This window comes from Methanoculleus sediminis, assembly GCF_001017125.1.
GTDB lineage: Archaea > Halobacteriota > Methanomicrobia > Methanomicrobiales > Methanoculleaceae > Methanoculleus > Methanoculleus sediminis.
In genome coordinates, this window is record NZ_JXOJ01000008.1 from 43,820 (window position 1) to 98,985 (window position 55,166).

Annotated in this window: 56 protein-coding genes (1 of these 56 cut by a window edge); 28 read left to right on the plus strand and 28 right to left on the minus strand. The window is 62.9% G+C overall.

Going from position 1 to position 55,166, the window contains the following annotated elements; all coding sequences use genetic code 11:
- Positions 1-563 precede the first annotated feature (563 nt).
- Entirely contained in the window at positions 564-1,304 is a 741-nt protein-coding gene (locus SZ63_RS11375; RefSeq protein ID WP_048185498.1) for a peptidylprolyl isomerase, read from the minus strand.
- A gap of 141 nt (positions 1,305-1,445) precedes the next feature.
- Here SZ63_RS11375 and SZ63_RS11380 point away from each other — a divergent pair, with 141 nt between their 5' ends.
- Together SZ63_RS11380 and cyaB are read left to right on the plus strand one after the other, a co-directional pair.
- Complete coding sequence (locus SZ63_RS11380) at positions 1,446-2,951, plus strand: AAA family ATPase (RefSeq protein WP_048185499.1); 1,506 nt, start codon at positions 1,446-1,448, stop codon at positions 2,949-2,951.
- A gap of 44 nt (positions 2,952-2,995) precedes the next feature.
- The gene (cyaB, locus tag SZ63_RS11385; RefSeq protein WP_048185832.1) at positions 2,996-3,526 is read left to right on the plus strand and encodes a class IV adenylate cyclase; all 531 of its coding nucleotides are present in this window, start codon (positions 2,996-2,998) and stop codon (positions 3,524-3,526) included.
- Here cyaB and SZ63_RS11390 read toward each other — a convergent pair.
- Positions 3,513-4,154 (minus strand): metallophosphoesterase family protein, encoded by a 642-nt coding sequence (locus SZ63_RS11390; RefSeq protein ID WP_048185501.1) that lies wholly within the window; start codon positions 4,152-4,154, stop codon positions 3,513-3,515. The genes cyaB and SZ63_RS11390 overlap by 14 nt on opposite strands.
- 3 nt (positions 4,155-4,157) lie before the next feature.
- Entirely contained in the window at positions 4,158-5,267 is a 1,110-nt protein-coding gene (locus tag SZ63_RS11395) for a TIGR04013 family B12-binding domain/radical SAM domain-containing protein (RefSeq protein WP_048185834.1), read from the minus strand.
- Between the two features lie 174 nt (positions 5,268-5,441).
- Between SZ63_RS11395 and SZ63_RS11400 the strand changes: the two genes are divergently transcribed.
- The 4 genes from SZ63_RS11400 to pfkA all read left to right on the plus strand — a co-directional run bounded on the left by SZ63_RS11400 (position 5,442) and on the right by pfkA (position 8,708).
- Entirely contained in the window at positions 5,442-5,780 is a 339-nt protein-coding gene (locus tag SZ63_RS11400) for a ChaB family protein (protein ID WP_082122775.1), read from the plus strand.
- 77 nt (positions 5,781-5,857) lie between these two features.
- On the plus strand, positions 5,858-6,247 hold the full coding sequence (locus tag SZ63_RS11405) for a PRC-barrel domain-containing protein (protein WP_241481340.1): 390 nt from the start codon (positions 5,858-5,860) through the stop codon (positions 6,245-6,247).
- A 281-nt stretch (positions 6,248-6,528) separates the two neighbouring features.
- Complete coding sequence (locus SZ63_RS11410) at positions 6,529-7,740, plus strand: phosphoglycerate kinase (protein WP_048185504.1); 1,212 nt, start codon at positions 6,529-6,531, stop codon at positions 7,738-7,740.
- A complete protein-coding gene (gene pfkA / locus SZ63_RS11415; protein WP_048185506.1) occupies positions 7,737-8,708 on the plus strand; it encodes a 6-phosphofructokinase in 972 nt (323 codons plus the stop codon). The genes SZ63_RS11410 and pfkA overlap by 4 nt, the downstream gene beginning before the upstream one ends.
- Positions 8,709-8,753: 45 nt before the next feature.
- Here the strand turns inward: pfkA and SZ63_RS11420 are convergent, their stop codons facing one another.
- From SZ63_RS11420 to SZ63_RS11430, 3 genes are all read right to left on the minus strand, one after another.
- Complete coding sequence (locus SZ63_RS11420; RefSeq protein ID WP_048185508.1) at positions 8,754-8,996, minus strand: SDR family oxidoreductase; 243 nt, start codon at positions 8,994-8,996, stop codon at positions 8,754-8,756.
- A 9-nt stretch (positions 8,997-9,005) separates the two neighbouring features.
- A complete protein-coding gene (locus SZ63_RS11425) occupies positions 9,006-9,425 on the minus strand; it encodes a pyridoxamine 5'-phosphate oxidase (RefSeq protein ID WP_048185512.1) in 420 nt (139 codons plus the stop codon).
- A gap of 76 nt (positions 9,426-9,501) precedes the next feature.
- Entirely contained in the window at positions 9,502-10,734 is a 1,233-nt protein-coding gene (locus tag SZ63_RS11430) for a hypothetical protein (RefSeq protein ID WP_048185514.1), read from the minus strand.
- A gap of 80 nt (positions 10,735-10,814) precedes the next feature.
- Here SZ63_RS11430 and SZ63_RS13090 point away from each other — a divergent pair, with 80 nt between their 5' ends.
- On the plus strand, positions 10,815-10,964 hold the full coding sequence (locus SZ63_RS13090; RefSeq protein ID WP_169746325.1) for a hypothetical protein: 150 nt from the start codon (positions 10,815-10,817) through the stop codon (positions 10,962-10,964).
- 59 nt (positions 10,965-11,023) lie between these two features.
- Here the strand turns inward: SZ63_RS13090 and SZ63_RS11435 are convergent, their stop codons facing one another.
- From SZ63_RS11435 to SZ63_RS11470, 8 genes are all read right to left on the minus strand, one after another.
- Positions 11,024-12,040 carry a TIGR03557 family F420-dependent LLM class oxidoreductase gene (locus SZ63_RS11435; RefSeq protein ID WP_048185516.1) on the minus strand — a complete coding sequence of 339 codons (1,017 nt, stop codon included), beginning with the start codon at positions 12,038-12,040 and terminating at the stop codon, positions 11,024-11,026.
- Between the two features lie 119 nt (positions 12,041-12,159).
- The gene (locus SZ63_RS11440; RefSeq protein WP_048185518.1) at positions 12,160-12,978 is read right to left on the minus strand and encodes an ABC transporter ATP-binding protein; all 819 of its coding nucleotides are present in this window, start codon (positions 12,976-12,978) and stop codon (positions 12,160-12,162) included.
- Between the two features lie 102 nt (positions 12,979-13,080).
- On the minus strand, positions 13,081-13,827 hold the full coding sequence (locus SZ63_RS11445) for a DUF1673 family protein (protein WP_048185520.1): 747 nt from the start codon (positions 13,825-13,827) through the stop codon (positions 13,081-13,083).
- Positions 13,824-14,303, minus strand: a complete 480-nt coding sequence (locus SZ63_RS11450; RefSeq protein WP_048185522.1) for a hypothetical protein — start codon at positions 14,301-14,303, stop codon at positions 13,824-13,826. Before SZ63_RS11450 ends, SZ63_RS11445 begins: the two co-directional genes overlap by 4 nt.
- On the minus strand, positions 14,303-14,992 hold the full coding sequence (locus SZ63_RS11455) for a DUF1673 family protein (protein ID WP_048185524.1): 690 nt from the start codon (positions 14,990-14,992) through the stop codon (positions 14,303-14,305). The genes SZ63_RS11450 and SZ63_RS11455 overlap by 1 nt, the downstream gene beginning before the upstream one ends.
- Complete coding sequence (locus SZ63_RS11460) at positions 14,989-15,591, minus strand: DUF1673 family protein (protein WP_048185526.1); 603 nt, start codon at positions 15,589-15,591, stop codon at positions 14,989-14,991. Before SZ63_RS11460 ends, SZ63_RS11455 begins: the two co-directional genes overlap by 4 nt.
- A gap of 127 nt (positions 15,592-15,718) precedes the next feature.
- Complete coding sequence (locus SZ63_RS11465; protein WP_156168487.1) at positions 15,719-16,483, minus strand: hypothetical protein; 765 nt, start codon at positions 16,481-16,483, stop codon at positions 15,719-15,721.
- A complete protein-coding gene (locus tag SZ63_RS11470) occupies positions 16,483-16,929 on the minus strand; it encodes a hypothetical protein (RefSeq protein ID WP_048185530.1) in 447 nt (148 codons plus the stop codon). The genes SZ63_RS11465 and SZ63_RS11470 overlap by 1 nt, the downstream gene beginning before the upstream one ends.
- A 199-nt stretch (positions 16,930-17,128) precedes the next feature.
- On the opposite strand from SZ63_RS11470, the gene SZ63_RS11475 reads away from it, so the two are divergent.
- Positions 17,129-17,899, plus strand: a complete 771-nt coding sequence (locus SZ63_RS11475; RefSeq protein ID WP_048185532.1) for a DUF169 domain-containing protein — start codon at positions 17,129-17,131, stop codon at positions 17,897-17,899.
- A gap of 720 nt (positions 17,900-18,619) precedes the next feature.
- Here SZ63_RS11475 and SZ63_RS11480 read toward each other — a convergent pair.
- Positions 18,620-19,381 carry a dienelactone hydrolase family protein gene (locus SZ63_RS11480; protein ID WP_048185534.1) on the minus strand — a complete coding sequence of 254 codons (762 nt, stop codon included), beginning with the start codon at positions 19,379-19,381 and terminating at the stop codon, positions 18,620-18,622.
- 79 nt (positions 19,382-19,460) lie between these two features.
- Positions 19,461-21,221 carry a dipeptidase gene (locus tag SZ63_RS11485; protein WP_241481341.1) on the minus strand — a complete coding sequence of 587 codons (1,761 nt, stop codon included), beginning with the start codon at positions 21,219-21,221 and terminating at the stop codon, positions 19,461-19,463.
- 507 nt (positions 21,222-21,728) lie between these two features.
- On the opposite strand from SZ63_RS11485, the gene SZ63_RS12505 reads away from it, so the two are divergent.
- The 3 genes from SZ63_RS12505 (at position 21,729) to SZ63_RS11505 (ending at position 26,350) form a co-directional block, all read left to right on the plus strand.
- Positions 21,729-24,227 (plus strand): PAS domain S-box protein, encoded by a 2,499-nt coding sequence (locus tag SZ63_RS12505; RefSeq protein WP_052959143.1) that lies wholly within the window; start codon positions 21,729-21,731, stop codon positions 24,225-24,227.
- 59 nt (positions 24,228-24,286) lie between these two features.
- A complete protein-coding gene (locus SZ63_RS11500) occupies positions 24,287-24,721 on the plus strand; it encodes a hypothetical protein (RefSeq protein ID WP_048185536.1) in 435 nt (144 codons plus the stop codon).
- A 135-nt stretch (positions 24,722-24,856) separates the two neighbouring features.
- Positions 24,857-26,350, plus strand: coding sequence for a DHA2 family efflux MFS transporter permease subunit (locus SZ63_RS11505; protein ID WP_048185538.1), 1,494 nt, complete (start codon positions 24,857-24,859; stop codon positions 26,348-26,350).
- A 63-nt stretch (positions 26,351-26,413) separates the two neighbouring features.
- Here the strand turns inward: SZ63_RS11505 and SZ63_RS11510 are convergent, their stop codons facing one another.
- Together SZ63_RS11510 and SZ63_RS11515 are read right to left on the minus strand one after the other, a co-directional pair.
- Positions 26,414-27,931, minus strand: coding sequence for a PKD domain-containing protein (locus SZ63_RS11510; protein WP_048185540.1), 1,518 nt, complete (start codon positions 27,929-27,931; stop codon positions 26,414-26,416).
- 317 nt (positions 27,932-28,248) lie between these two features.
- A complete protein-coding gene (locus SZ63_RS11515) occupies positions 28,249-29,742 on the minus strand; it encodes a potassium/proton antiporter (RefSeq protein WP_048185541.1) in 1,494 nt (497 codons plus the stop codon).
- Positions 29,743-29,965: 223 nt separating this feature from the next.
- On the opposite strand from SZ63_RS11515, the gene SZ63_RS11520 reads away from it, so the two are divergent.
- Both SZ63_RS11520 and SZ63_RS11525 read left to right on the plus strand, forming a co-directional pair.
- Positions 29,966-31,054, plus strand: a complete 1,089-nt coding sequence (locus SZ63_RS11520; protein WP_048185543.1) for an AI-2E family transporter — start codon at positions 29,966-29,968, stop codon at positions 31,052-31,054.
- Between the two features lie 87 nt (positions 31,055-31,141).
- The gene (locus SZ63_RS11525) at positions 31,142-31,408 is read left to right on the plus strand and encodes a hypothetical protein (protein ID WP_048185545.1); all 267 of its coding nucleotides are present in this window, start codon (positions 31,142-31,144) and stop codon (positions 31,406-31,408) included.
- Between the two features lie 66 nt (positions 31,409-31,474).
- On the opposite strand, the gene SZ63_RS11530 is transcribed toward SZ63_RS11525, so the two are convergent.
- Entirely contained in the window at positions 31,475-31,876 is a 402-nt protein-coding gene (locus tag SZ63_RS11530) for a cupin domain-containing protein (RefSeq protein WP_048185547.1), read from the minus strand.
- Between the two features lie 253 nt (positions 31,877-32,129).
- Between SZ63_RS11530 and SZ63_RS11535 the strand changes: the two genes are divergently transcribed.
- Positions 32,130-32,711 (plus strand): DNA-3-methyladenine glycosylase, encoded by a 582-nt coding sequence (locus SZ63_RS11535; protein ID WP_048185549.1) that lies wholly within the window; start codon positions 32,130-32,132, stop codon positions 32,709-32,711.
- On the opposite strand, the gene SZ63_RS11540 is transcribed toward SZ63_RS11535, so the two are convergent.
- The 3 genes from SZ63_RS11540 to SZ63_RS11550 all read right to left on the minus strand — a co-directional run bounded on the left by SZ63_RS11540 (position 32,644) and on the right by SZ63_RS11550 (position 36,174).
- Positions 32,644-33,588: an ATP-binding protein gene (locus tag SZ63_RS11540; protein WP_048185551.1), complete on the minus strand. Its 945-nt coding sequence runs from the start codon at positions 33,586-33,588 to the stop codon at positions 32,644-32,646. The genes SZ63_RS11535 and SZ63_RS11540 overlap by 68 nt on opposite strands.
- 76 nt (positions 33,589-33,664) lie before the next feature.
- Positions 33,665-35,920, minus strand: coding sequence for an efflux RND transporter permease subunit (locus tag SZ63_RS11545; protein WP_048185552.1), 2,256 nt, complete (start codon positions 35,918-35,920; stop codon positions 33,665-33,667).
- The gene (locus SZ63_RS11550; RefSeq protein WP_048185554.1) at positions 35,917-36,174 is read right to left on the minus strand and encodes a hypothetical protein; all 258 of its coding nucleotides are present in this window, start codon (positions 36,172-36,174) and stop codon (positions 35,917-35,919) included. The genes SZ63_RS11545 and SZ63_RS11550 overlap by 4 nt, the downstream gene beginning before the upstream one ends.
- Before the next feature lie 84 nt (positions 36,175-36,258).
- Here SZ63_RS11550 and SZ63_RS12510 point away from each other — a divergent pair, with 84 nt between their 5' ends.
- The 8 genes from SZ63_RS12510 (at position 36,259) to SZ63_RS12525 (ending at position 44,244) form a co-directional block, all read left to right on the plus strand.
- Positions 36,259-36,840, plus strand: coding sequence for a TetR/AcrR family transcriptional regulator (locus SZ63_RS12510; protein ID WP_052959144.1), 582 nt, complete (start codon positions 36,259-36,261; stop codon positions 36,838-36,840).
- A gap of 67 nt (positions 36,841-36,907) precedes the next feature.
- Entirely contained in the window at positions 36,908-38,212 is a 1,305-nt protein-coding gene (locus tag SZ63_RS11560; protein WP_048185556.1) for a condensation domain-containing protein, read from the plus strand.
- A 117-nt stretch (positions 38,213-38,329) separates the two neighbouring features.
- Positions 38,330-39,637, plus strand: a complete 1,308-nt coding sequence (locus SZ63_RS11565) for an STAS domain-containing protein (protein WP_048185558.1) — start codon at positions 38,330-38,332, stop codon at positions 39,635-39,637.
- Between the two features lie 34 nt (positions 39,638-39,671).
- Complete coding sequence (locus SZ63_RS12515; RefSeq protein ID WP_052959145.1) at positions 39,672-41,588, plus strand: PP2C family protein-serine/threonine phosphatase; 1,917 nt, start codon at positions 39,672-39,674, stop codon at positions 41,586-41,588.
- A 48-nt stretch (positions 41,589-41,636) separates the two neighbouring features.
- Positions 41,637-42,161 carry a GNAT family N-acetyltransferase gene (locus SZ63_RS12520; protein WP_052959146.1) on the plus strand — a complete coding sequence of 175 codons (525 nt, stop codon included), beginning with the start codon at positions 41,637-41,639 and terminating at the stop codon, positions 42,159-42,161.
- A 39-nt stretch (positions 42,162-42,200) separates the two neighbouring features.
- Positions 42,201-43,076, plus strand: coding sequence for a metallophosphoesterase (locus SZ63_RS11580; protein WP_048185563.1), 876 nt, complete (start codon positions 42,201-42,203; stop codon positions 43,074-43,076).
- A 37-nt stretch (positions 43,077-43,113) separates the two neighbouring features.
- Entirely contained in the window at positions 43,114-43,827 is a 714-nt protein-coding gene (locus tag SZ63_RS11585; RefSeq protein WP_048185564.1) for a DNA alkylation repair protein, read from the plus strand.
- A gap of 15 nt (positions 43,828-43,842) precedes the next feature.
- Positions 43,843-44,244, plus strand: coding sequence for a DUF3795 domain-containing protein (locus SZ63_RS12525; protein WP_082122778.1), 402 nt, complete (start codon positions 43,843-43,845; stop codon positions 44,242-44,244).
- A 51-nt stretch (positions 44,245-44,295) separates the two neighbouring features.
- On the opposite strand, the gene SZ63_RS11595 is transcribed toward SZ63_RS12525, so the two are convergent.
- Complete coding sequence (locus tag SZ63_RS11595; RefSeq protein WP_048185565.1) at positions 44,296-44,724, minus strand: pyridoxamine 5'-phosphate oxidase family protein; 429 nt, start codon at positions 44,722-44,724, stop codon at positions 44,296-44,298.
- 356 nt (positions 44,725-45,080) lie between these two features.
- On the opposite strand from SZ63_RS11595, the gene SZ63_RS11600 reads away from it, so the two are divergent.
- The gene (locus SZ63_RS11600; protein WP_048185566.1) at positions 45,081-46,238 is read left to right on the plus strand and encodes a TIGR04083 family peptide-modifying radical SAM enzyme; all 1,158 of its coding nucleotides are present in this window, start codon (positions 45,081-45,083) and stop codon (positions 46,236-46,238) included.
- 120 nt (positions 46,239-46,358) lie between these two features.
- On the plus strand, positions 46,359-46,955 hold the full coding sequence (locus SZ63_RS11605; RefSeq protein WP_048185567.1) for a DUF998 domain-containing protein: 597 nt from the start codon (positions 46,359-46,361) through the stop codon (positions 46,953-46,955).
- Between the two features lie 9 nt (positions 46,956-46,964).
- Here the strand turns inward: SZ63_RS11605 and SZ63_RS11610 are convergent, their stop codons facing one another.
- Positions 46,965-47,768 carry a class I SAM-dependent methyltransferase gene (locus SZ63_RS11610; protein WP_048185569.1) on the minus strand — a complete coding sequence of 268 codons (804 nt, stop codon included), beginning with the start codon at positions 47,766-47,768 and terminating at the stop codon, positions 46,965-46,967.
- 160 nt (positions 47,769-47,928) lie between these two features.
- Between SZ63_RS11610 and rsgA the strand changes: the two genes are divergently transcribed.
- Positions 47,929-49,023 (plus strand): ribosome small subunit-dependent GTPase A, encoded by a 1,095-nt coding sequence (gene rsgA, locus SZ63_RS11615; protein ID WP_048185570.1) that lies wholly within the window; start codon positions 47,929-47,931, stop codon positions 49,021-49,023.
- A gap of 30 nt (positions 49,024-49,053) precedes the next feature.
- Here rsgA and SZ63_RS11620 read toward each other — a convergent pair whose 3' ends face one another.
- Positions 49,054-49,779, minus strand: a complete 726-nt coding sequence (locus SZ63_RS11620) for a class I SAM-dependent methyltransferase (protein ID WP_241481342.1) — start codon at positions 49,777-49,779, stop codon at positions 49,054-49,056.
- Between the two features lie 130 nt (positions 49,780-49,909).
- Here SZ63_RS11620 and SZ63_RS11625 point away from each other — a divergent pair, with 130 nt between their 5' ends.
- Entirely contained in the window at positions 49,910-51,103 is a 1,194-nt protein-coding gene (locus SZ63_RS11625) for a M24 family metallopeptidase (protein WP_048185853.1), read from the plus strand.
- 15 nt (positions 51,104-51,118) lie between these two features.
- Here SZ63_RS11625 and SZ63_RS11630 read toward each other — a convergent pair whose 3' ends face one another.
- Positions 51,119-51,991 carry an alpha/beta fold hydrolase gene (locus SZ63_RS11630; RefSeq protein ID WP_048185573.1) on the minus strand — a complete coding sequence of 291 codons (873 nt, stop codon included), beginning with the start codon at positions 51,989-51,991 and terminating at the stop codon, positions 51,119-51,121.
- Between the two features lie 159 nt (positions 51,992-52,150).
- Here SZ63_RS11630 and SZ63_RS11635 point away from each other — a divergent pair, with 159 nt between their 5' ends.
- Positions 52,151-52,984 (plus strand): hypothetical protein, encoded by an 834-nt coding sequence (locus SZ63_RS11635; protein WP_048185574.1) that lies wholly within the window; start codon positions 52,151-52,153, stop codon positions 52,982-52,984.
- A 234-nt stretch (positions 52,985-53,218) separates the two neighbouring features.
- Here SZ63_RS11635 and SZ63_RS11640 read toward each other — a convergent pair whose 3' ends face one another.
- Positions 53,219-53,608, minus strand: a complete 390-nt coding sequence (locus SZ63_RS11640; protein WP_241481343.1) for a DUF3887 domain-containing protein — start codon at positions 53,606-53,608, stop codon at positions 53,219-53,221.
- A 237-nt stretch (positions 53,609-53,845) separates the two neighbouring features.
- Here SZ63_RS11640 and SZ63_RS11645 point away from each other — a divergent pair, with 237 nt between their 5' ends.
- On the plus strand, positions 53,846-54,367 hold the full coding sequence (locus tag SZ63_RS11645; protein ID WP_048185576.1) for a deoxycytidylate deaminase: 522 nt from the start codon (positions 53,846-53,848) through the stop codon (positions 54,365-54,367).
- A gap of 55 nt (positions 54,368-54,422) precedes the next feature.
- Here SZ63_RS11645 and SZ63_RS11650 read toward each other — a convergent pair whose 3' ends face one another.
- Positions 54,423-55,166, minus strand: the 3' portion of a protein-coding gene (locus SZ63_RS11650) for an NAD(P)-dependent alcohol dehydrogenase (RefSeq protein WP_048185578.1). 330 nt of this gene lie beyond the right edge of the window; 744 of the gene's 1,074 nt are visible here — the last part of the coding sequence; the start codon falls outside the window, past its right edge; the stop codon is at positions 54,423-54,425.

The following is a 55,166-nucleotide window of genomic DNA, read 5'->3' on the forward strand; positions in this document are numbered from 1 at the left end:
AGCGCAGCGAGCATGAGAAACTCGAAGAGTTTCGAGGTGCGAGCGCAGCGAGCATGAGAAACTCGAAGAGTTTCGAGGTGTGAGCGCAGCGAACACGAGAAGAACGAAGTTCTTCGGAGGGGGGATGCCCCCCCTCCCCATCTGACGGTGGTCGAGCTCCGTTCCTGCGGAACGTCGCACCTCGCACCTCCGGTGCTCAAGCTCGCTTCGCTCGCACTCCGCACCCTCCGGGTGCTCGATCTCCGGGCGTTCGCACCTAACGGTGCTCACGCTCCTGCCCTCCGGCCAGTCGCGTTCCGCCCATCGCACTCCCCGTCAGCCCCTCCCCAAGGGCGATATTCCCACGGCCCAGTGTATCGGGCAATGTCCACGTCTTCAACGCACCGTCTATCGCGACTCACGCTTTCGATGCTTTAACACTGAAAATGAATTCAATCCCACCACCCAGAACCAGACATCCCCGATAGATCTACTGCATGGCCTACAAGCGCCCCCCACCTTGGGAACACCTGTCAACGCAACAACTCTCCAAAAAAAAGCAAAACCGCAAGAGCGGAGGAGAATTACTCCTCGGACTCTTTCGTCTCTTCGGTCTCGGCGGGCTCTTCGGCCTCAACGACCTCAGGCGCCGTTTCCGGCTTCTCCGGGCGGGAGATCGTCTCCTTCATGACGACATCGTTGACATCGGAGTAATTCTCGAATATCTCGCGGACGAGGGTGCCCCGCCAGACCATCCAGCGCCGGTCGTACGTGATCGCGGGAGGGAGCTCCAGTTCGGCCGTGCCGTCGGCGATGGTGACACCTATGTCGGTTCTGCCCGAGAAGAGCTTGATGAGACCCTTGATCTGCTCCACCGGGTCCTCGACCTTCTCGAGGATCGCGTAGGAGTAGTTCAGGGTCTTCCCGGCAAGCGGGTGATTGAAGTCGACGACCGCGCGCCTTCCGATGACGTCGATGACGACGCCCTCGCGGCCCTCGACCTCGATCCGCATCCCCCTCTGCGGCTTCTCGCGGAACTGCGTGACCGGGACGGACTTTACAGCCCCATCCTCGTGCGCCCCGAACCCCTTCTCGGGCGGGACATCTACCTCGCCCTCGGCGCCGACCTCTTTACCGATCAGCTCGTCCTCGAGGCCGATGATGACGTGGTGGCTCCCCAGGCGGACGGTGACAGGACCGTACTCCGCCCGCGGGTTGTAGATCCCCTCTTCCTTTGCGTTCTCCTCATCCGTGGTATCGAAGATACTCTCACCGACGCGGCCGGTGTATCTGAGCCTGATAAAATCTCCTTCCTGAAGTGCCATTCCATTCACCTTGGATAGCGGATGCGTTGCGGTCGCGGTACGCCTCCCGCACCTGCCCGCCGCATGCCTGCGTCTTGTTGTTCCATTTTATTTGGATGGAATGGTATTTATACTGTCTACCGGAACACCCCCGGCAGGATCATGGACGAGATACAGCAGCAGGCCGGCGGGGTCTCGTACGCCCCCTCTCCCCCCGGGGAGTTCTGCGGCAGACAGGAAGAACTCGAGCAGATTTCCGCCGTTCTCTCGCGGGCGGGAGAACACGGGCAGGCGGTGATGATCTCCGGCCCGCCGGGCACCGGGAAGAGTTCGCTCCTGAACAGGCTCGCATACGAGGTGCAGGAACCCCCCGGCGGGCGGCAGTCCCCTGTCCTCCGAGCGGAAATCTTCGACCTCCCGGGGATGATCTTCTCTGCGTTCCGGGAGTTGTTGAACGACCTTCGGCGATCCGCAGCATCCGCAAGATTCGGGGGCATCCTCGATGCCGAGAGCATGAAAGAGGCTGTCCGGTATGCCGACGACGTCTTCGAGAAGTACGCCGCTCCGGTGGAGCCGGTCGGCCTGCTCCCCAAGACCGGCGAGGAGATCGTCGGCGTCTTCGCCCGGTCGCCCGAGGTCGGCTACGACCGTGTATACCAGGCGTTCGAGGAACTGCTCGGGGAACTCGGGAGACAGATGAGCATGACCGGCCATGTTGCGGCGGTTCTCTTAGACGACGTCCACCTCGCCTCGAGCCACGACCGGCGCCTCCTCCGGGACATCGTGAACGGCCTCCCGCCCGGCATCCTCCTCGTCTTCACCTGCCGGACGGAAGACAACGCCGGTTCCGGATACGCCACGATGCGGGAGGAGATCCGGGATCTCGGTATCCACGAAGTACAGCTGTCCGGGATGCAGCGGCACGAGATCCGGGAACTCGGGGAGAGGCGGTTTCACTTCTCCATCGACGATGCCGCCGCCGGCCTCCTCGAAGAGAGTGCGGGCGACCCGTTCCGTCTAATAGCCTGCTTCAACACCCTGCGCGACCGCGGGCTCGCACCCTCCCGGGAAAATGTCGCGGACGTCATCGCCGGGGCAACAGATCCCGCGGGGCTTGTCTTTGCCGCGCTCCCGAAACCCACGAAGGCATGGACGGAGGAACTCTGCACCTTAAACCCCCCGTTCCCCGTGCCGGTCATGGCCTGCATGCTCGATCTCCAGGGAGCAGGCATAACGCCGACGACCGACCGGCTGCTGGAGAGCGGCATGTTCAGAAGGCTTCCGGACGGAGAGTACGCCTTCGCGCACCCCCTCCTGCAGGAGCACTGCAGGCGGGAACTCTCTGAAGACGCACGAGTTGCGCTCAACGCCCGTGCGGCGGATTGCTTCGAGCGTTCCATGCACCGCCTCCCCGGCAGGCTGCACGCCCTCCTCTCGCTTGCCGGCCACCTCTTCCACGCGCGCGAGTACGGGAAAGCCGCCGACCTGAACCTGGAGATCGGGCTCCGGTTCCACCATCGCGAGGACCACGATACCGCCCTGATGCTCACGGAGCGGGCGGTCGTCTCCGCGGAGCGCCTCGGAGACGATGTGCTCCTCGCCGCCGCAGAGCGGCAGAGAGACGTCATCCGGCAGAAGGTCTCCGGCTCGCCCGGGGCCGGACGGTGAGGGTTTATCGTCGTTCCCGAGAGACGATCTGACGCAGAATGGGCATGCTCGAAGTAGAAGCAAAATATACGGTCGGAGACCTGGAAGACGTCAGGGCCGGGCTCGACCGGAAGGGAGTGCGGATGGGGAGAAGGCAGCAGGAACGCGACGTCTATTACAACGCCCCTCACCGCGATTTTGGAGAGACGGACGAGGCGTTAAGGGTCAGGTACGACGATACCGGGGTCACCGTGACCTACAAAGGCCCGAAGATCCGGGTCGGGAGCGCGAAGGCCCGCGAGGAGTTCAACCTCGCGGTAGCCGACGGAGAGTTGCTCGAGACGATTCTCTCCCGTCTCGGTTTCCGGCGTGCCGCCACGGTCTCGAAGGTGCGGGAGTTTTACGAGATGGGGGACGTGACGGTTACGCTCGACGACGTCGAGGGGCTCGGGACGTTCGCCGAGATCGAGATCCTGACAGAAAAGGACGAAGAGGATGCCGCCGGCCGGATCGGAGCGGTTGCAAAAGAATTGGGTGTAGACGGTCCACCGATCTACACCTCGTATCTGGAGATGCTGCTATTTAAACAGCGATAAGTTCTATATGGATATCTTTGGGCTCCTTCCCGAAACGGATGATAGCGCCGTAGCCTTCTGAAGCGGGTCCGGGGTTGACGACCTTGACGCCGTCGACCTCGGTGACGCCCCGTGCCTCGTGGATGTGGGCACAGCAGACCAGATCGAACCGGGCCATGTGCTTTCGGATGCTCTGGCTGCCGACATGGTCGTCGCCGACGGCATCCAGCGCCTCGTACGGCGGGGCATGGCAGAGCAGGACGTTGTGGATATTCTTGTCCATGTGATTGGTTATCCGGGTAAGGTCTTTATCGATCTCTTCCTCCGTCAGCTCGAACGGCGTGTCGAACGGAGTCTTGTTCGAACCGCCAAGACCCGCAAGCGTGATCTTGCCGAGCGCGATCCACGAGTTGTGCAGGCAGACCGCATCCGAGCGTTCAAGCACGTCGACGATCTCGCGGGGGTCGCAGTTTCCGGGGATTGCGAAACACGGCACCTCGAAGTTGGAGAGTACCGAATCTACAGGCTCAAGTGGACCGAAATTGGTGATGTCGCCTGCAATGATGACTGCATCGTAGTCGTAGCTGAGAAAAGCGTCAAGCTTTCCGTAGTTACCGTGCAGATCTGCTAAGAGTAGCACATCCGTCATGCTCTATAGATGAGAAGTGCGTCTAAAAAACCTTATCTCATGATCCATCCACGAGCCGGTTATTCTGCCGTCGAGCGCCAGTTTCCCGAGAACCTTTTTTGTCTCGGGGAGGAGCGGGCGGGGGCGTGCATTCTGGAGAGGAGTCCCCGGCAGCGGCATGAAGTAGTGGATGTGCGCCTTCCCGCCCCGGGTGACCATCTTCACAAGGTCGAGCGTCGCGCGCTGATCGTCGTCGCTCTCGAACGGCAGTCCGAGGATGAAGTCGACGACCGGGACGAGGCCGTGTTCCCGGCAGAGGTCGAAGGCACGGACGACGTCCTCGACGGTATGCCCGCGGTGCAGGTGGCGCAGCACACGATCGCTTCCCGACTGCGCCCCGAAGTGCAGGCGGGTGTTGGCGCAGGTGTCGAGGACGAGTTCGACCGACCGGCGCGAGATGCACTCCGGGCGCACCTCGCCGGGGAAGGTGCCGAAGTAGATCCTCCCGTCGAGGCTCCGGAGGAGCCGTTCGACCCTGTCGAGACGGAGATGAACGCCATCGGAGCCGTAGGCAAACGCGTTCGGGGTGACGAACCGGATATCCCGGTAGCGCGAGGCGTAACGGACGATCTCGTCGATGGAGCGGTGGCGCATGCACCGCCCGAAGAGGCGCGGCGTCTGGCAGTAGCCGCAGGAGAACGGGCATCCCCGGGTGATCTCGACGAAGCCCTTGATCCGTGAGAAGGGCGGGTAGCCGTCGAGGAGGACGGTGTGGCGGGCGGGCGTATACCCGGCGGCGGTGGCGATCCCGGGAGGCGGATCTCTCCCTTCCTCGATGGCGGAGAGAAGCGCCGGGAGGGTGTACTCCCCCTCCCCGACGACGACGTAGTCGGCGTACTCCGCCACCTCGCGGTAGCAGGCGGAGGCGTGGGGGCCGCCGACGATCGTTATGCAGTCGGCCTCTGCGATCTCGTCGCGGTACAGGCGCTCGTTGATGGAGTTCAGGCTGTAGACGGTGACGTCGGGACGCGGCCCGTCCGTCGCCTCGAGGTCGTATCCGTGCACCTCGCACGCTGCGGCAAGCGCGGCGAAGGAGTTGTTCGCCTGGGGGATGTGTCGCCAGTAGACCTTCATGTCTGCGGTATTCCGGCCGTGCGGCGTGCGTTCACCGGGTTTTCCCGGCGGTTTCGCCTGCATGGCATGTATCCTAACAGTCTCTCCGGGCACGGGATTAAGGTGACGACCCACCGGGCCGATACGTTTATCGTGAGGATGGGGGAGACGGCGCAGATCGGCTGGTGAGGTGCGATGCCGAAGTACGGACGGAACGAAGACCTGCCGCTGCCGGTGAGAGAGGCGCTTCCCGGGCACGGCCGGGGTATCTACCGCAAAGCGTTCAACAGCGCATGGGAGCAGTATGCCGATCCCCCGGAGCGGCGAAACCCACAAGAGTCGCGCGAGGAGGTTGCCCACAAGGTCGCCTGGGCGGCGGTGGAGCGCGTCTACGAGAAGGGGCCAGGCGGTGAATGGAGACGGAAGGAGGAGGCGAAGCATCAGGTCGCGCTCCGGGCAATCCTTTCAACGACCGCCTGCCCTGGAGAACGCTCCTGTGGCGCCACATATCTAACCACAAATATAATTCAATAAGAATTAAATATCCCCGGCCTGTATTCACCCTCTTGCCGTGGAACAGGACGTTCCACAATTATGGAGACGTGATACACATGAGAGGAACTGCTACAGAGATGCAGGCACGGAGCATTATACGGGGAAAGGATATTGAGGATTATTCGGTCAGGAACCCGCAGGGCGAAGATCTCGGGACGATCAAGGACGTCGTGATCGATACAGGCGAAGGCTGCATTGCCTATGCCGCCCTCTCGTTCGGGGGGTTCATGGGGCTCGGCGACAAACTCTTCGCCGTCCCCTGGGAGGCCCTGCAGTACAACGCGACCGACGACACCTTCGTCCTCGACGTGCCTAAAGAGCGGCTGGAAAACGCGCCGGGCTTCGACAAGGACAACTGGCCGACGACCGCCGAACGCACCTGGCTCACCGGGATGTACAGCCACTATGGCTACACGCCCTACTGGGAACGCCGCATGGAGCGGTGAACCTGATAAAAAAACGGGGATTCGACCACCCGCCGGCCCCTGCCGAGAACCGGGGCCGGCGACACTTTTCAGGGCGGAGAGATCGAGACCGTTGCCTTTGCCGCACGGGCCCGCGTCCGGGATGCCGCTGCGAACACTATATATGCCAGGGCACGCATGCACTGCGAACCGTAATCCAGCGGAGAACGAAAGACCGGAGGGAGCCGGACAGGGAGGCGCGGCCGCCCGCACACGCGACATGGAAACCCTCACGTTCTCCGCTGCTCCGGGGGTATGCCGGTATGCAGAACGTGATACCAAGACGGAAGAAGACAGTCAGGGAGATCGACGTGAGGGGCAGACGGGTGCTCGTTCGTGCCGACTTCAACGTGCCGCTCGATGAGGAAGGAGCAATCGCCGACGATACCCGTATTCGGGCCAGCCTGCCGACGATAAACTACCTCTGCGAGCGGGGGGCACGGGTCATCCTCTGCTCCCACCTGGGCCGGCCGAAAGGTGAAATCGTTGAGCGGCTGCGCCTTACCCTCGTGGCAAACAGGCTCTCCGCGCTGCTCGGCCGGCCGGTCGTCGCGCTTCGTGACTGCATCGGGCCGGAGGTGGAGAGCGCGGTCGCGACGATGAGCGACGGGGATATTGTTCTCCTCGAGAACCTCCGGTTCCACCCGGAAGAGAAGAAAGGCGACCCGGCGTTTGCAGAAGAACTCGCCGGCCTCGCCGAAGCCTACGTCAACGACGCCTTCGGAGCCTCGCATAGAACCGATGCGTCGATTGTGGGCGTCCCGGACTACCTGCCGGCGGTAGCCGGGCTCCTGCTGGAGAAAGAGATCGGCGTGTTCACGCGGATCCTGGAGAAACCCGAACGGCCGTTTGCCGCCGTGATCGGGGGAGCAAAGGTGAGCGACAAACTGGAGGTCCTCGATAACATCATCTTCCGGGTGGACAGGCTTCTCATCGGAGGAGGCATGGCGGCGACGTTCCTTGCGAGCCGGGGCTACCGGACCGGCGCGTCGCACATCGAGACCGATCGCCTGGACGCCGTCAGAAGGGTCGAGGAGAATGCAGAAAGACGCGGTGTCCGCCTCATCCTGCCCCGGGATGTCATCGTCACGGAGAAGCTGGAAGCAGGCGCCCCGGCCCGGACCGTGGCCTCCACGGAGATCCCGGACGGCCGGGTCATCGCGGATATCGGGCCCGCGGCCGTCGACGAGTTCTCCCGGGAACTTGGCAGTGTGCGAACCGTCGTCTGGAACGGGCCGATGGGGGTCTTCGAGCTCCCGGAGTTCGCGGAAGGGACGCGCAGGATTGCCGCGACCCTCGCCACCCTCGACGGAACCACGGTCATCGGCGGGGGTTCGACCGCGGATGCCGTGGAGCGGTTCGGGCTCACCGACCAGATGACGCACGTCTCGACGGGCGGCGGGGCCGCGCTGACGGTGCTTGCGGGAAAGCCGCTTCCGGGCGTTGAGGCGCTCGACGATGCAGGGACGCCATGAAGCGCATCGGTATCCTGACGAGCGGGGGCGACGCTCCCGGAATGAACGCCTGCATCCGGGCGGTGGTACGGACCGCGCTCGCGAACGACCTTGCCGTCGTCGGGATACGCCGGGGGTATACCGGGCTCATCGCCGGCGACGCGATGCCGCTCGACCGCTCGGCGATCCGTAACACCATCCACCTTGGCGGCACCATCCTCGAGACCTCCCGGAACCCGGAGTTTTACACCAGGGAAGGGCGGCTCAAAGCGGCGGCCGCCGTCGACCGGATGGGGCTTGACGGCATCGTCCTGATCGGCGGCGAGGGAACATTTCACGGCGCAAGCCTGCTTGCTGCGGACGCGGATACGGCGGCGCTCGTGGGGGTGCCGGCGAGCATCGACAACGACGTTTACGGGACCGACTACTGCATCGGGTTCGATACCGCGGCGAACTGTGCGGTCGAGGCGATTGACCGCATCCGCGACACCGCCCGCTCGCACGAGCGCCTCTTCTTTATCGAGGTGATGGGGCGGACGGCCGGGTTCCTGGCGCTCGAAAGCGGGATCGCCGGCGGCGCCGAGGAACTGATCATCCCGGAAGAAGAGGTCACGGTGGCCCGGATCAGCGACCGCATCGAGAGAGGGTTCATCATCGGCAAAAAGAGCGCGATCGTGGTGGTGGCGGAGGGGAAGACCCCCGGCATCTCCTTTGAGATCGCACGGGAAGTCAGCGAGCGCCTCAACTTCGATTCCCGCGTCGTCGTCCTCGGCCACCTCCAGCGAGGCGGGCCGCCGACGCTGCGCGACCGGGTGCTCGGGAGCCTCCTCGGTTTTGCCGCCGTCGAGGCGCTGATGGAGGAGCGGAGCGGGTGCATGGTGGGAGAGGTCGGCGGGAACCTCACGCACACCCCGCTCGAGGAGACCTGGCAGAAGAAGAAGCCGCTCGACAGGGATCTGCTACGGATATTCCCGTACCTCTCGGAGTAGGCGGACGACCGCCCCGGGGGGAGAATGGGGCGGCAGACGGGTTGCCTAGTAGGCAGTCCAGCCGGCATCGGCGACAACCGTCGCCCCGTCCATGAATCCGACCTCATCCGAGGCCAGGAAGAGAGCTACTGATGCAATCTCCTCGGCCTCCCCCATTCGCGGGTTGATGCCCATACCCGCCATATATACGGCCGCACCTCCCTCGTTTGCTTCCTGGCCTGCGCCGATCTCGATCCTGACGCCGCCGGGGGCGATGATGTTCGACCGGATGCCTTTTTTCGCATACATACAGGAGGGTCAGATAGACTGCTCCCAGCCCTGGCCCATATCGATGAGGGGCCGCACTTCAGCGACCTCGAACGTCACCGTGGCGTGGATCATCGCCGCCGCATCCTCGTTCACGACCTCGGCAATCTGTCTTTTATAGTTCTCCAGCGTCTCCCCGGAGGTCGCGTACTCCTTCATCTTCAGGTAAACCCGGAGCCCTTTCCAGTCCATGATCGTCTCTCCCTGTTCCACGATCGTGTAGACGGCGTTCGGATTCTCCTGCAGGTATTCAAACGTGCGGTTCTTTCCGAGCCCCATGACGACGGTCTTCTCGTCGACCATCATCGGCGAGCCGAAGATTGCTGCATCGACCTTTCCCTCTTTGTTTGCGGTGCTGAGAAGGCCGATCCTCGGCTGTTTGTTGAAGTAATCCACCAATCTGGACGGCATGGTTCTCTCCTCCAGTTGATCCCGGGATTATCGCTTCTGCTTAAAAGGGTATGGGTGACGGGATTCTTCCATGCCCTCATACCGCCAGGAACTCTCCGGGAGCCAGGCTGGTCGCGAGCATCACCATGTTGATCTCCGCGTTCTGCGTCCAGGTGACGGCTTTCCGGTTGGTATCGTCCATCCAGAATTGTTCGATCGTCTTCGCGAGCGGCACGTACCTCATGAGAGCGTCCGCCCGCCGGGAGAGAGCCGGGTTCTCCCGCATCCGTTCCGCGAGGGGGCCGATCCCCCGAAGCCCGATCGAGAGCCCGATCGAGAGCCCGAGCTCCCGGAAGGCAAGTCGGTAGTCCGGAGGGGAGCGGAGCGTCCCGCTCCCGGCAAAGCGGGCGAGGCCGGAGAGGGCCGCATCGAGGACGGAAGCCAGCAGACTTTCGTGTGCGAACCCTCTCCTGCCGGAGAACTGCGCAATCCTTCCGGAACCATCCAGGATCTGCACAATCCTCCCGGAACCCTCCAGGATCTGCACGATCCTTCCGGAACCATCCAGGATCTGCACGATCCTTCCGGCGTCGAAGAGGAGGGCGCCGATGCCGAGCGGGTCATCGGTGGCGAGGGGCTCACCGCGGCAGATGCGGGCGATCTCGGCGATCTCGGCTGATAGGTCGGTTCCCCCTGCCGCCGCCCGGAGCTCGCTGTAGGTGACGAACCCGTCGAGCGGGTCGTGCCGGCCCATGGAGGGGACGAGCGGCCGGGAGAGGTCGATGCTCATCTTCCAGTACATCCTCTTGCCGCCGGAGGAGGGGACGCAGGTGAACGCGGCATGGGCGGTCTCTGCAAGTTCCACCGCCCACCGCACGTAGGCCGGGTCACCGGTCGTCCGGCCCACCCGGTTGAGCGCGTGCATCCACTTCGTGAGGTAGTGGTAGTACTGCCCGTCACGGTCCCACTCCAGCCGCTCATCGAACAGATCATTTGGTCTCCGCTCGGGAAGCGGTTTTCCGATCCGGAGACCGCCCCGTGTCGGGTGCGCCTCCCCCTCCTCGTCGGGTAAGCCGCTGATCCAGCCGGTCCGCGGGTCGTCGTCGCGATGCCGGCCGAGGGTGTGGTGTACCTGGTCGACAAGGCGGAGGGCGAGATCGCGGTAGACCCCGTCGCCCGTCCGGCGGAAGAGTTCGAGATAGTTGCAGACCGCATAAGCGTCCGTCCAGAGGTAGCGCCGCAGAGGGGTGCGGGGCGGGTCAAGCCCGGTCAGGCCGGCGAACTCCGCCATGAGATCCCGGACAATTGCGGTGTTCGTATCCCCTGTCATCCCGCGGAACGGGATGCTGCATCGGGTTCTTAAATGTTATCCGGGCAGTTACTTACGGCGGGAGGAGACACCGGATAGGTATGGCGGATTTCGCAGGCGGGTATGCCGGAGTCGGAGCGGCGCTCGGGATGATCGCGGGACTGGTGCTCGCCGGGTTGCCCGGCGTGGTTGCAGGTACTGCAGTCGGTGCTGTTATCGGGTGGTGCCTCGGGAAGCGGGCACGCGGGTAGCATTACCGGACCCGGGGCGTGGCAGCGGCCGTAAAAAAAATGATTCTCCGGCCTCCGGCTCACCGTGCGGGGCCGGGAATCATCCTGCCCCCGGCCTCAGGCCGCGGGGGTTTGATCCCGAACTCGGGCAGGATGACGTCGTGCGCGAGGTTGATGAACTCCTTCTGCTCCGGGCCCACCTGGTGGATCAGGACGCTGTCGTAGCCCATATCGACGAATTTACCCACCTTCTCGATGATCTTCTGCGGGTCGGGCCCGCAGAGGACGTTCTTTGCAACGTCGTCCGGCGTCACCATCTGCTGCAACTGCTCAAAATGCGTCGGGGTGGGAACGATCCAGTTTAACTCGCCCTTGTTCGCGGCCATGGGGAACCACTCGTACGCCGTGCGCTTCGCCTCCTCCTCGCTCCTGCCGTAGCAGACCACGGTCTCGATCATGCACGATTTTCCTTCGCCGCCCGATGAACGGAACGTCTCGATGACCTCCTCCGGCTTCTGCTCGAAGTGGATGAGCGCGTCTCCGATCTCGCCGGCAACCTCCGCCGACATCGGCCCTTCCGCCGAGATGCGGATCTGCGGGAGCTCCCGCGGCAGTTCGTAGATCTGCGCGTTGTCGAGGGTGTAGTAGACGCCGGAGTAGTCCTGCATCCCTCCCCTCCAGAGGGTCCTGATGATGTTCACCGCTTCCCGGAGCATATCGAGCCGCACCGGCTCGGATGTCGGAAAGACGCCACTGACGACGTGTTCGTTCAGGCTCTCGCCCGTCCCGAGCCCGAGCTCGAATCTTCCCGGCATCATCGTGGCGGCGGTTGCGGCGGCCTGCGCGACGATCGCCGGGTGGTAACGGATCAGCGGGCAGGTCACGCCGGTGGTGACCCTGACCCGCGAGGTGGCCTGCGATACCCCGCCGATGGTGCACCAGGCAAACCCGGCGCGCCCGTGGTTCGAGATCCACGGGAGGTAGTGATCGGTGATGCTCAAAAACGAGAACCCGGCATCCTCGGCCAGTCTTGCGTTCTTCACCAGTTCGGGCGCGCTGTGCGACTCGGTGAAAAGTTTGTAGCCAATCTCGACCATGTTTACTCTCTCCTCTCGGATTCCCCCCGCACGAAGGTGCCGGAGTATAGGCGGCGGGAGAGATCGTCACCGGCCTTAAGCGTTGTGCCGGTTTGAAAAATGAGGTTTCGAGGAGCCTTTCAGTAGCCCGTCGCGTAATAGTAGCCGTCCTCCTCCCGGACGCGGACCGGGACGCGGAAGAGGTCGCCGACGGCTCCGTCGGTCAGGACTTTCGCCTTCTTGCCGTCCATCCGGACGGCGCCGTCCCGCATCAGGACGACCCGGGAGATCTCGGGAATGATGTCGTGGAGGTTGTGGGTCACGAGGATGATCCCGGTCCCCGCCCGTGCGATCTTTCGAAGGGTCTTACGGAAGGTATGGAGCGCGTGCAGGTCGAGGCTGTTCGTGGGTTCGTCGAGGACGAGAGTGCCGGGGTCGTGGACGAGCGCCCGCCCGATCAGGAGCCTGCGGCCCTCGCCCGAGGAGATTGCGGTCATCTGGCGGTCGGCAAGGTGGGCGACCTCGAGGAACTCGAGGATCTCGTCCGCCTTCCGTTCCATCGCGTCCGTCACCTCGTGGGAGAGGAAGAGCCCTATGCTCGAGAAGAAACCCGAGAGCACGACCTCGCGGCCCGATATGCCGCGGGTGAAGGTGTGCTGGAGGTCGCCGGAGACAAGCCCGATGTGCGACCGGAGATCGAAGGCGTCCCAGGTCTCCCGCCCCCGGAACCGGAACGTGACGTCCGGGCCCGGCGAGGAGGGGTAGTACTCGCGGGTGATCGCGCGGATGAGCGACGACTTCCCGGCACCGTTCGGGCCGAGGATGGCGATATGCTCCCCCTCCCGGATCGTGAGCGATACCGCATCAAGGAGTCTGTGGCCGTCCCGGACGACGCTGACGTTTCGGAACTCGACGAGCGGCGGGGAAGAGGGGTGAGCGCCGGCGGAACTATCGGTCATGCCGGCTGCTCCGTCGGGGGTTGCAGGAGGGTGTTCGGTACAGAGGACTTCATTGGATGTCGCTCTGTATGTTGGACGGTTCTCGTCAAAAGGTATGCACCATCATTGCGGGGAACCGAGCAGCGCGGCAACCCTCTCCGGGTCGTCCGCGTAGATGTTGAGGAACCCGGCGGGCTCCAGCCTCACCCAGACGCGGCCGGGATACCGCAGGCTGACCAGGCCACGATAGAGCAACTCCAGCATGAATGCCATCCAGCCGACCGCCAGGAGAATCTGAAAGCCGAAATCGGGGTTGAAGGCCTGGTCGCCGAAATAGCACATCAACCAGTTCCCTACGCCGGCAAAGAATATCGCTGCAGTCATGAGTACCAGGAGCAGTGCGGACAACCAGCGGGGTATGGAGAGGTAGGGGCGCTTAACCTCGACCGACCTTACCGTATCCTTTCCAAAGACGAGGGGCCGGGTATGCGATCTCCGGACGATGACGGAATTCCCGGAGAATTCTATCATGGTTCGGTAGGGATCGAGGTAGATGCGCCATGCAGTCCATGCCAGAAGGGAAACAGCCATGAAGGTAAAGATGAGCCCCGGCCACAGGGAGGGGATCAGGACGGATATCACGAAGAGGAGGAGGAAAACGAGGACGGCAAACGGCATCAGCACAAAGAAGCGAGGACTGGTATACTCCACGAACACGTCCTCCACCACCTCCCGGCTGCCGTCTGCCGCCGTCCCGAGCCCGATCTCATCGTCCGGCGCGGCATACCGCCGCCGGCAGGCTCCGGCAGCGGCGGCGTTCGGGCACCACCCCATCCACCGGCGTATCGCTTCAGCGAGTTTCAGCGTCATGCGGATGCCTCCCCGCCGACGTTTGCGCGGTAGATCTCTTTGCGGTGGAAGAGGTAGATCGCCATGATGATGATCCCCCCGACAAGCGTCGCGGCTCCCCAGGTCAGCGGCTGCCAGGTGACGATATCGCCAAACAGCGTCTCCTTCTCGAATCGGTCTCCGGCACGGATGCTCTGCGCGTCGTAATATACGGCGACGGCGGAGAGGAGGATGAGGATCGGGAGGAACTCACGGTCGTACACGACCGGGAGGAGCCAGGCCAGGGCAATGAGGATCAGCAGCATGTTGTCCTGGTAGCCGTTCCGATCGCCGCCTGCGGTGCCGGCCGGCTCCGGGCCGGGGTCTGGCTCCGGACTCCTTCCCTTCCACGCATCCCCGTAGCCCGCTTCCGCGCTCGTGCGCCGGACGGGTTCGATAGTACCGGCGTTCGGGCACCAGCCGAGCTTCTTCCTGATATACTCCATGAAGACCGCCATCAGGAAACCTCCAGCATTCGGGCCATCCGTTCGGGGTCATCGGTGTAGATTGCGGCGATCTTCTTCTCCGTCGTTATCGTCAGGGCTCGCGGGTAACGTGTCCGCACGTAGGTGCGGTAGAAGATCACGGGGAAGAAGATCGCGGCGCCAAGCCCGGAGATAAACCGCATGGAGGTCGGATTTGAGAGTCCATAGTATATACCGCCGGCCGCCGATAGGAAGATCATCGCCAGTGCCCCCACAAGGAGCCAGTAAGGGATGGGGAGTTTGTTCTCCTTCACTTCCACTTTCACGACGGCGTCCTTCGGGATGACGATGGGCCGAAAGAGCGGTCGCGTGATGGTAATCGTGTCCGGGGTGACCTCAATACGGGCTCTTCGCATGACTCCATAGATCTCCATACCGGAGTAAGCCAGTATGATGACCAGCACAAAAAGGCCCACAGCAGGTGCCATAACGAAGAGGCATCCAATGAGGAGAGCGGCGGCAACAGGCAGAATGAAGAGCCTTCCCGGGGTGCCGATCGGGCCGTAGTCCACCAGTGCACCCTCCACCACATCCCGGTTGCCTTCTCTCGCCATACCGACCTCGCCCTCCGGCGCGGCGTACCGGCGCCGGACGGTGCCGGCAGCTGCCGCGTTCGGGCACCAGCCCATCCATCTCCGTATCGTCTCGGAGAACTTCATCATACGCGCCCACTCTCCGTTGCCGTATCCACGGTATACACCGACCCCCACTCCGCGATCATGATCGCCTTGTGCCGGCGCTCCCAGAGGATCGTGAGGCCGTACCAGATCCAGCAGATGAGACACATGCCCAGCATGAGCCCGAGAATCCGGTCGAACATCCCGCCCAGAACAAGATACGCCATACAGGCGGCGATGAGAACGGAGGCCACCGGCACCCTCAGATACTGAACAATGCGCTGTCTCCGGGTCATGTTGTCCCTGTGGAACTCGCCTGCGGCAACCCGCGCATACCTGGAGCGGTAACTGAGCAGAGAGCCGAGGAGCGCCCCTACCCCGACGGCAAGACCCGTCCACATGGCAAGGTGCCCGGAAGCGTCCTCGAACAGGATAAAGAGCGCCGCTGCCGCCGCCGAGCAGGCTATTGCCGCGACGAGCAGCTGGTTGTGGTGGAGTCGCCACCATCCGGGCCCGGTCCGGGGGACGCAGTCACGCCCGCCCGCCGCTGCGGCCGTCGACGGATGCACTGCTGGACTCACCCGCATCGGCCCCGTCATGGGGCACCATCCGAGATACGCCCGGATCGTCTCCATGAGAGTCATAACATCATCTCCCGAATTCTTTGTCTGTCCGCTTCCATTCCCATCAAAATGAGTCCGTTGTGGATTCCCACCCCGAATATGTCCCGGACGGGTGCACAGAGCAGGTCCATCGCTCCAAGAGTTATCATCAATCTGTTCCCTCCGGTGCGCGTCGCCGTTCCCAGATGTAGAGGATGGGAAAAGAAACGATACCAATAAGCGCGATTGCCTGGAGAAGTGGAGCAACAGGATATCCTAACACCACGTAGCGTAGGAGGAGAATCCCGGCTACTATGAGATAGAAGACAAATGATCGCGCAACGGTGACGCGTTGAACACCACCGTCGGTGAAGACGATCCGCGCCAGGAGTATGCCGACGATGATAAGAACGGGGAACCAGAAGACCTGGCTGATAGCATAGGTAAGGGACGCAGAGAGGTAGATCAGGAGGATCGCGACGATGAGAACCGCATCTACCGCCTTCTCGACGAGAGCCCTTCTCTGCTCCGTTCTCTCCCCTCTCTGTCTCCTCGACCCGAAGGCGTGGCGGAGGATGCTTGCGGGGTTGGGATCGACCAGATTTTCCTTGCGCCGGTACCAGACCATGAAAAGAAAGTGCGTCACAGTCGGTATCAATGCCAGGGGGAATGCATAGGAGATCGGGATCGGGAGGTAGTCGTTCATGATGAGAAGACCGATGGCGATAAACGCTATCCAGTAGACTGCCCCAATTGAGCGCCAGAGTTCTTCTTTGACGATGAAATCGATCTTCATACTTATACCGCCGACGCGCCGTCGGCCGTCATGCGGAGCATCCCCGCGCATGCCGGGCCCCGGCTGCATCTGCCGATGGATCTGCCCCTCCGCGGGGCACCATCCGAGATACGCCCGGATCGTCTCCATGAGCGGCATCATACCATCTCCCGGAGTTTTGCAAAGAGTTCGTCGGCCAAACGGGTCGGGTCGTCGGTTTTTTCAAGCGCGATCCCCAGTTCGTCTGCGTAGCCCCAGAGGAGCTCGATGCACCGGGCGTACCGGGGGCACGCGCCGCAGTCGCCCTCGTGCTCGTACCAGACCTGCACCCCGTGTTCTGCCGAGACGAAGACGATCGCAGCCGCATCGAAGGGGACGGAACGCCCGAAGAGGACACCAATCTCTGCGTTCATGCGCTCGACCTCGATCTGGTTCGCCTGCGCCATCTCCAGAAGCGTCTCCTCGACCTTCCGGTCCATGACAAGCAGCGCCTTCGAGACCGCCTGGCGGGATATGCGGAAGCGGTCCGCGATCTGGATGTTTACAAGACCGCCGCGGCGGAGCCTCCAGAACGCAAACTGCCTCTCGTTCAGGGGGAGTGGCATGCGTCAACAGTCGGAGGTTGACAATATATACATTTCGATCTTTCCCGCCGATCCGGCTTGTGTGCGGTGCCCCGCAGCCGGATAGTGTCCCGACCGCACCCCGCTCCCCTGACAGGACGGTGACAGGCCGCCGGCTGTATGCGCCTCGACCGGGAGATAGATCAGAATATTAATCCTCGCCGCGTCAAAAGAGGGCCATATGGATACAGCACTGCGCGACGCCTACATCGATCTTCACGAACACTACTTCCCGGGGACGGACCTCCCGATCGCCTTCGAGGTCGGGGGCGCGACCGAGGGGGTGGAGAAGGCCCCCGCCCCGAAGGGCTGGAGGTGCTTCATCTGCGACCTTACGAAGGTGCGGAACGGCAAAAGCCTCGCTTTTTCCGAAGAGGCGATCGGGTGCCGCGGAGGGAGGTTCTATCTCGGCTACGACGCCGAGCGGTTCCCCGACTTCCGCTACTTCCTCTCCTCCGGGAAACCCGGCGAGATGGAGGGGGAGCGCTACAAGCAGACGCCGGAGATCGTGGACGAACTCGACCGGGGGACCACCCGGATACCGACGAAGGGTAAGGAGATCGTCTTCAAGCGCTGGGACAATCTCGCGGACGCGGACAACCCGGACGCCGTCGTCTTCTTTGCGCGGCCGGAGGTGCTCTCCGGTCTCTTCACGCTTGCAAACTTCGACCGGGCCGACCCGAACGGCGTCATCGCTCCGTTCGGCGCCGGGTGCAGTTCGGTCTTTTACTTCCCGTGGCTCGAACAGCAGAACGAGAATCCAAGAGCGGTGCTCGGGATGTTCGACCCCTCGGCACGGCCCTGCGTCCCACTGGACACCCTGACGATGGCCTTCCCCATGAAGAAGTTTACCCGGGCGGTCGGCTTCATGGAGGAGAGTTTCCTCATCACGGAGTCGTGGGAGAAGGTGGTGAAGAAGATCGAGCGGAGCGACAGACTGCATTCACCATAGTCAGGAAATAACGGGCTAACTCTTCAGGAGGGGATTCTAAACGCCCTGGAAAGGCGGGCTCGGATATGGGGCGGCAGCCAACAAAAACGCAACACATATTGCCTAAATTAAATGGGCAAGAGGAGTCGCTCTTGGATTTAATGCTATTGAAATTGGGCTTTGTTGAAACCCCACCTGTTTGTTCCAGGTGGCCACAATCAGGGGGACTCATGGGTATGGCTTTTCACCAGGTTGCACATCTGCGGTGCTTGTGCTCCGGGCGTTCCGTCCATCGCATATCGCCATGACTGCCCCCGCCCCCCGGGGCGGGGAACGACTGCCGGGAGCGTAGCGGACGGCAGGAGTCTGAGCACCGAAGAACGATGTTCCATCAGGAACGGAGTTCGAGCACCGCAGGTGCGAAGGTGCGGGGGAGGAGGCCGGAGGCCGGGTGGGGTGGGAGTTACAGGAATCCCTTCGTATGTGGAGACAGGGGAGGGGGAGACCCCCTCCCCACCTGACGGTGGTCGAGCTCCGTTCCTATCGGAACGTCGCACTCCCCGTCAGCCCCACCCCCAATGGCGATAGCCGCCACGGTCACTGTATGAGGACATGCCCCAGAGAAGAAAGGTCGCCCTAGGGACAAGCCTAGTCTGGCACCGCCCTCATCAGGGTAAGGGTGAAGATCAGAATATGGTTTCAACAGAGCCAAAAAATAAGAAATGCTCAATAAGATAGCACTCACCCGAGCGTCCGGTTGAAAAAAATTGCCATCTCCTCATACGCGCTCTCTGCGACAGGACTCTCCACGAGCTGCCCGTCCTCGCCGATCATGAACCCGTGCGGCTCACCCTGGTAGACCTTGAGCTCGAAGTACTTCCCGGCCGCATCGAGCTCGGTCGCGTAACGGTAGATATCGGCCACCGGGCTCGGTTCGTCCGCGGTGCCGTGGATGATCAGCATCGGGTCGGTGATGTTCTCGATGAACTCTGCCGGGGGACTCCCGTTCGCCTGCCCGCCGGAGTAGGGGAAGCCGTACCAGGCGACACCCGCACTGAACTCCTCGATCCGGGGCAGGAAGAGCATCGTGTAGCGCCCGCCCGCGCAGAACCCCGTCAGGCCGATGCTGCTTGAGTTGACTTCGGGACGGGTCCCGAGATATGCGACCGTATCCCGGACCAGGGCCTCCGTCACGTTGTCCTCCGGCGCCTCCTCGAAGGTCTGCCACTCAGGGGCGATGACGACGAACCCCTCCGTCGCCAGGCGGTCGGCCATGACCCGGTAGCCGGGCTCGAGCCCGTTGAAGGAGTGGATCAGCACCACAGCCGGATACGGCCCGCCTTCCTCGGGCGTCGTGATGTAGGCCGGATAACCCTGGCCGGCGCTCTGGATAGTCACCGTCGTTCCGTTCCGCATCCCGGCAGTCCCGACGTCGGCGGCGCTCACACCGCCGACGAGGAGGAGCAGGGATACGACCGCTGCAAGCAGAATGACGTTTCTCATAGGTTTCCCTCCATCTGGGGGTGCACCCCCATCCTGCTCACGGCATATAACGGTGACGCCCGATCGGCAAAAAAAGTGGTCAGATGAGGTCCCGGATATCCGCAAACGACGCATTCTTCGGAACCCACACGCTGCTGCCGGTGTAGTTCAGCCCGCCGGCAGCGTGGAGGTCGTCGAGTTCGTAGACCCGCGGCCCGTACTGGTAGCCGGTCTCGTTCAGCCACCATGCCGGGTACCCGGGCTCTTCGACCGCCTCCGTCGCCGGGTCGGTGATGAGGCCGTTCGAGTACGTGACGATCAGTGTGCCCGTGAGACTGTGCCACTCGTCGATGATCTCGTCACCCCGCGTGACCGTGACGTCCGTGAGGAGACGTGCCGCCCCTTCACTGTCGCCGGCGGCGATGAGCTCGGCCGCCCGTCCGTCGGTCTCCTGCACGAGGACGATCGATTCGGCCTCGAGTTCGCCCTGCTTCGCGGTGATGGCATCGATCATCGCGTCGTAGCGAAGCATGGCCCAGTTCGTCAGGAAGTCGAACGTCCAGTACGCGGTATCGTAGTCGTACTTCGACCGGTCGCCGGTCGCGTACGCGGCTGATACGTTCGTCGAGCCCGCGTAGATCGGTGCGTAGACCGTCTCGTACGCGACCGCCGGACCGAACCAGAGCACGCCCCCCACCGGGTCGGGAAGGGACGACCGTGCCTGGGCGACGTAACTGTAACTGCAGAAGACCGCCGAGACCGGCCGCGGGTTCGCCCCGGGACGGACTTCCATGTACGATTCGTTCTGGAAATTCGTGTGGGCGTCGTCGGGCCCTAAGTAGCGGTACGGGTTCCCGAACGGCCCTGCGGCCGTGCCTGCAGAGAGGTCGAAATCGGTTCCCTCGTAGTGGTCCCGGAAGAGCGAGAACGCCCCGGTGAGGTTGACCTTCTCGTCGGGCGTAACGGTGAACGGATACGCCTTCGTATACGAGTTCTCGACGTACGGGCTCAGGTTGAGCGACGGGGCGAGCCGGTCCTGGATGCGCCAGACCCGCATCAGCGAGTAGTAGGGATGCGCATATTCGCCGTAGCTGACGGTCTCGAGCCAGTCGAGGGTGCCGTCCGCAGGGGACCATACCCCCGCCTTTTCGAGCCTGTTAAAGAGATCCTTTGAATAGATCAGGTCCGGATTTTCGGGTACGATCTCACGAATCCTGAACTCGTTTGCCGCGACAAAGACCTCTCCGTCGGGGATCTTCTGCGCGACCCAGAGCCCTCCGCCGTCCTCCGGGTCGAGGCTCGAGCAGATCTCGATGACCCACGCCTCCTCCGGGTCGGCGAAGACGAGCGTCTCGCCGGTTCCGTAGTAGCCGTAGGTGTCGATCAGGCCGCCGACCAGTTCGATCGCTTCCCGTGCTTTCGTGCACCGCTCAAGCGCCACGTTCGAGAGCTCCGAGGAGTAGAAGATCCGCTTTCCTTCGGCTGCATCGAGCTCGACTCTCGCGTATTCGGTACACTCGGCGGAGAGGAGCTGGCGTTCGTTCATCATGCCGTACGACCCGGTGTAGTAGGCGTAGGTGTGCGGCACCTGGTCGATATATCCGAGAATCAAGTGCGAGTCGCTGCTGTCCTCGCCTCCCGCCGCATCCGAACCGCTGTCGGGATCGAAGAAGACCGGCCTCTTCTCTCCTGGCGCATGGTCGGCCGCGGGAACGTAAAGTATGCTGATGTCGTCGATGTTTCTCCAGTCTTTCCCGACGCCGTCGTTCGTATGCCCGACGTACATCGAACCGTCTTCGGATGCGCCGGGCGTTATCGCAAAGACGGTGCATGCCGTTGCATTCGATACCAGCAGAAGCACGGCGAACAGGCAGAGGCAACTTTGTAGAAAACAAGTCATACCGATATGCTTTCGCATGAAGGAAAAAGGCAATCCGGGTTAAAAAACATAGCGAATTTATCGTCGTATTCGATGCCGCTTTCGGGAAAAATACGCTCACCTCAATTCAATGTTATTCATGTACAACCCTCCCGGCGCCTGTTCTCGGCCGGACAATTCCGACCGGCGGTTTGCGAGGAGGAGATAACAAACTAAGGGCGTTAAGGAGCCAAAATGAGTCTGATGCTTCCTTCGTGCGCCTTTGCGGGCACTCAATGCCAAACGTTAATTGCAAACATATCCCAAAAACTGTCTACGAACAGAGATCCAATTCCATTCAAACGTTCTACTCAGAACGTTGCCGGAGCAGCCTGTCATAAGGGCCGGCACCGGGAGCGATAGAGAGGGAAAACTGCTCCGGGCCGCAGATGCAAGCCCCCCGCAGTACCGATTCGCTCGACGACACGTCTTCCGCCGGAGGAACGAATTTTGACACGCGATTACGAATCACTCGAGAAGGTGGCCGAAACTACCCAGTACCTGGAGAACCTGATCACATACGCCAACGCTCCCATCATCGTCTGGGATGCGAGTCTCAGGATCACCAGGTTCAACAACGCCTTCGAACGGTTGACGGGGCGGGCAGCGGACGAGGTCATCGGCCGGTCGCCGGAGATCCTCTTCCCCGAGAACCGGCGGGAAGAACTGATGGGTCTCATACGGGAGACGACGGCCGGGGAGCGATGGGAGACCGTCGAGATCCCTGTACTCACCGTCGACGGCAGGATCAGGACGGTCCTCTGGAACTCCGCCGCCGTATACGAAGACGGCCGGAAGACGGTCTCCTCGGTCATCGCGCAGGGCCAGGACATCACCGGGCGCAAACGGGCCGAAGAGGCGCTGCAGAGAGCGCACGACGAACTGGAGACGCGCGTTCTGGAGCGCACCCTCAAGCTCCGGGAGGCGAACGAAGCCCTGCAGGCAGAGATTGCCGAACGCATCCGGGCCGAGGAGGCGGTGAAGGCCGAGCGAAAACGGCTCTACGACGTCCTCGAGATGCTGCCGGTATACGTGATACTCCTCTCGCCGGACTACCACGTGCCTTTCGCAAACCGGTTCTTCCGGGAGCGGTTCGGCGAATGTGGCGGCCGGCGCTGCTACGAGTACCTCTTCTCGCGCACGGAGCCCTGCGAGAACTGCGAGTCCTACAACGTCGTGAAGACGGGAGCCCCCCACCACTGGGAGTGGACCGGCCCTGACGGCCACGATTACGACATCTTCGACTTCCCCTTCACCGAGGCGGACGGCTCCCTCCACATCCTGGAGGTCGGTATCGACATCACCAAGCGCAAGCGTGCCGAGGAGGCGCTGCAACGGCTGAACGAGACGCTTGAGGAGCGCGTGATCGAGCGTACGGACGAACTCGCGAAGGCCAACGCCATCCTCAACGCCATCTGCGAGAATACACCGGCACCCATCTACGTCACCGATCGCCGGAGCCGTCTCGTGATGTGCAACCCCGCTGTGCTTCGGACAATCGGCAGATCGCACCCCGAAGTGCTCGGGAAGTCGAAGGCCGAACTCCTCGGCCCGGAGGTCGGCGGACCCGTCGTAGCCAATGAGCAGCGCGTTATGGAGACCGGGATCACCGAGACCTTCGAGGAAGAGATCGGGCACCGGATCTACTACTCGACCAAGACCCCCCTCCGGAATCTGCAGGGCGACGTCACCGGAGTCATCGCCGTCGGAACGGAGATAACAGAACTGAAGCGGGTTGAAGCACAGAGGCAGAAACTCCTGGAACAGCTGCAGCAGTCGGCCGAAGAGATGGAGGTCCAGAACGAAGAACTGCAGTGCACCACCGAGCAGTTGCAGGAGAAGACCGAGGAACTGGCGCTTCTCAACCGGGCCCTGCAGGAGAGCGAGGAGCACTTCCGTTCTCTCATCGAGAACGCATCCGATATCATCCTCCTCCTCGATATGCAGGGGCGCATCACCTACGCGAGTCCTTCGGTGAGGCAGATCGGGGGCTATGAGCCCGACAACCTCATCGGCACGGACGTGCTCGACCTCATACACCCCGAAGACGCACCAAAGGCCCTGGAAGCCGTGAGAACCGGAGTACCCCGGCAATCGGCGAGACTCACGTTCGAGGTCAGGGTCAGGGATGCTGCCGGCCGGTGGATCATCCTCGACGTTACGGGTGCGAACCTGATCCGGGAAGGGAGCGAGCGGCGATTCATCGTGAACGCACGCGACGTCACCGATCGAAAACATGCCGAGGAGGAGCGCAATAGGCTGATCACCGGTCTCGAGGAGGCGCACCGGGAGGCGAACCTCTACCTCGACATCATCACCCACGACATCAGGAACGCAAACAACGTCTCAAGCATCTACGCCGACCTCATGCTCGAACTGCTTGAAGGCGCCGAGAGAATCTACGCTCAGAAACTCCGCGACAGCATCTCGCGGAGCACCGAGATCCTCATGAACGTCTCGACGATCAGGCGTATTCACACCTGTTCGACGGGATTCTCGCCGGTCGACCTCAACGCGGTCGTCAGCGAGGAAGCCGGAAACTTCCGCGGGGCATCGATACGCCGGGAGATTCCGCCGCTCGAGGTCCTGGCGGACAACCTCCTCTCCACGGTCTTTATGAACCTCATCGGCAACAGCATCAAGTTCGGCGGACCTGACGTGGAGATCGTCGTCCGGGCGGAGGAACGGGACGGCGAGGTGCTGGTGACGGTCGAGGACAACGGGCCCGGCGTGCCCGACGACGTGAAGGAGAGACTCTTCCACCGGTTCGAGCGGGGGAAGGCCCGGGGGAGGGGCGACGGGCTCGGGCTCTTCATCTGCAGGACGCTCACCGAGCGCTACGGGGGAAGGATCTGGATCGAGGATCGCGTGCCCGGCCGTCCGGAAGAAGGAGCGGCATTCAGGTTCACGCTCAAACCGGCAGAGGGGGATCGAGAACCCGGCTCGTAAGCAGAGGGGGTCGTCGCCCGTGAGGATACCTTAATCGCCCGCGACTACGACACCTGTGCATGAACACCGTTGCCGTCGGCGTCTTTTCCCTCACGCTGCTTACAGGGGCGGTCATAGCGGGAGCAGCCGCAATAGGCCTCGCCGCCCCGCTCTACGCCCTGGTGTATCTCGCCGTCGCCGCCCTCCTCGTCGGGACGGTCATCGCAGTCTTCTGCACGAAATGCCCGCTCAGGGGGGAGAAATGCCTCCACATCCTTCCCGGCAGGCTCGCCGCCCTCCTTCCGGCCCGGCAGGGAACGTATACGGCCGTCGAGATCGCCGCAGTCTCGGCTGCACTCCTCCTCATCGCCGCACTTCCCCAGTACTGGTTGCTCTCGCAGGTTCCGCTCTTTGCACTCTTCTGGGCGTTTGCCGGCACAGGCGTCTTCCTGATCCTTCGCCGCGTCTGCCCGGTGTGCGGCAACAGGTGCTGCCCGTTGCGGCCGAAGGAGTGAGACGTAGAGACCGCCGGATTTTCAGCCCCCTGCGGCCGTGAACTCCCGGTGTGCACAAGCATCTCGGCTCCATTCGGAAATCGGGGGAGAGATCCGTTCCAAAATATCTTAATCCAAACAGCAAGCACATTCAGTATGCATCAGACGGGCGGCAACGCCTCGCGGCAACGGTATACCCTGCTCATGGTCTCGATCGCCCTTGCGATGTTCATGACGTCGCTTGACGGGACGATCGTGAACATCGCTCTTCCGACGATCTCGACGATCTTCGACCTCCCCTCGACAACGGTCAGCTGGGTTGCAACGGCATACCTGCTGGTGCTGACTGGCTCTATCCTCGTCTTCGGCAAGGTAGCCGACAGGATCGGCTTCAAGACGGTGTTCCTCACCGGATTCTGCGTCTTCACGGCAGGTTCGTTCTTCTGCGGCTTCTTCCCGGAGGTCTTTAACTCGTTCGAGATGCTGATCGCGTCAAGGGTGCTTCAGGCGATCGGCGGGGCGATGATCGCCGCCATCGCCCCGGCCCTGGTCGCGGCGTTCCTCCCGATGAAGTTGAAAGGGAAGGCGATGGGGGTCGTGACCACGTTCGCGGCCTTCGGGACCGCGGCCGGCCCGGTCCTCGGGGGGCTCCTGACGCAGTACCTCTCCTGGAACTGGATCTTTTACATCAACGTCCCGGTGGGCGCCGCAGCCATCCTGCTCGGCTCCTATGCCATACCGGCAGGCGTCACGGCGTCCGGCACGCCCTCGCCGTTCGACCGGCTCGGCGCGGTTCTGATCTTCGCCGGGCTTGGATCGCTCATATATGCCGTCAGCCAGGGTTCCGCGCTCGGATGGACCGACCCGACGATCCTTGCGGCACTCGCGGCCGCCGCTATCGCGCTCGGGTACCTCGTCCTCCACGAACGGAGGGCGGCCGACCCGCTCCTCGACTTCCGGCTCTTTAACAACCGCAACTTCCTCTACGTCAACCTCATGCTCGCCCTCGCCTACTTCCTCATGGGCGGCGTCAACTACCTCCTCCCGTTCTTCCTCGAACTGGTGAAGGGCTTCGACCCGTCGACGTCCGGGCTCGTCCTCACCGCGCTCTCGTTCGCCATGATGGCGAGCGGCTTCCTTTCCGGCATGCTCATAAACCGCATCGGGAACCGGAGACTCTGCATTGCCGGCGCGCTCGTCATCTCCGCCGGCTACCTGATGTTCCGGTCCTTCTCGGCGGAGAGCACGATATACTCCATCAGCGGCGCGCTTGCCGTCGTGGGGTTCGGGCTCGGCCTCATGCTCTCCCCCGGCACGAACATGGTGATGAACATGGCCCCCCGCGACCGGCAGGGCATGGTCTCGAGCCTCATCTCCGTGGAGCGGACCGGCCCGATCACCCTCGGCATCTCCTTCATCAGCATGATCTTCGTCCAGGCGATGCTCACGGTCGCGTCGCACCGCCACGTCACGATGTCGTCCCCGGCGGAGATCAGGATAGACGTGCTCGCCACGGGGTTCGACCTCGTCTTCGCCGCGGTCTTTGTGCTCTCGCTCGCCGTCGTCGCCCTTGCTCTCTTAAGCCGGGACGAGGTTCACGCCGACAACCTCGAAGAGGAGACATCCGGGGTTGCGGTTGTCGGGGTGTGATCCCGCGTATCACTTGAAGAGATGGGCGGGGTCATTTCCCCCCGCCGCCATTTTGCAGACGTATCAGAAGACCACAAAAGCCTGGGTCGTCGTCTGGCAGGTGTTCCCGTCGTCGAGCGTCACGGTCAGCGTGACCGTATAGGTTCCTTCCGCCATGTAGTCGTGGGTGACGTCCTGGCCGCTGCCGGTCGCTCCGTCACCGAAGTCCCATGACCAGTCGGTCACGGAGCATTCACCCTGGATATCGGCCTCGCCGTGGAACGAGTTCCCGCTTGTCGTGATGCTTGCCGAACAGGAGCAGGGCTCCGGAGGAGCGGTCACCGTCACGTCCGTCGTTGCCTGGCAGGTGGTGCCGTCGTCGAGCGTTGCGACCAGCGTGACCGTGTAGGGTCCCGCCGCGGCGTAGGCGTGGCTCGCGGTCTCGCCTTCACCGGTCGCTCCGTCGCCGAAGTCCCACGCCCAGCCGGTCACGGAACAGTCCCCGTCGATCGCAGCCGAGCCCGTAAAGGCAACCGGCTGCTCCGGTTCGGCCTGATCGCGGTCTTTCGCGATGCTTGCCGTGCAGGAGCAGTTCTCCTCCGGCGGCGGCACGATGATGACGTCCCTTGAGGTGTTGCACGCCGTGCCGTCGTCGAGGGTCACGTTCAGCCTGACCGTGTAGGTTCCCGCCGTATCATAGATGTGGCTCGCGGCTCCGCCTTCGCCGGTCGCTCCGTCGCCGAAGTTCCAGACCCATGTCTGGATGGCGCAGTCACCCAAGACCGTGGTTTGGTCGGTGAAGTCGACCGTCCCGTTGACGACAGGGCTCTGCGGGCTCCAGGTGAAGTCCGCCGTGCAGGAGCAGTTGTCGGTGGGAAGCGGTGAAACCGTGATGTTTTCGGACGCATTGCACACCCCACCGTCGTCAAGAGTCACGTTCAGCCTGACCGTGTAGGTGCCTTCCGACGTGTAGTTGTGGGTGACGTCCTGGCCGCTGGCGGTTGCCCCGTCGCCGAAACTCCAGGCCCATGTCTGAACGTTGCAGTCTCCGTCGACCGTGGCATTCCCGGTGAAGTTAACCGTAATGTTCACGGTGGGACTCTCGGGGCTCCAGGTGAAGTTCGCCGTGCAGGAACAGTTGTCGGGCCCGGGTGTCGTCGTGGTGGTCGTCGTGGTGGTCGTCGTGGTGGCCGGGATACAGACCACTCCCGCGGGACAGCCCGGCCGCCCTTCGTCGGGGGCGGTGCAGACCTGGTAGGCTGCATCGTCTCCGTGGAGTTTGAGGAGAACGAGGTCCCACGCCCCGGTGGAGTTGTCGTACCAGGCAACGAGATCACAGGATATCGTGGGGTTCATCTGGTCGTAGGAGTCGTTCGTGAGCTGGTACTCCCTGCCCGATGTGTGGTTGAACAGGAAGATGTCCCAGTTACCGTTTCTATAATCGCTATAGACAATCCGACTGCCGGATATATCCGCGTGTGAGAGATTATTCGGGTAGATCTCAAGCGGCTCGGAGAGGCCGGGCATGCCCGGCTCGCCGCTCGCAAAGGTTCCGGACTGAGGAGCTGCAGTGGCGATCACGGCAATCGAGATGACCGCCACAATGAAAACTATCAGATAGGTTCCAGGTACTCGGGGTTTTCTCATACAATCCCCGGGGGATTAAACGTTACATTGTATTTAAATATTTTTATAAAAAGAGTACATGCCAGGCCGCACCGGGGTGGATCTCGGCAGAGATCCCGGGAAGCCCGGAGCCCGGACCGGCCGGCGGTGAGCCGGATCTCTCCGGGGGTACCTGCGCGGAGTTACAGTGATGGGGCCCCCCGGCAGTGCCCTCCGGGTGATCCCGCAGCGGAAAGGGTGCGCTGCAGGAGAAGGGGTTTCCTGCCGAACGCCGGGCGGATTTCACCTGCACATCACGTATCGGTGGCAGAGACGTTCGGCGGCTCCTCTCTGCAGAGGAGTCTGGTGCGGACGACATCCGCCAGGTCGCCGGTCGTCAGGAAGAGAAGCGTATCTCCGATCTCGATGATGGTACTCCCGCCCGGGACAAACCGTTCGTCCCCTTTCTGCATCAGGATGATGAGGGCGCCCTTCGGCAACCCGAGATCGACGACCTGCTTCCCCGCCGCCGGGGCGTCCGGAGGGATGACCAGTTCGAGCAGCTGGCTCGGCGTATCGGGGTCCACGTCGAACTCCCGGGAGAGTTTGCGCGTCTCCTCGAGCGGGGCGGCAAGGCCGAGCCACCGGGCGACGGAGGGGATCGATGTCCCGTGAACCAGCGCCGAGACGAGGACGATGAAGAAGACGATGTTAAAGATCAACTCTGCATTCGGCACGCCCGCAACAAGCGGATAGGTCGCGAGGATGATCGGGACGGCTCCCCGCAGCCCCACCCAGGAGACCAGGACCTTCTCGTTCACCGGCATCTTCCAGGGGAGCAGCGTGATCAGGACGGCAACAGGCCGTGCAATCAGGATCAGGAAGAGGGCGGCAAGGAGGCCAGGAACGACCGCGGATACCAGCTGCGAGGGGAAGACGAGCAGGCCGAGCGCAAGGAACATCACGATCTGCATCAGCCACGCGATCCCGTCGTGGAATCGGATCAGGCTCTTTTTATGAACGACAATGCTGTTGCCCATGACCAGTCCGGCTACGTAGACCGCGAGGAACCCGTTCCCTCCGAGGGTGGCGGTCAGGCCGTAGGTCAGCAGCACCATGGTGAGGCTGAGTACCGGATACAGTCCCTCGAACTCCAGCTTGAGACGGTTGATGAGGAAGATGACGGCCTGCCCCATCCCGTAGCCGAGCAGGCCTCCGACCGCCATCTGCTGCACGAACATCGGGACGACGGCGAGCAGCGACGTGCCCGGGGCAAGGATCACGCCGATGATGCCGATGGTGAGAAGGACGGCCACGGGATCGTTGCTCCCCGACTCCAGCTCGAGCAGCGGCCGCAGGTTTCCCTGCAGGCGCGCCCTTGCCGTCCGCAGAACCGAAAAGACCGCTGCAGCATCGGTGGACGCGACGACCGCACCGAGGAGAAGGCCCGTCAGCGGAGAAAAACCGAGAACCAGAACGGCAAACCCGCCGAGCATGGTTGCGGTCAGAACAACGCCGACCGTCGAAAGAGCGATCCCCGGCCAGAGAATAGGCTGGATCTGCTCCCACCGGGTGTCGAGACCGCCGGAGAAGAGGATATACGCGAGCGCGATGATCCCGATGATCTGCGCAATCGCAGGATCGTCGAACGGAATGCCGCCCGGACCCTCGGAACCCGCGAGCATCCCGACGACGAGGAAGATGAGGAGCGCAGGGACACCGAGCCGCTCTGAAAACTTGTTTGCAACGATGCTGATCAGGAAGAGCAACGCTATGCCGACAAGCATGAGTTCGAGAGTGAGTATCATCAGTGCATACGAATCATGCTTGCGGTGCCTTAATATTGACTCTTCGATCGTTCGGGCGGATATCCGTGTGCGTCCTATCTTCCGGGCCCGCCCGGAGACAGCACCGCCTTCAGTACGCCGAAGGATGGGGAACTGCACGCCACGAAAGGACTTCCACGGATCTTATCGGCTCCGCCGCGTTTCGCGGGGTTAATATACTTTCCGTTAAAACACGTCAATCAGGATGGCAGACACTCCAGTTTTTCCCCGGTCCGCGAGCACCCTGCTCCTGCTGACGGCGGCAGTATTTCTCGTCATAGGAATCGAGGCGATCTCGTATATCATCACCATCGTCGTCGTATCGCTGATCTTCGCCATGATCGTGTATCCCGCGACGAAAGCGCTCCGTTCGAGGGGTTTTCCGGAGACCGCCGCCGTCGGTATGGTGACCGTCATCGCCTGCCTTGCGGTCCTGCTGATCTGCTACCTCGTCTTCTTCTCGTTTGAGACGTTGATCTCGGACCTCCCTCTCTACCAGCGGGAGTTGACCGCCAGACTATCGGAGATCCTCGCCCTCCTGGACAGGCACGGGATCGAGACAGGTTCGTTCTCACCGTCTTCGGTGAACCTGCAGGGATTCGCGGGATTCCTCTCTTCATCAGCGATCAGTATCGCGGATCTCCTGCTCTACCTCTTCTTCATAGCAGTAACGACGATATTCATGCTCCTTGAGGCGCCGCGGATGCCGGGGCGCATACGGAAGGTGACAGGGAACAGGCCCGAGACCGTCGAGGCGTTCTCCCGCATGAGCAGATTCCTGATCGACTTCGTCATCGTCAGGACCGAGGCAAACCTCGTCCACGGTTTCCTCTTCGGCGCGTTCCTCTGGATCATGGGGGTGCACGCGGCCGTACTCTGGGGGATACTGACGTTTCTCCTCTCGTATATTCCTTACATCGGCCTGATCGTCGCTGCACTCCCGGCGATCTTCTTTGCCTGGCTGCAGTTCGGGATCTGGGGCGCGATCGCGGTGATTGCGGCCGTCGCGGTCCTGAACGCGCTCGTGGAGAACCCGATCTTCGCGCACTTCGCATCAAGGCGTTTCGACATCCCCGCCCTCGTGGTCATTCTCTCGGTCATCTTCTGGGGATGGGCGCTCGGCGTTGCCGGAATGATCTTTGCCGTTCCGCTCACCCTCATCGTCCTGATGATCTTCCAGTTCAGCGACGACTGGGCCTGGGTGAACACGCTTCTCGGGGTCGACCACCTCTTTACGGGAGAACGAGCGCCTCCTGCGGAAACCCGGGAAGCTGAAGCACCATCGGTGAGATAGGGGAAGAACACCCGCTCATATTTTGCCCCGTTGCCGTGCCGGAAAGTTGATAGCCTCTTTTGCACCATCATTGTCCGGGGACAGGAAATGCTGCATACACGTGAGATCGTCCAGAAACTATGGGATGCACAGGGCTACGGGAACCTCGCCGTCTGGGAGGATGGAGCGACCGCCGTCATCGCCCCGGGCGAGAGCCCGGAGAGAAGCGGAAAGTCGCCGCTTGCGATCTTCAAGCCCATTCCTCTCGTGGCGGGTTTTCCCCTGCTGGACTTCGCCACCCACGACAATGCCCTCCTCGAGCATATCGAGACGACGATCCGGGAAGCGGGCGGCGAGATCGAGCGTGAGGACTGAAGGCGCCCCGGCCTTAAACCGTAACTGCAAAAAAAGAGAGCCTGTTTTAGAGCAATTTTAGAAGAATCACTCCGTCGTCTTCCCGTCGAAGTGCTCTTCGTCCGCCATGGCCTCATCGCGGGTCCTGTGCACGACCTTGTCCCGGTGCTCCGGCGGGGAGTAGATCGTGTAGAGTTTGAGGTCGGCGGTCTTTGAGGTGTTTATCACGTTGTGATTCGCACCGTTCGGCACGATCACGGCGCTGCCGTCCTTGACGGTGTGCTTCGTGTCGTCGATCACGACAACCCCCTCCCCTTCCTCGAACCGGAAGAACTGGTCGACGTCGTCATGCACTTCCGCGCCGATCTCCTCACCGGGCTTCAGGCACATCAGCACGAGCTGGCTGAAATTGCTCGTATAGAGAACCCTGCGGAATTCGGTGTTCTTTACGGTCTCCGCCTCGATATCGATTGAAAATCCTTTCTTCATATCCAAAACCTCCTGATGAGGGATGCTATAGGGTAGTAACAGTAGTTCTTGTGGCGCCACCGGTATTTAATCGTTAGGTCGTTTCACGGAGGTCGATCGGGGAAAAGGCCTGCGAGGAAACACCCCCGGATCTACGGGGAATCTCCCGTGAGTCAACCGGGGCACTCACATGCCGCTGAAGTCCATCCGCCTGCCACGACCCGGAACCTTGATGGGCAGGCGGGAGAGACCATGCAGGGAGAAGAGAACCTCCATGGCCCTTCCTGCTGCATTCTACGAACGCGACACCGTAACCGTCGCAAAAAACCTGCTGGGATGCCTGCTCGTCCACTGCGAAGAGACGGGAACAACGGCAGGCCGGATCGTCGAGGTCGAGGCCTACCTTAGGGGAGACCCGGCGGCCCACTCCTACCGGGGAGAGACGAAGCGGAACAGCGCCATGTTCGGCCCGGCCGGCCACGCTTACGTCTACCGGATCTACGGCCTGCACACCTGCGTCAACGTCGTGACGGAGACGGAGGGCGCGGGGGAGGCAGTCCTCGTCCGGGCTCTCGAGCCGGTTGTCGGGCTCGACCTCATGCAGGCGCGGCGGGGAACGGACGACCCCCTCTCGCTCGCGAGCGGGCCGGGCAAACTGGCGCAGGCCCTCGGCATCACCATGGACCTGAACGGAACCTCCCTTCGCGACGGCCCGCTCCAGGTCAGGTCGCCTGCGAACCCGCCGGAACTCCGGCCGGAGGACATCGTGCAGACGACCCGGGTCGGGATCACGAAGGCGGCGGACCTCCCCCTCCGGTTTTACCTGAAGGGGAACCGGTACGTCTCGCGGCGGTAAGGCCGGGCCCGTGGCCCCGGCCCATTCCGGAACCCCGTCGCGAAATCGTCCTCTCACCCTCCTCTGCGACCCGCCCGCTGATCAGGATGGTGTGCTCTTTTACCGGGATCTTCTTTCCCGAGCGTTCCAGCGCCTGATCCACGACGTACCGTACCCCGCTGCAGCAGGGAACCTCCATGTGCAGGACGGCGATCGAGCGGATCGCATGCCGCGAGAATATCTCCGCGAGTTTCGTGACGTAGCCCTCGACGTCCGAATCCAGTTTCGGGCAGAAGAGGATCACGATCTTGTCGCGCAGGAAGTCGCGGTGAAAATCCGCGTATGCAAAGGGAACGCAGTCCCCGGAGACGAGGAGATCCGCATCGTCGAAGTACGAGGCTGCGGGGTTCAGGAGTTGCAACTGGATCGGCCATTGCCGCAGTTCCGACTCTACCCGTCCGGCACGCTCTCTCTCCTCGGTCTCCCTTCGCGGAAGGCTTCTTGCGGCGGAGCCCGGGCACGCCGCACCGCCCCCGGCGGTCTCGTGCCGGGGAACCGGGATCCCCTTCTCGTTCAGGTACTCGACGGCCTCGCGGTACAGCCCTTCCTCCCCGTGGCCGAGGAGGTGCTCGAGGTGCGCCCTGATGACTCCTTCTCCCTGGGGCACGATCTTCTCCATCACCGCCCGCTCGTCATACGGCCCCGCCTCCCGTTCGACGACGCAGATCGCCCCCTCCGGGCACGTCCCGATGCAGGCGCCGAGCCCGTCGCAGAAGAGGTCGCTCACGAGCCTTGCCTTCCCGTCGATGATCTGAAGCGCTCCTTCCGGGCAATCGGGTATGCAGAGCCCGCACCCGGTGCATTTCTCCTCGTCGATATCGATGATCTTTCTCTTCATCCGGGGCCTCCCGCGTCCATCTCCTGGCCGCTTATCAACCAAAAACATTTGCAGTCGGGGATGGGGGCGGGCCGCGTTATGTTTCGGCCGCAGTCCCGCTCCGGTGCCCGGAAGGCTCCGGAGCCCTGCGCAGCACCAGGGCGACGACCGCGGGCATGACGATGATGCCGCCGACGAGCGAGAAGAAGATCGTGATCACGGTCGTCTGCCCGAAGCCCGCAACGAGGGAGAACGAGGACGCGAGCATGGACGAGAACCCGAATATCGTCGTCAGCCCGGATATGGTGATGGGGATCCCGATCCTCGTCACACCTTCGCGTATGGCCTCGTAGAGTTCCAGGCCTCTCTCCATCTCCTCCCTGCACCGCTCGAGGATCAGGACCGTATACTCCATCGCAAGGCCGATGGTCATCGAACCGAGGCACGCCGTGAGCGGGGTGTACGCGATATCGAGGGCGTACATGATGAGGTCGTTCCACCCGATGACCATGACGACGGGGAGGAGCGGCGCGAGAGAGTCGAACCGGCGGTAAACAACGATCATGAACGCGGCGATCAGGAGAAGGCCGAGGACGGTCATCCGGTTCTTTGAGTGGATGATCCCGTCGTAGAGATCGCCGTATACCGTCGATCTGCCCGTGGGCTGAACATCCAGTCCTGCCGGCGGTTCGAGCCAGACGATGTCGCTCCTGAGCCGGTCGATGAGGGCGCTCACCGCGTCCATCTCCATATCGACCGTCGCGAACTCGATCACCGCCCCGGTATTGCCCGAGAGGTATGCATCGCGGACTTCGGCGGGGATACGCGCGACGACCGTTTTTATTTCTGTTGCTGATGCAGGCATCGACCCGCCGTTATACTCCCGGATAAGGGTGGCGATGCTGGCATGAGCGGTGATCTCGCCCCGGTGCTCCGCTTCGTAGGTCCCGAACGCATCGATCCACTCGAGAACCTCCGGATCGAGGATATCGCCCCCCCTGATCATCACCGGCACGGTGGACGTCCCGCCGATCGTCCGTTCCACCTTCTCGAAGCTGACCCGTGCAGGCATGGTCTCGGGGACGAAGGACTGCTGGTCGACGTTGATCCCGATGGCACCGTCGTACTGGATGCCGGCGACGGCGACGAGCCCAAAGAGGAGGATAACCGGAACGGGATGTCTTGCCACCCGGACCGCCAGATCGCCGAGGAACCGGCTGTAGCCCGCGAGTGCTCCCGTCTCCGGAGCCTCCTCCGGATCCGGCCCTCCCTCCGCCCGCTTACCGTAGCCGAAGATGACGAAGAAGGCAGGAACAATGATGACCGCGAGCAGAAAGCACGAGACGACCCCGATAAGGCAGGCGGTCCCGAAGTCCCTGATCATGGGTATGGGAGCGGAGAGGAGGGCCAGAAAGCCGAGAGCGGTCGTGCACATGGCGATCAGGATCGGGCCGGCGTGGGAGAGCGTGGCGACGATCGCGTCGTGCAGGCTCCTGTCCCGGATCTCTTCATGGAACCTTGAATGGAGCTGCACCCCGTAATCGATCCCGAGTCCGATGATGACGGGAAACGCTCCGATGACCGGCGAGGTCACCCGGAGATTGAAGAACCCGAGAGTGCCGAACGTCAGGAACACTCCGCAGAGGATGATCCCCACGGGAAGGAAGCGGTGGCGGACATGGTTGAAGAGCAGCCCGATTGCCGCGACCATCAGGGCGAGGGCTATCCCTATCAGCATGCCCATCTCTTTGCGCATGGCCTCCTGCATCTCTTTATCGAATACCGGATCGCCGGAGATTGAAACGCTCACCCCGGGAGGCGGCGACGAGATCGAGACGATGGTCCCGAGGGTATCGAGGACCCGGTCTTTTGCGTCGTCGGAGAGGTCGGGCTCGAGGGTGACGAAGAGGAGCGTCATCGTCCCCGAAGGCACGTAACGTGCCCGGGCTTCCTGCGGGAGGCGGGAGATCGTTTCGACGACTTCAGCCTCCGTCCCGGGGATGCGGCCGTTGTTCACCGACCGTATCGCTGCCGGAAACGACCTTATCCCGGCCACGTAGCGCTCGTCGGCGATATCCGCACCGAGGCTGTCGACGTACCGTAGAAGAGCGGGGTCCCGCACGTTCTCCGACTCGACGACCAGGAAGACCAGATCCGTCCCGAACTCCCGTGTGTAACCGTCAAGCAGTATCCCTTCGGAAGAGTCCGTATCGATGAACGTCTCGATACCCGTCTCCATCCGGATCGACGAAGCGCCGTATGCCGAGAAGATCAGAAGCGAGATGAGCAGGCCGGCGACGAGATACGGGCGAGCGGCGATGAATCTGTCGAGATACGAGGACGCTGCCTTCATCGCTCCCCCTCCCGCTCGACCGCCCGGTGCAGCAGTTCGACGACGGTGCGCAGGAGCGCGGGCGGGCGGCCGCCGCTCTCCTCCCATACGGCCGAGGTCAGGTAACCGCTCTCCGGAGAGCCGAGGCACTCGAAGAACCCTATTCCGCAATATTCCCGGACCAGAGCCTCGAAGAGCACGAGATCGTCGTTCTCGCTCGAAGACTCCTTGCGGCAGGCATCCGGGTCCTGCCGCGGGCCCCCGTATTCTGACACTAGAGTAATTATTTTTGACACTTGTGTCACTATTCAGGGTACGGATCGATCGTATATAAGATTACTGACACATGTGTTAGTATCATGCCGAAGGTCGTGCCCGAGTATAAAGACGAAGCGAGGCGCAGGATCATCGAGGCCGCGATAGCCGAGGCGGACGAGAAGGGTTTTTCCAACCTGAAGATGGAGGACGTCGCCGGCAGGCTCGGCATCTCCCGCGCGACGCTCTACCTCTACGTCAGAAGCAAAGAGGATCTCGTCTCTTCCGCTCTCGTCTATATCCGGTCCCGGCTCTCGGAGAGTCTGCGGGACGCCTGCTCCAGGAATACTCTCGATGGCACGTTCTCCGCGATCTTCGATAACGTCATCTACCCCAAAGGCGGAACGGGGATGAAGGCGGTCGTCGAACTCTTCGCCGGTGCCGTGCGGGACGACTCCCTCCGTGCAGCCGTCGGGAAGAATTACCGCGCCATCCACGATCTGATCGCCTCGGTTCTTGAAGATGAAAAAGCCGCGGGGCACCTCCCAGAAGACCTCGATGCGGAACTCTCTGCAAGCATCCTCATCTCCGTCATCCTCGGGATCAGGATGGGAGCGGCGGCAGGGCTCGAACGGGACGAGGCGCACCGGATCTGGGAGGGCGCCGTCCGGCGGATACTGGAATGAACGGTCCCTCCTGCACGAAGGTATGCCGAACAAGGAGTTATCCCGTAACCGGGAGATGTTAGAGAGAATGTCTTCCCCGCCTATCCGCCATCCCGCACCTGCCTTCGACGTCTTCAACGTCTACTTCGAGCGTATCTACGATCCGACGATGCACGTCGTCTTCGCACTCGACGGTGAAGTCGACGCGGGGGCCATGAGGGCGGCGACGATGAGGCTCGTTGCGTCCGATCCCTACCTCCGGTCGAGGTTCGCGGAGGTTGACGGACAGCCGGTCTGGGAAGAGATCCCGGAGGAACGGTGGGACGGGGCATTCGTCCTCGTCCCGGCCGGCGGGGACGAGCCCCTCCACGCGCCCCCGCCGCCGCTCGACGTCCGCTCCGGGCCGCAGGTGCAGGTCAACCTCTACCGGAGGGAAGAGGGGGATACCGTGGCCGTCACCTGCCACCACGGCTTCTGCGACGCCACCGGCGCCCTCACCCTTGCCCGGGACCTCTTTGCGGCCTACCGGCGGATCGTGGACGAGCCCGGGTTCCGGCCGGCCCCCCGCGCCCCTTACGAGCGGAGCACGGAGAGGGTTCTTGCGCTCTACTCCGAAGAGGAGCGGCAGCAGGCGCTCGCGCAGGAGGAGCCGTTCGTCGACCGGTGGCGCTTCCCCGTCGAGCGAACCGGGAGGGGGACGCCCCGGGTGGCCTCCCGGACGCTCTCCCCCGAAAGGCTCGGGCACATAAAGGCGTTCGGGAGAGGGCACGGGGCTACGGTGAACGACGTCCTCATCGCTGCGTTCTTCCTTGCGTTCCAGAAGATCCGGAACGACCCCTCCGACCGGGGAGCACCCCGGTCGCTCCTGACCTCGGCCGATCTGCGGAGGAGGTATACCGGCCTCTACGAGGACTCTCCGCTCACGAACCTCTCCATCGCCTACGAGGTCACCCTCTCCGCCGGGGAGGGGGCCCGGCTCGAGGAGGTCATCGGCCGGGTGACGGCGATAACGGCTCGCAAAAAGGCAGGGAGCCTCGGTCTCGCGCCTATCCTCTTCTACGAGGAGATCATCGCGGGCGGGATGCCGGCGGTGCGGACGTTCTTCGACGGGATGATCGAGCGGTATGAGACGTCCGGACAGAAGAACCCGGTCTTCTCGAACCTCGGGGTCTTCGACCCCGGCGATTACCTCCCCATCCCCGGGAAGGACGTTGCGGCGCTTGATATCCGGGAGATCCGGTACCTCCCCTGCGCCTGCTGGCCGTACGGGTTTTTGATGATCGCCTCCACCTTCCGCGACCGCCTGACCCTCGCCACGGCCTACGAGGAAGGGCCCTACTCGACGGCCGTCGTGGAGCGGTACCTCGAATACGTGGACGGGTATCTCCCGTGAGGGGGGCCCGTACGATTCGCGCGACAGAGCCGCATATCACTCGAAATCGATGCGCAGCCTTCCGAAATAGAATAAAAATCCTTTTCTCGCGGCCGGTGAATGAATTACTGTGGTTTAATGGATTGTAAGGCGACGCGAGAGGGAAAAGTCCTGGTGGTATCCGCAGTCGGAAGGCTGGACGGATTCGGTGCGGAGAAAGTCAACGATCTGCTGCGCTCTTACATGCATGAAACCGACAGTGCGGTCGTCGTCGACATGGGCGGCGTGGACTTCATGAGCTCGGCGGGGCTGCGGTTCTTCCAGTCGCTCTATACGACCATGAGGGAGCGCAACGGCCGGGTTGCCGTTGCCGGCCTCACCGAGTACCCCCGCAAAATATTCTCGATGGGCGGGTTTTTGAGAGTCATCGAGGAATTCCCCGATACAGGTGCGGCGCTCGCGGCTCTCCGGTTGGCCCTTGGCGAGGCAGACGAGAAAACCGTTTCCTTTACCCGGCGGGGAGGAGAAAGTGCGGCTCTCCGGTATGCAGGCAGCCTTCGGGCAGCGTATCTCGGGCCGTTCGCGAAAGAGGATATCACCGCGGTTCCCGCACCCGTCGGCGAATATATGGTCGGTATCGGGGCAGCCGCTCCGGGTCTCGAAGCGGCCGCCCCGCTCGTCGGCGAGATGCTCGGTATCCGCGGCACCGTCTATACCCTGACGGCGGACGGAAACCAGACACCGGACTACCTCCTCCCCGATCACCTCGAGGGCGGCGGCATCACGGTCGCGAGCGCTTTTCGCGTCGCCCTTGACGGCGGGTTCTCCACACAACTCACTATCGCGGCAGACGGCACGGAAGGAATCACGGTCCAGGATATCGTCGAGAAGGCTGCCGGTTACCTGAGCGGGAACCACCCCGAGTATACCGGCGTCTTCTCGTTCCTCCTGCGGGGCACCGTCCGCGGGATCTGCAGTGCGGACATCAAATCCTCGCTTCTTGCGGCGCACCGTGCCGCCGCCGATGCAGAGAACCGGCAGTCGTCCGGCGGGATGCATTCGATGTACTTCGGGAGGAGGCCCGGCGCCCTCGTAGCCGACGATGTCACCGCGACAGAGATCGAGCCGAGGTATGACGGGGAGACGCTCATCGCGTTCGGCTACGCCATCGACCTCGAACGGGCAGGATCGGCGGTCGATCCCGCACTCCTCGAACCGCTCTACTACACGCGGCCCGGCGCTCCGGCGGCTCCTTTCTTCATCTACGCGACGGGAGCGGTGTATACCGGCGTTCCTTACGTGGGGCCGGGCGTCCTCGAAGAAGGGATCGCGACCACCCTCGATGCGGGGAAGTTCGTTGCGCTCCACCACCTTCTCCCCATCTCGAAACTCCGGAACGCCACGGTAGGGATTGCACCGGTCACCCGGCTTGACCGGACCGCCTGACCGGGCAGGACGATCACGCACCGGACGAGGGGCGATGAAACCAGCAGACGACCTGAACGGGGGCGCCGAAAACCCCGGCCGCTCGATCCAGGCCATCCTTGCGGCCTCCACCGCCCTCATCATCGTCGTCGTCATCGCTCTCGCGCTGACGGTCTCGTACCTGCAGGCAAGCGAGGATGCCGCCCGGGAGTATGACGCCCTCCGGTGGTACACCGAAGAGAACGGCGTCGCATCCGTCCGGCTCGTCGATAAGGGGCTCGGTCTCGTCGACGACGATCTCACGCCCGCCATGAAGGAGGGGCTCCTGGAGTTTTCCCGCGTATACGGCGCGGCGGGCAACGACCCCTCCGCCGTCGATCTGGATGCCCTCAAAGACGAACTCGCACCCGGGTTTCCGGGCGAGCTGGACCTCTACATCATCGATGCCGACGGCATCATCCGTTATTCTACCGCCCCTGACGTTCTGGGGGTCGATTTCCGCCAGTATCCGGCGTTCTATACCCGGCTGACCGAGGTTCGCGAAGGGGACGCATTCACCGCCGACCGTGTCGTCCGCTCAATCGAGGACCATAGCGACCTGAACGTATCGGGGAGGCTCCGGAAGTTCGCCTACCTCCCGTCGCCCGACCATCGGTTCGTCCTCGAACTCGGGATCGATACGCCCGAGTTCTCCGACGTCCGTTCGCAGTTCTCCTACACCGACGTTGTCCGCATCCTGATGCAGAACAACCCGGATCTCGCCGGCGTCAGGATTGTCGATATCTACGGCAACATCGTCGCCGGAAACGAGACGGGAGGGATCGCAGACGCCGGGATCATGAGCGTCCTTGAGAACCGTGCCTCGGCGACGTTCGAGAATCCGGGAGTCCGTACGACGAGCCGGCTGGTCTTCATCGATCTCCGTGACCCGGCGACGGTGACCGACGGCAGTATGGTGCTGGAACTGATCTTCGACCGCTCCCGGCTCGATGCCGTCAGGGATCACCTGCTGGTCACCTACCTCCTCATCGGGCTTGCCGCCGCCCTGGTCGGGATCGCCCTCGCTTTCGGCCTCTCCCGCTACGTCGGCACCGCCGTCGGAGCCGTCATCGACGATGCCGACCGTATCGCCGGAGGAGACCTCGATCACGCCATACGGGGTATGAACACGACGGAGTTCGTCCGGCTGGAGCGGAGCATTAACCGGATGGTGCAGCGGATCCGGCACTACAGCGAGGAGATCGAGCGGAAGGAGTCCGAACTCCGGATCGCCGCCGAGATCCAGACATCGTTTCTGCCCCGCAGGACCCCGGAGATCCCGGGGTGCGAGATCGCCGCGTTCACCTGCCCGGCGAAAGAGGTCGGAGGGGACTTTTACGATTTCGTCGACCTGGGAACTGGGCGATACGCCCTCGTCATCGCCGACGTTGCCGGGAAGGGCGTGCCGGCCGCGCTCTACATGGCGCTCGCCCGGACAACCGTGCGCACCGTCGCCCGGGGGTGCGGGGCCGTCTCGGAGACCGTCCGCCGTTCGAACGACACCATCATCGAGGATACGGGATCCGTCAGTTTCGTCACCCTCCTGTATGCGGTCTTCGACGAGGCACGCACCCTCACCTACGTCAACGCCGGCCACAACCCGCCCGTCCTCCGGCGGCGGGACGGATCGATGGAGACCCTGGAGCCGACCGGCCCGGTGATCGGGTTCCTCGAGGATGTGGAGTTCGAGGAGAGCACGATCACGCTTCGGCCCGGCGACCTCCTCGTCTTCTACACCGACGGCGTGACCGAGGCGGAGAACGGGGAGGGGATGATGTTCGGCGAGGAACGCCTTTACGCCGTCATCGAGGCCGCGGCCGGCCGCTGTGCCGACGAGGTCGCGGAAGCGATCCGGGGTGCCGTCGCCGCGTTTGCCGGCGAAGCCCCGCAGTTCGACGATATCACGGTCGTCGTGCTGCGGATCGGCGATTGAAGAATACCGTAGTTCGGGCCGGAGCAGAGCACTTCCCCGGGAGGCAGAATGAAAGAGAACGTATCATTTGAACCGGCGCGCGAGAGCGACGTCGAACGGCTGAACCGGATCGTCAACGAGCCCGACGTTGCGCGGTACCTCGACCTCATCCTTCCGGTCCCGCTCGAGAAGACGCAGGCGTTCTTCTCGTCGATGCAGGCGATCCGGGCATCCCTCTGGTGCATCGTCGCGGATAAAGAGACGATCGGCTGCGTGGGGCTGATACCGGAGGAGGAAGGGACAAAACTTGCGCACAGCGCGACGATCTTCGTCTACCTCGAACGGCCGTACTGGGGACGGGGGATCGGCGGCCGCGCGGTCTCCTTCGCGCTGTCCGAGGCGGAGGGGAGGTTTGAGCGGGTCGAGGCGCTCATCGTCGAGGAGAACACGAGGTCTCTACGGCTCTTCGAGAAGCACGGGTTTGTACGGGAGGGCGTCAAGCGAAAGGCGTTCCGGTGCGGAGGGATGTACTCGAACCTCGTCATGACGGCGAAGATACTGGACTGCCGGAGCACCGGATCGCACGACGGGTAACCGCGAGACCTTATCACCCCCGGCGCCCAACCCCGCCCCATGCCCGCGACGAGGGTACTCGCGTTCAGCGATCTCGCGTGGGGGACGAGGGAGCGCGGTGCGCCCGGCGGCCGGGTCGAGATCGGCTCGTTCCTCCGCCTTGTCGAAGAGATTGACCCGGGCATAGTCGTCTTCGCCGGCGACGCCGCCTACGACCGGTGCTCGCGCTCAACGCTCGACGAGACGGAGCTCTTCCTCGGCCTCCTCCGCGCAATCGCGGCGGCGGGCCGGCACTGCATCGTCATCGAGGGGAACAACGACGACACGATGGGCACCTACGGCCGCGTCCGGGAGGCGGCGGGGGCAAGCCCCTATCTCCACGAGATCTCGGGGGAGGTACAGGACGTCCTCGGCATCCGCTTCCTCGGCGTCCCCACCGGGAGGGAGAGGCGGATGGCCCGCTCGGCCGAAGGGCCGGTCGATATCGTCGTCGCCCACGCACCTCTCGCGAACCGGGTCTGGCTCTTCGACCTCCCGGCGGCGTGCATCATCACCGGCCACTACGGGATGATGGTTGCTGGGATTACCGGGAAGGCGTATGTCGCCCTCGACTGCTCCCCGGCCTCCTACGCGGTGATCGACCGGGAGGAAGGGTGGCGGATCGAATATGTCGCCGGGCCGTGCCGGATCGATCTGCGTCCGGGGGAGAGGTTCGCCGCGACCGGCTGCGACCCGGCTCTCCTCCGGGATCTTACGGAGGGGCGCGGATCGCTTCCGTATCCTGATGAAGTCGAGGCGCTACGGAGGGCGAAGCAGGAGATCGCGATCGAAGGGCGGGAAGAGGTCTTCGGACGCCTGCTCGGGATGGGAATCAAAAAAACGCATATCGAGCGGTATCTCGGGCGGCGGGGGGTGCCGGGCCGCCGGACACGGTAGCGCATCGCTTATCTCCCGCCCATCCGTATGATCATACATGGACACGGTCGTCGAAGCGATACGGCAGGAGTTCGCGGCGCACGCAGACCCAGAGATCCGGGAGAAAGGCCAGCGGTTCTTCAAGGAGGAGGTCCGGTGCTACGGGATGAAGACGGCAACCGGAATCGCGATCGCGAAAAAATACTGGAAGGAGGTCAAAGCCCGCGAGAAGAAGGAGATCTTCGCCCTCTGCGAGGAACTCTATTCGTCGGGGATGATGGAGGAGGCGTTCGTCGTCTCCGAATGGGCACCGCGGCTCGCCGACCGCTACGAGCCCGGTGATATCGCCGTCTTCCGGCACTGGATTGAGACCTACATCACCAACTGGGCCACCTGCGACGGCCTCTGCAACCACGCCGTCGGGGACTTCATCGTCCGGTACCCCGAACATATCGAGGAGCTGAAACGCTGGACGCAGTCGAAGAACCGCTGGATGCGGCGGGCGGCGGCTGTCTCGCTGATCGTGCCGGCAAAGCACGGGGAGTTCCTCGACGAAGCCCTTGCAATCGCCGATCTCCTCCTGACCGACACGGACGACCTGGTCCGGAAAGGCTACGGGTGGCTCCTCAAGGAGGCGAGCCGGAAGCATACGGACGAGGTCTTCTCTTACGTCATGGCAAATAAGCGAGAAATGCCCCGGACGGCGCTCCGCTACGCGATCGAGCTGATGCCGAAGGACCTGAAGGCAGAGGCGATGAAGAAGGACTGGTAGATCGTCCGGGGTATCATGGCACGGACTACCTATCCAGATTTTGTCGGGATGTGCGGCGTGAACTGCGCTCTCGCCCCTTGCTTTCTCTCCGGGAGATGCCGTGGCTGCCGTTCCGAAGACCCTCGCCAGAAACGCACCTCAAAATGGAAATGCCGGATCCGGAGATGCGTCCTGGAGCGGCAACTCAACCACTGCGGCGAATGTCCGGAGTTCCCCTGCCCGACCCGGGGGTCTCTCGATAAACGTTATCGGGGCCGATACCGGATCGACCTTGCGGAGAATATCAGGAGACTCACCGCTCTCGGGCCCGAAGAGTGGGGACGGCAGGTGCAGGCCGATTACACGTGCCCGTCGTGCGGAGGGTGCATCGACCCCTACCGGCGGACGTGTTCCGCCTGCGGGAGGCCGATGGACTGATCTCCGCGCTCCCGGTAGCCCGTAAAGAGTGCTCTTCCCGCTCCAGGGCGCCTAGAACCTGACGCGGGGCGCCTCGGCTTCCCGCATGTTCTGTTCCAGTGTCCAGAAGTACGCCTCGCCGTGGGCCACGCGGAAGACGGCGAGCTTCGGGTCGTCCGCGCCCGAGACCCCGATCTGGAGGAGCCACGACCGCTCTTTGACGAGCCGCTCCTTCAGGGCCGCGTCATCGAGAAACTCGACCGCTCCCTTGATGCGCATCATCGTTCCTCTACCCTCGGGATTGTAGAAACAGAGCTCGACCTTAGGGTTCTTCGTGAGCTGCTTCCAGACGCTCTTCGGGGTTCCGGTATGGTAGTAAAACCCGGTCTCATCGGCAAACCACATGGCAAACGCCCGGACCCGGGGCTGGTCGCCGTCCATTGTCGCGATGTAGGTCACGGGGTTTTCGTTTGCGAATTTCACGCAATCGGAGAAGTCCATTTTCCTTCCTCACCCATCAATACGGAGAGGAAGCACAAAATGTTTCCGGGAACCCTCGGGCGGAATGGGACGGGAATGCCTCCCGGGCCGGTCTCCGGGCCTCGTCGAGCCGGCCCCTGCACTCACCACCGATGTTCGTGACCGCAACCCCGGACATCCGGCGGCGAACGACCGGAACCCTGCAGAACGTGCAGATGCAGTCCCTCCAGAGCCGTTCGACGGGATCGCCGGAGGCCTCGAACTCCCTCCGCCGCAGGCCGACCCGATAAACGGCAGAGGGCGATAGTTCCGCCCGGATCTGCGGTCCCGGCGCCCGTATAAATAGGTATTAAAGTCTTCAAAGAGAACTCGGTACGATGAAGAGTCCGTTCCACGTCATGATCATCCCCACGCTCGGTTGCCCCTCGAAATGCCATTACTGCTGGAGTTCCGATGAACGGTCTCCCGTGATGAGTATCGAGACCGTCCGGGAGATCGCGGAATGGCTCAAAGACTACCGCTCCGACCAGGTCACCATCACCTTCCACGGCGGCGAGCCCCTCCTTGCAGGCGCGGAGTTCTACCGGCAGGCACTCCCGATCCTCTCCGAAGGCCTCGCCCATCTCGAACCGACGTTCGCCCTGCAGAGCAACCTCTGGAAACTCACCCCGGAGATGGCCGGGATATTCGCAGAATACAATATTCCCATCGGCTCCAGCATCGACGGCCCCGAGGATATCAACGACACGCAGAGAGGGAAGGGCTACTATCAAAAGACCATGCGGGGCTACGAGATAGCACGGGCAAACGGACTCGAGGTCAGGTTCATCTGCACGTTCACCTGCCGGTCGGTCGAGCACAGGGAGGAGATCTTCAATTTCTTCTTGAACAACGGTTTTCCCCTCAAACTGCACCCGGCGCTGCCGTCTCTCCGGAGCGAGAACCCGAAAGAGTGGGCGCTCGAGCCGGAGGTCTACGGGGACCTGCTGGTCTACCTCCTCGATAAATACCTGGAAAACCTGGGCAAAATCGAGATCATGAACATCAACGACCTCTGCAAGTGCGTCTTTACCCGGCACGGCACCGTCTGCACGTTCGTGGACTGCATGGGAAGCACCCTTGCCTTCGGGCCGGACGGGAGCATATACCCCTGCTACCGCTTCGTCGGGATGCCGGAATACGTGATGGGGAACGTCTACGACCATCCCACGGCCGAAGACCTCGCCGGGTCGGACGCCTGGAAACTCATGCACGCGTTCAAGGACTACGTCGACCGCGAGTGCGCCGGGTGCTCCCACATCAGATACTGCCGGGGCGGGTGCCCCTACAACGCGATAACGCCGACAGACGGCGAGATCCGGGGTGTCGATCCTCACTGTATCGCATATAAGCGGATATTCGACGAGATCACCGACCGGCTGAACGAAGAACTCTACGGGTCCGCGGATATGGATATGGAAGAGTTCTGTTCACCGTTTGCGGGGGGGACGAAACCGGGGATCATGGCGATCCTGCGCGTGATGGCGACGAAATAGGCTGCCCGGTGCACCTCCCGGGTCTCGTTAACACCGTTAACGGAAATCAGGGCACGCTGCGAAGGCCGGCGCCGCCGGGCCTGCGCGGGAATTATAAAGGTGGAATCACTATCCGCTGGCATGCGCCGAACCAACACCAGTCAGACGATTGCAGGGGTGCTGCTCTTTCTGCTCCCGGTCCAGTTCATGATCGCCCTCATGGCCGGCGCGGCCATGGCGCCGGGTTACAGCATCAACCTGAATGCAATCAGCGATCTCGGCGTGACCGGCGCGACGGCATGGCTCTTCAACTCTTCCCTCTTCTTTGCAGGCCTCCTGAACGTCATCGGCGGCTACTTCCTCTACCGCTCTTATGCCAGAGGCTGGATCCTCCCCGTCTTCGTCCTCGCGGGTGCCGGGGCGATGGGCACCGCGGTCTTCACGCTGGATATTCCCGGCATCCACGGCCTCTTTGCACTCGCGGCCTTCGTCTTCTTCAACGTCGAGTCGATCGCCTGCGCTTCTCTGGTCCGGGGACCCCTGAAGGCGATCTCGATTATCGCCGGCGTTGTCGGCCTCGTCTTCCTCGTGACGCATGCCGCGAGCGACTTCGGCATCATAAGCCTCTACGGCCCTATCGGCCATGGGGGGTCGGAGAGGATGATCGTCTACCCCGCGCTCCTCTGGCTCGCGGGATTCGGGGGATACCTCATGGCGCCGTTTGGTGCGAAGCGGTAAGTATCCCGGTCACTTCCTTCCCGTTGCCTTGAAGAACGTATAACAGAAGACCCCGTCCGGTTCGGAGGTGCGGTAGAGGTCGCGTATCCCCTGCTCCCAGTCCTCCCGGCTCATCATCCCCCGGCCCACCGCATCTTCCCCGACGCCCTCGACCATGGCGGTGAAGGTCAGTCTCGTGAACCCGCGGGCGAGTTCCGGCCGGGACCCGTCCACGTAGACCATCCGCGGGGAGACATGGACGTCGCGGTAGCCGGCACCGGCGACGAGCGGGTAGAGTTCCCTCCCGATAAGGGCGTTGCCGCCCATCTCCCGCTGGAGGTCGACGAGGCACCCGATCGCCCGGCGGGCATGGGCGCTGTCGGGGTGGAAGTGCGCCGAGCCGTGGTCCCCCTCGATCACCGTGATCGTGCCGCCCCCCCGGAGCAGCGGGCGGAGGCGCTCGAGCGCGCGGCGGGGATCCGCCAGGTGCTCGAGGACGAAGCAGAGGAAGATGTGGTCGAAACTCCCCGGCTCGTAGCGGAGGTCGAAGATGTCTCCCGCCTCGAACGTGACGTTGGTGATGCCTTCGGCCTGTACACGCTTCTTTGCCGCATCGAGCGAGACTTCGGAGATATCGACCGACGTGATCCGCGCCTCCGGGCTGTTCCGCGCCAGGATCACCGTCTGGGCGCCGGTGCCGCAGCCCGTCTCGAGCACCCTTGATTCCGCCGGATAGCGGGTGTCGTCGTGGAGGAGCCTGGTAAGGGTCTCTGCCTGGTCGCTCAACCGCTCCGCTTCCCGCTCCGTATACCCGTGGACATACTTGCCGTTCATCCGGTTCCTCTATTGCGTGTCTGCAGAATATAGAGTCAACCGCCCGGTTTAAAGCATCATGTTCAGGACAACGGGGCCCGGGCCGTCGGCGCCGTTAACCGCGACCACAAAGCACTTGTCATCCTGCATGCCACCCAATTTACAAAGGTTTGGCCACGTTATGAACCAATTCACTTCACGATGCGGAGAAGAGCATCCTTACACGCTCGAAGACCTCGGATGGACGGACGAGCACGATGCGGCATTCTCGAAGTACGCCGGCCCGTACCTCCCCGGCCGCGTGGCCTGCCGGCAGAAGACGGTGTGGGACGTGCTCGTCGACGGCGGTTCCGTCACGGCCGGAATATCCGGAGCCCTGCGGAAACTCGGCCGGTTTCCGGCGGTGGGAGACTTTGTCGTATTACTCCATCAACCGGAGGCCGGCACCACGGTAATCGTCGACATCCTCCCGCAGAAAACCTGCTTTGCGCGGGGAACTCCCGGACGCGACGGCGCCGATCAGGTCATCGCGGCGAATATCGATACGGTCTTCATCGTGACCGCCGCCGGCCACGATCTTAACGCCCGCCGGATCGAACGTTACCTCGCGATCGCCCACGCCTCCGGTGCCCGTCCGGTCATCGTCATCAACAAGTCCGATCTCGCGGACGACCCTGCAACCCTTGCCGACGAGATCGCCTCCGTCTCTCCCGACATACCGATCATCCCGATCAGCGCCGCGAGCGGGGAGGGCGTCGACCGGCTCGCCCCGTATCTCGCGCCGCGAACGACGGTTGCCCTCATCGGCTCGTCGGGCGTCGGCAAGTCCACCCTGATCAACCGGCTCATGGGCAGTCCGGTCCAGGAGACATCGCATACCCGGGACTACGACGATAAAGGGCGTCACACCACGACCGTCCGCCACCTCTTCATCCTCGCCGGCGGGGCGCTCATGATCGACAACCCCGGCATCCGGGAGGTCGGCATCGGTACGGCATCCGCCGGCATCGCCGATACGTTCCCCGAGATCCTCGAACTCGCGGAGGGCTGCAGGTTCTCGGACTGCCGGCACGAGGAGGAGCCGGGCTGTGCGGTCCGGGCGGCCGTCGCGGCCGGAATCCTCCCTGCGGCACGGCTGGAGAGTTTCCGGAGGCTCATGCGCGAACTCGCGTTCGAAGAGGAGAAAGCGGAGATCGGGCTTGTAAGGCTCGAGAAGAAACGCTGGAAAGCGATCGGCAAGATCCAGAGGGATATCGGAAAGACAAAGGAGAGGTAACGGCCGCTGGCGGTTAATCTCCTGCCCGGATCACCCCTTCTTTTGCAGAATGAAGAACTCGTAGCCGTACTCGCTGCCGTGCTCCCGGTAGACGGCGGTTTCTCGCTCGGCGAACTCAATCTGCGCCTCTGCCTCGGGATTTCCGGCGACTTTCGCCCGCAGGTCTTCTACCCGCTTGAGGATCGGCATATAGTAATTCTCCCACCACGCGGACTTCGGGAGCGGGAAAGTCGCGACGACCTCGTAGCCGGCGTCTTCGGCGATCGCGCGGTTTGCCGCGACTGTCGTTATCGCCGGGTAGCACTCGTTCCAGAACACCGCCGCCTCCGGCGAGGGATCTTCGACGAACCAGGCGGCCTCGGTGAGGCAGAGGTAGCCGCCGGGCCGGAGGAGCCGCTTCCACGAGACGAGCCCTTCCCGGAACCCTACGATGAAGATCGAGCCCTCCGCCCAGAGGACGTCGAACGATGCGTCGTCAAAAGGCAGGCCGTCCATCGAGGCCCGGATGGTGGTGATCCGCTCGCCCACCCCGGCCGATGCCGCGCTCCGGGCGAGGTCGTCCAGGAACGGTTGGTGGACGTCGACGGCGGTGATACGGCAGCCCGGGCAGGTCCGGGCAAGTTCGACCGTCTGCATCCCGGCCCCGCACCCGATATCCAGGATCTCCGGCCGGGGAGGAAGGTCGGCGAGCATCGAGAAAGCTTTCCTCGTGCAGGCGTTGCTCCCCGGCCCCTGGCGGGGCAGGCCCTCGTGCATGGTAAAAATGAAAGGAGTTCCCATGAAGGTAATGCGCCGTGCGGCTCTATAATCCATGTGGTCGGAATTGCTGCCGACGGTCGCGAGAAATCCCGCCAGAGCTAAATACCAGCGGCACCCATTCATGGATATGGAGCATAAGACCCCCGCCTCAGAACTCCGGGACCGTATGGAGCGGTTCCGGCTCCGCATGGAGCGGGAGAACCCCTCGTGGGAGTTCGCCGCGATCTTCGGGCGGACAAACCAGTTCTACTTCACCGGGACGATGCAGGACGGGGTCCTCCTCATCCCCCGCGACGAAGAGGGCGTGCTCTGGGTGCGCCGGAGTCTCGAACGAGCGGAAGACGAGTCGCACTTCCCCGAGATCCGGCCGATGAAGAGTTTCCGCGATGCAGCGGCCGGGATGGGGGCATGCCCGAAGACGGTTCACGTGGAGACGGAGACGGTGCCCCTCGCGCTGCTTGAGAGGTTCCGGAAGTACTTCCCCTTCACGGCAACGGCGTCGCTCGATGCCCAGGCGGCGAAGGTCAGGTCGGTCAAAAGCGCTTACGAGCTCGCGATCCTGGAGAGAGCCGGGAGGATTCACCGCCACGTGCTCGAAGACTGTGTTCCTGCGATGCTTCGCGAGGGGATGAGCGAGGCCGAACTCGGGGGCGAGGTCTTCTCGCGCCTGGTTGCAGAAGGGCATCACGGGATTGCCCGGTTCGGGATGTTCGGGACGGAGATGATCCTCGGACAGCTCGGCTTTGGAGAGAGTTCCATCTACCCGACCGGTTTCGACGGGCCGGGGGGGTGCCTCGGAGCGGCTCCCGGCGCCCCGGTGCTCGGCAGCCATGACCGGAAGCTCGGAACCGGAGATTTAGTCTTCGTCGACTGCGCGTGCGGGGTGCAGGGCTACCACACCGACAAGACGGTGACGTATATGTTCGGGCGACCGCTCCTCGAAGAGGCGATCGAGGCGCATCGCCGGTGCGTGGAGGTCCAGGACAGGACGGCGTCCATGCTGCGGCCGGGGATTTCTCCGGCAGAGATCTACGATACGATCCTCGGCGATCTGGATCCCGTATTCCTCGAGAACTTCATGGGCTACGGGAAACGGCGGGTGCAGTTCCTGGGCCACGGCGTCGGCCTGCAGGTGGACGAGATGCCGGTGATCGCCCGGGGTTTCGACGAGCCGCTCGAAGAGGGGATGGTGATCGCCCTCGAACCCAAGAAGGGAGTCCAGGGCGTCGGGATGGTCGGGATCGAGAACACGTTCGTGGTCGCCCGCGGAGGCGGCCGGTGCATCACCGGGGCGAATCCCGGCCTCGTCCCGGTGTACTGAGGGGAGCCCCCGCTCCTACGTGGGGTTTGCGGCAAACGGCTGCGCCGCCTGAACCTGCTGCCCGAGGAACTCCAGCAGTTCGCGGTTGACCCGCTCCGCGTGCGTCCAGGTGATCCCGTGCGGCCCGCCCTCCACCACCGCGAGACGGCTCTCGTTGACCAACCCCGGGGTGCGCTTTCCCGAGGCGGGGAAGGGGACGATCCGGTCGGCGTCGCCGTGGATCACGAGAACCGGCACGTCTACGCTCGCGAGATCGTCCCGGAAGTCGGTCAGCCACGCCGGGACGCAGTCGAGCGTGCCCGCAGGGGACGCGGCGGCCGCGATGTTCCAGCTGAGGCGGACGACTTCGTCGCTGATGCGGTCGCCCCCGAGGAGATCGACGTTATAGAAGTCCGAGAGAAAACCGGAGAGGAACGCCGGACGGTCGGCGGCGATGCTCTCCATGATCCCGTCGAAGACGCTGCCGTCCACTCCTTCGGGGTTATCGGCCGTCTTTAAGAGGAACGGCGGGATCGCGGATATGAAGACGGCCTTCTCCACGCGATCGCTCCCGTAGGTGCCGAGGTAACGGGCGACCTCGCCGCCGCCCATCGAGAACCCGACGAGCGTGGCGTCGGCGAGGTCGAGTTCCGTCATGAGTTTGTGCAGGTCTTCGGCCAGCGTGTCGTAATCGTAGCCGGAGGTCGGTTTGCTGGAGTTGCCGAACCCCCTGCGGTCGTAGGCGACGACACGGTAGCCCGCATCGAGCAGCACCGGCACCTGCTTCTCCCAGGACTTGCTCGAGAGCGGCCAGCCATGGATCAGGACGACCGGTCTCCCGGCACCGTGGTCCTCGTAGTAGAGGTCGATGGTGCCCGAGTTTTCCTTACCGACGGTGAGATACGACATGGGATACCTCCTTGCGGGTTCCCGGGAACCACCGTACTATAAAAGATTGTGGCCCGGACCGTTCGTCCGGACCGGGGAGAAGTCCGGCGGCCGGGACGGAGAGACGGGCGCCTGAAAACAGATGAATATAATACCACCAACTCCCTGACGATCTGATCGATGGGGAACCACACAAAGACGCTCAGAAACCTGCTCATCGCGGCAGGCATCCTCGTGGCAGTTCTGTTCGTAATTGTCGCGCTGATCGCGGCAAATCTCGGCCAGTCCGCGTCCGAGAGTTTCAGGTCGCAGTATCACTACGAGTTGAAGGTCTCGACGACGGGGCCGATCGAGGACGCGGTTCTCCTGATCCCCCTTCCTTCCCGTTACGACCCGGAGACCGGAACGAACGTCACCCCAATCAATCCCTCCCAGGCAAGTCTCCGCAACTTCGATGGGAGCGGGATATCGATGGGGATCGAGAACGTTCGGGGAGTCCCCATGCTCAACATCTCGGCCGACCGGATCGATCCCATCTACAAAAACCGCATCACGCCGATGCCCATCCTGCCGGGGCAGAACGAGTCGGAACTCCCGAAGCCAACCCACGTCTACTCCGACCGATATTCAGACGAGACGCCGGTGCTCGTCGATATGGAACTGTACAATATGATTGATGCCGATCCGGACTGCGAGATCGAGACCAGAACGCCGATCGGGACAGAACCCCTGCTTGCGCCCTACCGGATCGTCGGCAATCTCACCGGTTCCGACGCTCATCTGAGCCCGGGATCGTCCGGCTACATCGTCGAGGTGCCGTTCATCCTCTCGTTCGAGGCCGATGACGAGAACGTTCTCACCATCGCGGCCGACCTTCAGGGGAGAAACGAGTGGTGGGTCATGGGCTGGCAGTTTAACTCGTACCAAGAGCAGGTGCGCCACGAGTTCACGGGCCCGTGCAACGGCACCTATCTGGTGCGGGGCACCCTCGTGACGGGCGAGGGGGTGTACTGACCCTCCGGAGTCTTCTTTTCCCATAGAAGTGCTTTTTCTTCCCGGGATCCAGGCATCAGGCCATCGGGTCGGGCTCTTCCCGCGCTTGTTCTCTCTGCGAACGCCCGTCCCGGTCCTGGAGATCGAGAAGAACGCTGTTCGGATACGGCAGGGGAATCCTCCCCGCACGGGGGCAGAGGTGGTCACGGGGTCGACCGATCGTTTCCGCCAGAGCAGTTCTGCCGGTGAAGCGCCTCAACTGCGCAGCATCGGGGAGTCGAACCAGAGCCCGGAGAGCTGGTGCGATTCGTCGCCCTTCCGGAAGATAAACCGGAGACTCACCCCATCCTCCCGCTCGAAGTTCGCCCTGTAGGTTACGGTGATATACTCGCCCCTCTCCGTAACGACGGGGTTATCTCTGGAGACATAGAGCCCTAACCTGGATGTGACGAATTCGCGGTACACCGTATATTTGCCTTCATCGAAGCCCAAAAGGACATCGTCGGCGATCGGGTCCGCATACTCAAGCACCCGCGCCTTCTCCTCATCGGATACCAAGGTCTCCTGGCTCATGCAGCCGCATGCAGAGACCCCGGCAAGGATGACCAGAACGGCAAGCGCCAGTACCCGAGAGAGGTTCATCATACAGAGTCGAACCGGAGGGTGATTAATTTGCGGGTCGGAACGCCGAGAGGTCGTATTCGGAGCGGACGGCGCCACACTGATGACAGGAGATTCCCCGGCCCCCTTCAAAGCGCGTTGAAAACCCTTAACGGACAACCATCCCTTCGACATAAAACGCCTCTTTTTAATCCCGCACCGTGGAAGATCTATCATGAGCAAAAACCTGATCGGGCGCAACCCACTGCCGGAGGGGCGGCCATGACGGACTGGCATACCGACGCACCGCCCGTACCGCCCCGGGCCTCACGGACCGAATGGTACATGAACATCGCGGTCGAGACCGCCCGGCGGTCGACCTGTATCCGGCGGTGCTACGGGGCGGTCGTGGTCAATTCGGCTGGAGAGATCGTCTCCACCGGGCACAACGGGGCGCCGCGTGGGGAGGCGCACTGCGATGAGTTGAACACCTGCATAAGGAAGCAATACAACATCCCCTCCGGTGAACGCTACGAGTTCTGCCGATCGGTACACGCGGAGATGAACGCGCTCCTCCAGGCGGGACGGGCCGCGGCCGGCTGTACGATGTACCTCGCCGGGTTCGAGCGTCTGACGGGAGCGCCTTCCTACGACCCGCCCTGCCTGATGTGCTCGAAGATGCTGGTGAACGCCGGCATCGGCAGGGTGATGGTCAGGACGCCGGAAGGGCTCGGGGAACTCGACCCGCAGGAACTCTACCGGAAGCACCTTGATAGCGTGATCGCGAAGGTCTCGGGTAACTAGCGTATGCACGGCGGAACGAAACCGCCTTACCGGACAAAAAAAGATACCCGGGTTCCTACTGTTCCACGATGACGACCGGTTTTATCAGGTCTCTCGGCTTCTCCTTCATCAGGAGAAGGGCCTCCTCCAGTTTATCGAAACCCTTGAAGACGTGCGTCGCCATGAGCGACGGGTCCATGCGCCCGTGCATCACCACTTCGGCCAGCCTCTCCATCCTCACCCGTCCGCCGGGGCAGAGCCCGGTCATGATATTCTTATCCGCCATCCCGAACCCCCAGGCGACCCGGGGAAGGGGTATGGTATCTTCGTCGCCCATGCCCTGGCCGAAGTAGTTGATGTTCGAGATCACCGATCCGGGTCTGGCCGCGCGTATCGCATCCATCAGAATGTCCGGGCCCCCACCGGCAATGATCACGGCGTCGACGCCTGCTCCACCGGTTTTATTACGAATCTGTTCTGCGGTATCTCCTTCCTTGTAGTTGATGATATCCGTCGCGCCGTATTCCTTCGCCACGTTGACGGCGGCGGGCCTCGTGCCGACGGCAAATATCCTTCCGGCGCCCCGGAGCTTTGCACCGGCGATGGCGGACAGTCCGACCGGCCCGATCCCCAGGACCGCCACGGAGGCCCCGAACTCGATCTTAGCATTTTCGGCACCCATGAAACCGGTACTGAGCATATCGGGGAGCATGACCCCCGCCTCGAGGGACATGCCCTCCGGCAGATGCGCGAGGTTGTAGTCCGCCAGGTTCACGTGGAAGAACTCGCCGAAGACGCCGTCCTTGAAGTTCGAGAACTT

What these genes read in the sequence shown, in the direction of transcription:
- SZ63_RS11395 (WP_048185834.1), bottom strand. Translation starts at nt 5,267, where the DNA reads ATGAAGGTCTACTGGCGACACATCCCCCAGGCGAACAACTCCTTCGCC.
- SZ63_RS11605 (WP_048185567.1), top strand. Translation starts at nt 46,359, where the DNA reads ATGCGCCGAACCAACACCAGTCAGACGATTGCAGGGGTGCTGCTCTTT.
- SZ63_RS11525 (WP_048185545.1), top strand. Translation starts at nt 31,142, where the DNA reads ATGCTGCATACACGTGAGATCGTCCAGAAACTATGGGATGCACAGGGC.
- SZ63_RS11425 (WP_048185512.1), bottom strand. Translation starts at nt 9,425, where the DNA reads ATGCCGTCCAGATTGGTGGATTACTTCAACAAACAGCCGAGGATCGGC.
- SZ63_RS11500 (WP_048185536.1), top strand. Translation starts at nt 24,287, where the DNA reads ATGAACACCGTTGCCGTCGGCGTCTTTTCCCTCACGCTGCTTACAGGG.
- cyaB (WP_048185832.1), top strand. Translation starts at nt 2,996, where the DNA reads ATGCTCGAAGTAGAAGCAAAATATACGGTCGGAGACCTGGAAGACGTC.
- SZ63_RS11535 (WP_048185549.1), top strand. Translation starts at nt 32,130, where the DNA reads ATGGCCCTTCCTGCTGCATTCTACGAACGCGACACCGTAACCGTCGCA.
- SZ63_RS11595 (WP_048185565.1), bottom strand. Translation starts at nt 44,724, where the DNA reads ATGGACTTCTCCGATTGCGTGAAATTCGCAAACGAAAACCCCGTGACC.
- SZ63_RS11390 (WP_048185501.1), bottom strand. Translation starts at nt 4,154, where the DNA reads ATGACGGATGTGCTACTCTTAGCAGATCTGCACGGTAACTACGGAAAG.
- SZ63_RS11405 (WP_241481340.1), top strand. Translation starts at nt 5,858, where the DNA reads ATGAGAGGAACTGCTACAGAGATGCAGGCACGGAGCATTATACGGGGA.
- SZ63_RS11645 (WP_048185576.1), top strand. Translation starts at nt 53,846, where the DNA reads ATGACGGACTGGCATACCGACGCACCGCCCGTACCGCCCCGGGCCTCA.
- SZ63_RS11540 (WP_048185551.1), bottom strand. Translation starts at nt 33,588, where the DNA reads ATGAAGAGAAAGATCATCGATATCGACGAGGAGAAATGCACCGGGTGC.
- SZ63_RS11520 (WP_048185543.1), top strand. Translation starts at nt 29,966, where the DNA reads ATGGCAGACACTCCAGTTTTTCCCCGGTCCGCGAGCACCCTGCTCCTG.
- SZ63_RS11430 (WP_048185514.1), bottom strand. Translation starts at nt 10,734, where the DNA reads ATGACAGGGGATACGAACACCGCAATTGTCCGGGATCTCATGGCGGAG.
- SZ63_RS11460 (WP_048185526.1), bottom strand. Translation starts at nt 15,591, where the DNA reads ATGACTCTCATGGAGACGATCCGGGCGTATCTCGGATGGTGCCCCATG.
- SZ63_RS11600 (WP_048185566.1), top strand. Translation starts at nt 45,081, where the DNA reads ATGAAGAGTCCGTTCCACGTCATGATCATCCCCACGCTCGGTTGCCCC.
- SZ63_RS11580 (WP_048185563.1), top strand. Translation starts at nt 42,201, where the DNA reads ATGCCCGCGACGAGGGTACTCGCGTTCAGCGATCTCGCGTGGGGGACG.
- SZ63_RS11465 (WP_156168487.1), bottom strand. Translation starts at nt 16,483, where the DNA reads ATGCCGCTCATGGAGACGATCCGGGCGTATCTCGGATGGTGCCCCGCG.
- SZ63_RS12525 (WP_082122778.1), top strand. Translation starts at nt 43,843, where the DNA reads ATGGCACGGACTACCTATCCAGATTTTGTCGGGATGTGCGGCGTGAAC.
- SZ63_RS11380 (WP_048185499.1), top strand. Translation starts at nt 1,446, where the DNA reads ATGGACGAGATACAGCAGCAGGCCGGCGGGGTCTCGTACGCCCCCTCT.
- SZ63_RS11515 (WP_048185541.1), bottom strand. Translation starts at nt 29,742, where the DNA reads ATGATACTCACTCTCGAACTCATGCTTGTCGGCATAGCGTTGCTCTTC.
- pfkA (WP_048185506.1), top strand. Translation starts at nt 7,737, where the DNA reads ATGAAGCGCATCGGTATCCTGACGAGCGGGGGCGACGCTCCCGGAATG.
- SZ63_RS12510 (WP_052959144.1), top strand. Translation starts at nt 36,259, where the DNA reads ATGCCGAAGGTCGTGCCCGAGTATAAAGACGAAGCGAGGCGCAGGATC.
- SZ63_RS11610 (WP_048185569.1), bottom strand. Translation starts at nt 47,768, where the DNA reads ATGAACGGCAAGTATGTCCACGGGTATACGGAGCGGGAAGCGGAGCGG.
- SZ63_RS11435 (WP_048185516.1), bottom strand. Translation starts at nt 12,040, where the DNA reads ATGGTCGAGATTGGCTACAAACTTTTCACCGAGTCGCACAGCGCGCCC.
- SZ63_RS11530 (WP_048185547.1), bottom strand. Translation starts at nt 31,876, where the DNA reads ATGAAGAAAGGATTTTCAATCGATATCGAGGCGGAGACCGTAAAGAAC.
- SZ63_RS11635 (WP_048185574.1), top strand. Translation starts at nt 52,151, where the DNA reads ATGGGGAACCACACAAAGACGCTCAGAAACCTGCTCATCGCGGCAGGC.
- SZ63_RS11545 (WP_048185552.1), bottom strand. Translation starts at nt 35,920, where the DNA reads ATGAAGGCAGCGTCCTCGTATCTCGACAGATTCATCGCCGCTCGCCCG.
- SZ63_RS11450 (WP_048185522.1), bottom strand. Translation starts at nt 14,303, where the DNA reads ATGGCGGTCTTCATGGAGTATATCAGGAAGAAGCTCGGCTGGTGCCCG.
- SZ63_RS11565 (WP_048185558.1), top strand. Translation starts at nt 38,330, where the DNA reads ATGGATTGTAAGGCGACGCGAGAGGGAAAAGTCCTGGTGGTATCCGCA.
- SZ63_RS11585 (WP_048185564.1), top strand. Translation starts at nt 43,114, where the DNA reads ATGGACACGGTCGTCGAAGCGATACGGCAGGAGTTCGCGGCGCACGCA.
- SZ63_RS11475 (WP_048185532.1), top strand. Translation starts at nt 17,129, where the DNA reads ATGGATACAGCACTGCGCGACGCCTACATCGATCTTCACGAACACTAC.
- SZ63_RS11410 (WP_048185504.1), top strand. Translation starts at nt 6,529, where the DNA reads ATGCAGAACGTGATACCAAGACGGAAGAAGACAGTCAGGGAGATCGAC.
- SZ63_RS11470 (WP_048185530.1), bottom strand. Translation starts at nt 16,929, where the DNA reads ATGCCACTCCCCCTGAACGAGAGGCAGTTTGCGTTCTGGAGGCTCCGC.
- SZ63_RS12515 (WP_052959145.1), top strand. Translation starts at nt 39,672, where the DNA reads ATGAAACCAGCAGACGACCTGAACGGGGGCGCCGAAAACCCCGGCCGC.
- SZ63_RS11480 (WP_048185534.1), bottom strand. Translation starts at nt 19,381, where the DNA reads ATGAGAAACGTCATTCTGCTTGCAGCGGTCGTATCCCTGCTCCTCCTC.
- SZ63_RS13090 (WP_169746325.1), top strand. Translation starts at nt 10,815, where the DNA reads ATGGCGGATTTCGCAGGCGGGTATGCCGGAGTCGGAGCGGCGCTCGGG.
- SZ63_RS11440 (WP_048185518.1), bottom strand. Translation starts at nt 12,978, where the DNA reads ATGACCGATAGTTCCGCCGGCGCTCACCCCTCTTCCCCGCCGCTCGTC.
- SZ63_RS11445 (WP_048185520.1), bottom strand. Translation starts at nt 13,827, where the DNA reads ATGACGCTGAAACTCGCTGAAGCGATACGCCGGTGGATGGGGTGGTGC.
- SZ63_RS11400 (WP_082122775.1), top strand. Translation starts at nt 5,442, where the DNA reads ATGCCGAAGTACGGACGGAACGAAGACCTGCCGCTGCCGGTGAGAGAG.
- SZ63_RS11455 (WP_048185524.1), bottom strand. Translation starts at nt 14,992, where the DNA reads ATGATGAAGTTCTCCGAGACGATACGGAGATGGATGGGCTGGTGCCCG.
- SZ63_RS11505 (WP_048185538.1), top strand. Translation starts at nt 24,857, where the DNA reads ATGCATCAGACGGGCGGCAACGCCTCGCGGCAACGGTATACCCTGCTC.
- rsgA (WP_048185570.1), top strand. Translation starts at nt 47,929, where the DNA reads ATGAACCAATTCACTTCACGATGCGGAGAAGAGCATCCTTACACGCTC.
- SZ63_RS12520 (WP_052959146.1), top strand. Translation starts at nt 41,637, where the DNA reads ATGAAAGAGAACGTATCATTTGAACCGGCGCGCGAGAGCGACGTCGAA.
- SZ63_RS11640 (WP_241481343.1), bottom strand. Translation starts at nt 53,608, where the DNA reads ATGATGAACCTCTCTCGGGTACTGGCGCTTGCCGTTCTGGTCATCCTT.
- SZ63_RS11560 (WP_048185556.1), top strand. Translation starts at nt 36,908, where the DNA reads ATGTCTTCCCCGCCTATCCGCCATCCCGCACCTGCCTTCGACGTCTTC.
- SZ63_RS11625 (WP_048185853.1), top strand. Translation starts at nt 49,910, where the DNA reads ATGGAGCATAAGACCCCCGCCTCAGAACTCCGGGACCGTATGGAGCGG.
- SZ63_RS11620 (WP_241481342.1), bottom strand. Translation starts at nt 49,779, where the DNA reads ATGCACGAGGGCCTGCCCCGCCAGGGGCCGGGGAGCAACGCCTGCACG.
- SZ63_RS11630 (WP_048185573.1), bottom strand. Translation starts at nt 51,991, where the DNA reads ATGTCGTATCTCACCGTCGGTAAGGAAAACTCGGGCACCATCGACCTC.
- SZ63_RS11375 (WP_048185498.1), bottom strand. Translation starts at nt 1,304, where the DNA reads ATGGCACTTCAGGAAGGAGATTTTATCAGGCTCAGATACACCGGCCGC.
- SZ63_RS11420 (WP_048185508.1), bottom strand. Translation starts at nt 8,996, where the DNA reads ATGTATGCGAAAAAAGGCATCCGGTCGAACATCATCGCCCCCGGCGGC.